This window comes from Ruegeria alba (assembly GCF_022321465.1).
Taxonomy (GTDB): domain Bacteria; phylum Pseudomonadota; class Alphaproteobacteria; order Rhodobacterales; family Rhodobacteraceae; genus Ruegeria_B; species Ruegeria_B alba.
The window spans coordinates 56,024-111,609 of the sequence record NZ_JAKOEM010000004.1 but is presented as its reverse complement, the minus strand read 5'-3'; the positions used below and the strand labels follow the sequence as shown (position 1 = coordinate 111,609).

Below are 55,586 nucleotides of genomic sequence, written 5' to 3'. Positions count from 1 at the left end.
AACTGCCGCCGAAGTGGCCAGCAAGGTCACCGTGGGCAACGCGCTGGACGAAGGCCGCCATATCGGCCCGGTGGTGAACGAGTTGCAATGGTCCAAGATCCAGGACCTGATCCAGAAGGGCATCGACGAAGGCGCCCGCCTGGTCGCGGGCGGTACCGGTCGGCCCGAGGGGCTGAACAAGGGCTATTACGTGCGCCCCACCGTGTTCGCCGATGCCAATAACCAGATGACCATCGCACGAGAGGAGATCTTTGGCCCGGTTCTGACCATGATCCCCTTCGATACCGAGGAAGAGGCGATCGAGATCGCCAATGACACGCCCTATGGGTTGACCAACTATGTCCAGACGCAGGACGCCGCCCGCGCAAACCGCATGGCGCGCGCGCTGCGTTCGGGCATGGTCGAGATGAATGGCCAATCCCGCTCTGCCGGCTCGCCCTTTGGCGGCATGAAACAATCCGGCAACGGGCGCGAGGGTGGCGTCTGGGGGTTGGAAGACTTCCTTGAGGTCAAGGCGGTCGGCGGCTGGGCCGCAGAGTAGACCGCAGCACAACATGCCTTCGCCCGCGCGGGTCTTTGCCGTGCGGGCGGGAGCCTCCGGCGGGAGTATTTGCAAACCAGAAAGAAGCAGGAGCGTTTTTGCTTCTTTCTGGTCGGAAATACTCCGGGGGTCTGGGGGCTGGCCCCCAGCTCCGCCCTATGATCCCGGCAGATGCCGGTCGACCATACGCTGAACCATCGGCGCGAAATGGTCGAAATCGGGGGTTTCCATATCGGCTCGCTTGCCGGCCTCGTCCAGATAGCGGACCTGAATGATTGCTTCGATGTTCGGGTTCCTTTCGAACTCGGCCACCTCTTCGGCAGTCATCGGCCCGCCCTGCAACTCCAGCGTATGGACCGAGGCGGGCGACAGGCGCGCGAAATACGCGGGCCTGGTGGCGCAGAGATAGCGTTTCGCGGCCACATGGTACTTCACGCAATCGGTGATCACCGGGGGGAAGAATGGTGCCAGCACCGCCTCGCCCGCATCCTCGTGATGGCGGTCCTCGGTGTCGTCGGGATGATAGGTGCCGAATTCCGATGTGAAATGCCCGATATCATGCAAGAGCGCGCCGACGATGATCTCCTCGGGCAGGCCGTTCTGTTCGGCGATGGTGGCGCCTTGCAGCATGTGCTGGGCCATGGTCACCGGCTCTCCCAGATATTCCTCGCCGCCGCGGCGGGCGAAGATATCACCAAGGAACGCGACGATGTTGTCGCGGTTGAGAGTTGTGAAATCAGGGTTCATTCCGCGGCCTCCGGCGCGGTGGCCTCCATTGCGGCGAGGGTCGAGAGGAGCCCGTCCTTGTCGGCGTAACACCCTTGCAACCAGCGCGACCCGGCGCCCGAATAGCCGGTGCGCGCATGCAGGACACGGGTGTTGTCGACGATGAAGCTCTCGCCCGGTTCCAGCTTGAATGCGACCCCCATCGCCGGGTCGTCGATGAACTCGGCCAATTGACGATAGGCGGCGTAATAGGCCTCCATCTTGTCAAAGGGGATATCCACGAAGGGGGCAGAGGAGCGGTTGTTGAACCGGATCGCCACCAGTTGACCGTCGGGGGACAGTTCGATCATCGGACGGCGCGCCCGCAGGCAGACCCCGTCCGAACCCCGGTATTCGAACCGGGCCGGATAACCTGCAAGCAGCGCGAACCCCTCGGGGTTTGCATCCCGCAACCGTTCGGCCGCGCGAAAGCCGTCAACCACGATACTGTCGCCGCCCTCGGCGCTGTTCTCCAGGCAGTAGAGGATTTGCAGCGTCGGCACCGGGTCGCGATAGGGGTTGTCGGTATGAGCCTGAAGGCCCAGCCCGGTATAGGCGAGGTTGGTGGGGTTCACCTCGGTCCGCACCTCGAAATAGCGGCCATAATTGGTCTCGCGCACATAACCGAAGAGATCGGCCACCTTGAGCAGCGCGCCGGGTTCGGCGGGGCCGCCGGTCAGCCGGGCAAAGCCGAATTCGGCCACTGCCGCCAGCCAGTCGCGCTTGGCCGCTGGATTGGTGTGCACGGCGGTCCAGTCGCCGCCGGGCGCGGCGATAGCGCTCTCCCAGGTGGTGATGCCGGGAGCGGTCCATCCGATCGGGTGGTCGTGATCCCGGTCATAGGCATGGGCGGCCAGCCAATCCGCCGGAAATGTGACGGTCTTGTTCTCGGGCAAGAAGGTGACCGACAGCGCGTCCCCAGCAAGCGCGGCCGCGCCGATACTCAGACCGGCGGGGATGTCGCCGATGGTGATCAGGCGCTGGCCATTGCCGGGCGCGCGGGTCGTTGGGTCCAGTGCGTTGTCGCGCAGCCAGACGGCGTGAAACCGTGCGGTGGCGCCATTGGCATAATCAAGGGTGACGATCCGGTCGGTATGGGTGACCTGGCGCAGCATGAGGCCTCTCCTTTGTCGCATATTTGCTGGCTTGAGAGATAGCGCGCCAAATGGCATCAAGATAGTTATCCCTTCTTTTGGCTTAGGGTTAGAAATATCTATGGGAAAAACACGCATCGGCTTGCCACCGCTCGACTGGTTGCGGGTATTCGAAGCTGCCGGCAGGCTGGGCGGGTTCTCGGCGGCGGCGCGGGAATTTGGGTTGACCCAGGCGGCGGTCAGCCAGCGGATCGGCAATCTCGAGGCCTGGCTGGGCCGGGCGCTGTTTGTGCGCGGACCGCGGGGCGTGACACTGACGGTTGAGGGCGAAAGCTATCTGCCGCTGGTACAGGAAAGCCTGTCGGCGCTGGCCCGCAGCACCGAGGACCTGTTCGGCACCGCGCCGACCGAGTTGCGGGTGGCGGGCCTTGCCTCGCATATCGAGGCGCTGGTGTTGCCGCGCGCGGCGGCATTTCTGACGGCGCATCCCGGAGTGCGGTTGATGAGTGATTCCGCCGCCCGCCGCGCCGGTCTGGACGAAGAACGGACCTGGTTGCAAATCCGGTTCGGACGTGGTGCCTGGCCCGGGCGCGAGGCGCTGCTGATCGCGCCCGAGATACTGGCGCCGATGGCGGCGCCGGGGCAGGGCTGGGATGCGGGTATCATCGACCTGCGCGGAGAGCGGCCCGGCTGGCGCGACTGGGCGCGCCTGACCGGAGCCATGCCCGAGGCACAGGCGCGGTTGAGCGTCGATTCCATGGGACATGCGCTGGCGGCCGCCGAACAGGGGATCGGGGTGGCTTTGGGCTCGCTACCTCTGGCGCGCGCGGCGCTGGGTGCAGGCCGACTATGCCTGCTGGACGCGCCTCGGCTACCGACGCGTGACGGGTATTGGCTGACCTGGCCCAGCGATCGCCTGACCGCGCGGCGTCAGCGCGCCCTGGTCGAGGGGCTTCTTGCTGTTCTGAGCGGAGAGGGCGGCTAGACACGCATGCGCCGCAACCGGTCCGATATCGCCTGCATCAAACCGCCGATCACCAAGCCCCAGACGGCGGCGTTGAGCCCTAGGATGGTGATGCCCGACGCGGTGATCAGAAAGGTGGCGGCGGCGGCCTGCCGATAATCGGGCTCTTCCAGCGCCGCCAGCGTCGAGCCGGCAAAGACACCCAGCAGCGCCACGCCCGCAACGGTTCCCAGAACCAGCGCAGGGGCCAGTGCCGCAAATCCGGCGATGACCCCGGCAAAGAGGCCCAGCACGCAATAGAACAGCCCGCCCATGACAGCCGACCAATAGCGCTCGGTCGGGTCCGGGTGGCTCTCTTCGTTGGCGCACATGGCGGCGGTGATTGCTGCCAGACAGGTGGCCGGAGACCCGAAGGGCGCCGACAGCACGCTGGCGAGACCGACCCCGGTTACCAGAGGCGCCGGGCGCGGCTGATAGCCATAGGCGCGCAGCACCGCCAGGCCGGGCACGTTCTGGGTCGCCATGGTGACGATGAAAAGCGGCAGCGCGATATTGGTCAGCGCCTCCAGCGAAAAGACCGGGGTGACCCAGACCGGCGCGGCAATCAGCGTTTCTGGCGCCGGAATGTCAAAGCCCGCGTTGACGGTGACGACCAGCGCCCCGGCGACCACAGCGGCGGGCACTGCAAAGGGGCGGCTGATCTGGCTGATGATGAACCAGGTCAGCAGGATCGGCAGGGCGAGAAAAGGTATCTCTGCCAATGCCTGAAACGGGCGCAGGCAAAGCGAGAACAGCACCCCCGCCAGCATCGCCTGGGCGATCGGACCGGGGATTGCGGCGGTCAACCGGCTGAGCGGGCGCCACCAGGCCGCGATCACGGTCAATGCGCCCGCCAATATGAACCCGGCCACAGCTCCGCCGAACCCATCCTCGGGCATCGCCGACACCGCCAGCAACGCGGCGCCCGGCGTGGACCACGCGACCGAGACGGGCGACTTGGTCCAAAGGCTCAACACTATCCCGGTGAGGCCCATCGAGAGCGCCGCGAACATCAGACCCGAGGCCGCTTGCGCAGTATCCGCGCCAACCCCTGCCAGACCCTGCAAGACGATCGGAAACGAACTGAAAAAACCGACGATAGCCACGACGAGGCCGGTCGAGACGGTTTGCATCGGAGGTCTGGAGGTCATGGAAACTCTCTGTCGCCCTTTGGGCCAATCTTGCCTTGCGTCAGAGAGTGCGGTCTGGGTCGCCGGGTTGCAACCCGGAACGCGCTGGTCAGAAGTCGATGGCGATGCCCTTCTTCTCCCAGTCGCCGTAACGGGCCGGGTCCGGTCCGTCGCGCCCTCCCAGCTCCTTGGGCAGCGGCTTGGCCTCGGCCTCGGCCTTGCGGCGGCGTTCCTCGGCCTCGGCAAGGGCGCGTTGGGCGGCGGGGGGCAGGTCTGTGCGCGGCTCGCTCATGGCTTTGCTGTTCCTTTCGGTCTGGTATCCTGATACACGCCCGCGTCCGCCCTTGGCAATGCGGGCGGATGGTCACAACCGGACGAGGCACCCCATGGCGGACAGCGCGACCCAGGCGCGACAGAGCGCGATCTATCTGCTCGACCAGATTTTGGGCGAGGGGCGGCTGTTGTCCGAATGCCTCGGCGCCGGGGCGCTGGACCGGTTGCCGCCCGAGGAACGCGCCCGCGCCCAGCGGCTGACGCTTGACACCTTGCGTGGGTTGGAACGTGCCGACCGGCTGCTGAAACCGCATCTGCAAAAGGCGCCGCCGCTGAGCGTGCGCAATGCGCTGCGATTGGGGACGGTCGAGCTGGCCCATGGCGAAGCCGCCCATGGTGTGGTGCATTCCATGGTCGAGATTGTCGGCCGCTCGCGCCGGCACGGGCGGCTCAAGGGGCTCGTCAACGCGGTACTGCGCAAGGTGGCCGCTGATGCGCCAGCTAACTGGGCGCGGCTCCGGGTGCCGCGCCTGCCGCGCTGGTTGCGCGATCCGCTGGTTCAGGCCTGGGGCGCACCTGCCGTCGCGGCGATGGAGGCGGCGCATTTCGCGGGCGCTCCACTTGACCTGACGTTGAAACCCGGAGCATCCGCGCCAGGCGGAGAGGTGCTGCCTACAGGGTCGGTCCGTTTGCATGATGCGGGGCAGGTCTCGGCCCTGCCGGGCTTTGCCGCCGGAGACTGGTGGGTGCAAGATGCCGCCGCCGCGCTGCCGGTGCGGCTGCTCGATCCGCAACCGGGCGAGACCGTGCTGGACCTGTGTGCCGCGCCGGGGGGCAAGACGATGCAACTGGCCGCCGCGGGGGGGCGGGTCACCGCTCTCGATATCTCCGAAGGGCGGATGGCCCGCGTGCGCGAAAACCTTGCCCGCACTGGCCTGAGTGCCGAAACGGTGGTGGGTGATGCGTTGGAACAGGGCGGTCAATATGATGCGGTGCTGCTAGATGCGCCCTGTTCGGCCACCGGCACCATCCGCCGTCACCCCGATCTGCCGCTGGCCAAGGACGGTTCCGAATTCGGCGCGCTGATCGAGTTGCAGGCGCAGATGATCGCCCATGCCTGGACCCTGGTCAAACCCGGCGGGCGCATGGTGTTCTGTACCTGCTCGCTGTTGCCGGACGAGGGCGAGGTGCAGGTTGAAGAGGCACTGACGCTTTATCCCGATATGACCGTTGACCGCGCCGCGCTGGACCTGCCGGGCATCGACCCCGCCTGGATCACCGAAGAGGGCGGTCTGCGCCTGCGCCCCGATTATTGGTCCGAAAGGGGCGGTATGGACGGGTTCTACATGGCGGTTCTGCGCAAGGCGGCCGACGGTCCGGAATAACCGGTGACTTGCGGCGCCGGTGCCGCTATCCTCCGCCACAAACGCCAAAGAGCGTGAGAGGCAGAGCGTATGTCCGGTTCGCATAACATGGTCAGCAGATGGGCGCGGTTCCAGAACCGTCTTTACGCGCGTCTCAGCCAGCGGCACAAATCGGTGCGCGCCTTTGTCTCGCAGCCCGAACCGCGCACCATCGGTTCATATGCGCGCGGGCGACAGCTGGTGGCGGGCAATCTGCTGTTTGCCGGCTATCTGGTCGAATCCCAAAGCAGCGGCCTGTGGGAGGTCGAGGCGCCCAATGGGGCCTTTGACGACGAACGGCAGGGCTTTGCCTGGCTCGACGATCTGGCCGCCGTGGGCGACGTGCGTGCGCGCGAAAAGGCGCAGCGCTGGCTGTGGGGCTGGATCGAGGCGCATGGGCGCGGGCGCGGTTCGGGCTGGACACCCGAGCTGACCGGGCGCCGCGTCATCCGCTGGATCAACCACGCTCCGTTCCTGCTGCGCGGCGTCGAGCCCGAGCAAAGCCATGCTTTCTTTCGCTCGCTGGGACAGCAGACCTGGTTCCTGTCGAAACGCTGGCCCGGCGCCAAGCCGGGTCTGGGCCGGTTCGAGGCGCTGACAGGGGTCATCTATGCCGGTCTGGCGCTGGAAGGGTTGGAGGAACTGGCCGACCCGGCGGTGCGGGCGCTGGCGCGCGATTGCAACAACCAGATCGACAAGGAAGGTGGGCTGCCCACCCGCAACCCCGAGGAGTTGCTGGAGGTGTTTACCCTGCTCAACTGGGCCACCGCAGCGCTGCACGAGGCGGGGCGCGGCGCGCCGCATGCGCAGACCGAGGCAATCGAGCGGATCGCACCGACCTTGCGCGCCCTGCGCCACGCGGATGGGCAACTGGGTCGTTTTCACGGCGGCGGGCGCGGGCTTGAAGGGCGGTTGGATCACGCACTGGCGGCCAGCGGCGTGAAGCCGGTCCATGCCGAGGGGCTGTCGATGGGCTATGCGCGCCTGTCGGGTGGGCGTACCAGTGTCATCGTCGATGCCAGCGTGCCGCCGCGCGGCGCCGCCTCCTATAACGCGCATGCCTCGACCCTGGCGTTCGAGCTGACCTCGGGGCGCCGCCCGCTGATCGTCAATTGCGGCTCGGGCATCAGTTTCGGGGTGGAATGGCGCCGGGCCGGACGGGCCACGCCGTCCCATTCCACCCTCTGCCTCGACGGGTTCTCGAGCGCGCGCCTGGCCGACCCCGAGCGCGGCACCGGGCTGGAGGCACTTATCGAAGGCCCGACACAAGTGCCGGTCGAGATCTCGGAGATGACGGATGGCATCCGCTTTCAGGGCGGTCACGATGGTTATGCCAAGGTGTTCGGCCTGACCCATGCCCGAACGCTGGAGTTGAGCCATGACGGGCGCGGACTGGCAGGCGAGGACATGCTGCTGGCGATGGACGATGGCGCCAAGCGCCGGTTTGACAAGGCGATGGATGCTTCGGTGCTGGCAGGGGTCGGATTCGACCTGCGCCTGCATCTGCACCCTGAGGTGGACGCGGCGGTCGATCTGGGCGGCGCGGCGGTGTCGATGGCCCTCAAAAGCGGCGAGATCTGGGTTTTCCGCCATGATGGCAAATATAAATTGTCATTGGAGCCAAGCGTTTATCTTGAAAAGACCCGCCTGAAGCCGCGCGCGACAAAACAGATCGTTCTATCCGGGCGCGCAATGGAGTATGCGACCCGCATCCGGTGGACGCTGAGCAAGGCGCAGGACACCGCGATTGCCATTCGCGACCTGAACCGGGACGAACCCGAATTCGACTGATCCGCATAAGGACCCCGAGCAAATGACCGACCTTTCCCCCGTGCGCCGCGCGCTTCTTTCCGTTTCCGACAAGACCGGACTGATCGAGCTGGGCCAGGCCCTCGCCGCGCGCGGGGTCGAGCTGTTGTCGACGGGCGGCACCGCCAAGGCGCTGCGCGATGCGGGTCTGACGGTGCGCGACGTGGCCGAGGTGACCGGTTTCCCCGAGATGATGGATGGCCGGGTCAAGACCTTGCACCCGATGGTGCATGGCGGCCTGCTGGCGCTGCGCGACAATGCCGAGCACGTAGCGGCGATGGAGCAGCACGGTATCGCGGGCATCGACCTGCTGGTCGTCAACCTCTATCCGTTCGAGGCGACCGTGGCCAAGGGTGCCGCCTATGACGACTGTATCGAGAATATCGACATTGGCGGCCCGGCGATGATCCGAGCGGCGTCCAAGAACCACGCCTTTGTCAACGTGGTGGTGGATGTCGCGGATTATGACGCATTGCTGGCCGAGATGGCGGCCAATGACGGCCAGACTTCCTATGCCTTCCGCCAGCGGTTGGCTCAAACGGCCTATGCCCGCACCGCCGCCTATGACGCCGCCGTCAGCAACTGGATGGCCGGTCAACTGGCACTGGAGGCCCCCCGCCGCCGCGCCTTTGCCGGTGAGCTGAAACAGACCCTGCGTTATGGCGAGAACAGCCACCAGCAGGCGGCGTTCTATATCGATGGTTCGAACCGTCCGGGCGTGGCCACCGCGCGGCAGTTGCAAGGTAAGGAGCTGAGCTACAACAACATCAACGATACCGATGCCGCGTTTGAGCTGGTGGCCGAATTCGCGCCCGAAAACGGCCCGGCCTGTGCGATCATCAAACACGCCAACCCCTGCGGTGTGGCGCTGGGCGCGACCCTGTCCGAGGCCTATCAGAAAGCGTTCGACTGCGACCGCACCAGCGCCTTTGGCGGGATCGTGGCGCTGAACCAGCCGCTGGATGCCGAGACCGCGGGCAAGATCGTCGAGATCTTTACCGAGGTGGTGATTGCTCCTGGTGCCAGCGAAGAGGCGATCGCGATCTTTGCCGCCAAGAAGAACCTGCGCCTGCTGCTGACCGACGGTCTGCCCGATCCGCGCCAGCCCATCGTGGCGATGAAACAGGTGGCCGGCGGCATGCTGGTGCAGGACAAGGATGTGGGCCATGTCGATCTCGCCGACCTCAAGGTGGTGACCAGGAAGGCCCCGTCTGATGCGCAGATGGCCGATCTGCTGTTTGCCTGGAAGGTCGGCAAGCATGTCAAGTCGAACGCCATCGTCTATGTCAAGGACGGCGCCACCGTGGGTGTCGGCGCGGGTCAGATGAGCCGTCTCGACAGTGCCAATGTCGCTGCCGCCAAGGCGCAGCGCATGGCGACCGAACTGGGCCTGCCCGAAAGCCCGGCCAAGGGCTGCGCCGTGGCCTCGGACGCGTTTTTCCCGTTCCCCGACGGTTTGCTTGAGGCGGCTGCGGCAGGGGGCGCTTGCGTGATCCAGCCCGGCGGCTCGATGCGCGACGACGAGGTGATCAAGGCCGCGGACGAGGCGGGTCTGGCCATGGTCTTCACCGGCATGCGCCATTTCCGGCACTGATGCGCGCCCGGCTCCTCTTCTGGTCCGCCTTCTGGGCCTTTCTGATCGACCAGATCAGCAAATACCTGGTCGTGCACGTGATGGACGTGGCCCATCGCGGCAGCATCGAGGTGCTGCCGCCGTTCCTGACATTTCGCTATGGCGAGAATCGCGGCATCAACTTTGGCCTGTTCCAGGGTGAGGGCGATGCCGCGCGCTGGATACTGATTGGCCTGTCGCTGGCGATCTGTGCGGTCGTACTGTTCTGGTTGTCGCGGGGACGCCCGTCGCGGTGGATGCTGATCGGAGGCGGGTTGCTGATCGGCGGTGCGCTCGGAAACGTGATCGACCGGCTGATCTATGGCTATGTCCTCGATTTCCTCAACATGTCCTGCTGTGGTATCGACAACCCCTATGTGTTCAACGTGGCCGATATCTTTATCTTTGCCGGTGCGGCGGCGCTGATCCTGATGGATGGCAAAAAGCCCTCGTGACGGGCGCGCGGATATGCGATAAAACCCGACGAAACAGGCAGGAGATGACCATGCGCGCGCCGCTGGCTTTGATCGTGATCGCGACCGCCCTGGCGGTATCGGGCTGCTCCAGCAAGGGGCTGCGCGATATCCGTTCGCAGGGGACCGGACCCGACGAGTTCGCCATCATGCCGGTGAAGCCCTTGACCCAGCCCAAGGATTTCAACGTGTTGCCCGCGCCGACACCGGGTGGCGCCAACCTGACCGATCCGACGCCCGCCGCCGATGCGGTGGTGGCGCTGGGCGGCAAGGAGACCGCGCTGCAACCGGGTGGCGGCATTCCTGCCTCGGATCAGGCGCTGGTCAGTGCCTCCAGCCGCTATGGCGTCCCCGCCAATACGCGCACCGCGCTGGCCACCGAAGACGCCGAATTCCGCAAGCGTCAGGGGCGCTGGACCCGTATCCGGCTGTTCCCGGTCGATCGCTATGAGCAGGCCTATCGCAAGGAAGCGATCAACCCGTTCAACCAGAACGAGCGCTTCCGTCGGGCCGGGGCCGCGACGCCCTCGGCGCCGCCGGAAAGTGAATAATCCTTAATTTTACGTCAGCGCGTCTTGAACCTTGCCGGGCCTGCCGTAGGTTGTCGGCTAGCGATACGGAGGATGCGCATGGTCCGGGCTTTTGCTCTTGTTGCCGCTCTTGTCTCGGCTGCGCCGCTCTGGGCGGCGCCCGAGGGACAAGAGGCGGTCACCACCTTTACCCTGCAAAACGGTATGGATGTCGTCGTGATCGAAGATCACCGCGCCCCCGTGGTACAGCAGATGGTCTGGTACCGGGCCGGATCGGCGGACGAGCCGGTCGGTTCCTCTGGGGTGGCACATTTCCTCGAACACCTGCTGTTCAAGGCGACCGAAACGATGGAGGCGGGTGAACTCTCGGCCACCGTGGCGGCCAATGGCGGCACCGACAACGCCTTCACCTCTTATGACTATACCGCCTATTTCCAGCGGGTGGCGTCCGATCGACTGGAACTGATGATGCGGATGGAGTCGGATCGGATGCGCAACATCCGCCTGACCGAACGCGATATCGAGACCGAGCGCGATGTGATCCTGGAGGAACGCAACCAGCGCACCGAGAACAACCCGCGCGCCTTGTTCGGCGAACAGATGGACGCGGCCCAGTTCCTCAACCACCGCTATGGTGTCCCGGTGATCGGCTGGAAACACGAGATGGAAACGTTGGACATGCAGGATGCGCTGTCCTTCTACCGCACCTATTACGCGCCCAACAACGCCATCTTGATCGTGACCGGCGATGTAGAGCCCGAGGCGGTGCGCACCCTGGCCGAGACCTACTACGGCGTGATCCCAGCTAACCCGGACCTGCCCGAGAGGTTCCGCAGCCAGGAACCGCCGCAAACCGCCGCGCGGCGCTTGACGTTCAAAGATGCGCGGGTGGCGCAACCCTATGTTCACCGGTCTTATCTCGCGCCCGAGCGTGATGCTGGCGCTCAGGAGACGGCCGCCGCACTTTATCTGTTGGCCGAACTGCTGGGCGGGGGCACCACGTCCTACATGAACGAAAAACTTCAATTCGACAGTCAGACGGCGATCTATACTGGTGCGTTCTATAATGGGTTGTCACTGGACGACACGACATTTGACATGATCGTGGTGCCGGCACAGGGCGTGTCCCTGACACAGGCCGAAGCGGCTATGGACAAGGTATTGGTGGATTTTATCTCAGAAGGGGTAGATGCCGATGACCTCGAACGGATCAAGATGCAGTTGCGCGCGGCTTTGATCTATGAGCGCGACAATGTCGACGGGATCGGAAATCGCTATGGCGCGGCGCTGGCCAGCGGCCTGACCATCGCCGATGTGCAGGCCTGGCCCGATGTTTTGCAGGCCGTGACTGGTGACGACATCATCGCCGCCGCGCGCGCGGTGCTGCGGCCCGAGGCATCGGTGACGGGTTGGTTGACCAATGTCGAGGAGGTGACCCAATGAGGGCGTTTGTTGCAGCATTGACGGTGCTGGTCTTGGCATTGCCGGCCTGGGCCGAAGTCAAGATCCAGGAGGTGACGTCACCTCAGGGTCATAACGCCTGGCTGGTCGAGGATCACTCTATCCCGTTCACCGCACTCGAGATCTGGTTTCGCGGCGGTACCTCTCTAGATGCGCCGAGCAAGCGGGGCGCGACCTATCTGATGACCGGCCTGATAGAGGAAGGGGCGGGTGATCTGGACGCGCGCGCCTATGCTCGGCGCCTAGAGGAGCTGGCGGCGTCGTTCGGCTTCGACGTCAGCGATGATACGCTCACCATTTCAACTCAGTTCCTAACAGAAAACCGAGATCAGGTAATTGACCTGCTGCGGACAACCTTGCATGCGCCCCGATTTGATCCGGACGCTATAAACCGGGTGCGCGCCCAGGTATTGTCCGGACTGCGCTCGGATCAGACCGACCCGCACCGCATCGCAGGCGCGTCGATGTCCGAAGCTGTCTATGGTGAGCATCCTTACGCAACCGAAGGCAAGGGTACGATCGATAGTGTCTCGGCGCTGACGCGGGACGATATTGTAACGGCCTTCAGAGGCGCGATTGCCCGTGATAGGGTCTATGTCGGCGCGGTCGGCGACATCTCGGCGGAGGAGCTGAGTGTGCTGCTTGACCAGTTGCTGTCCGACCTGCCGGAAAAAGGGGTTCCGATCCCGAACCGAGCGCAGGTGACTATTCCCGGACCGGTACGGGTGGTCGATTTCGATACACCGCAGTCGGTGGCACTGTTCGTCCAGCAGGGGATCGACCGTAGCGATCCCGATTTCTTTACCGCCTACATCCTGAATCATATTATTGGTGGAGGCGGTTTTGAGAGCCGACTGATGCAGGAGGTGCGCGAGAAGCGTGGTCTGACTTACGGTGTATACTCGTATCTGCTGCCCAGAGAGTTGGCTTCGGTCTATATGGGGTCTGTGGCCTCGGCCAATGACAAGATCGCCGAGGCGGTGTCCGTCATACGCGATGTCTGGCGGGATGTGGCGGTTAATGGTGTGACGGCCAAGGAACTGGAGGATGCCAAGACGTATCTGACAGGTGCTTATCCGCTGCGTTTTGACGGCAATGGACGGATCGCCAATATCCTGGCCGGGATGCAGATACAGGGTCTGCCGATTGACTATATCGCCACCCGCAACGACCAGGTGAATGCGGTGACGCTGGAAGAGATCAACGCATTTGCCGCCGGTTTCCTCGACCCAGAGGGATTGAGCTTCACCGTCGTGGGCAAGCCCGTGGGGCTGGAAGGAACCAACTGACCTCTGGCGCATCGGGCGCGGCGGGGCCGTTTTCCGGCTCGGAAAACGGGCCGGAAAACACATGTTTTCCGGCGCCTACCTTGCGGGAGACGCGCCCGCTCAACAGCGCTTTGGCATCGTGCGCAGCATCTGGCCGATCATCTGACCCGCCCGGCCCGAGCCACGCTGATAAAGTGCGCCGTCGACCGACAGCACCGTGCCGCTGATATAGGCGGCCATGTCCGAGCCTAGGAACAGGCAGGCATTTGCCACATCCTGCGGCTGCCCCCAGCGACCCAGCGGAACATCCGCCTTGAAGGTCTTCTCCGCCTCGGGGCTTGGTGCCAACCGTCTGGCGCCCTCTGTTCCCTCGATAAAGCCGGGCACGACCGAGTTCACGCGGATCCCCTCGGGCCCCCATTCCAGGCTCAGCGTGCGGGTGATCTGGTCGACGCCCGCCTTGGCGGCGCAGACATGCGCCTGCCCCTCGTAGGGCAGCCAGGATTGCGGCGCCGAGATGTTGATGATGCTGGCGCCGGGGCGTTTCAGATGCGGATAGGCGCCCTTCATCACATGCACGGTGCCCATCAGGTCGATGTCGATCACCGTCTTGAAGGCGTTGATCGACATGTCCGCCGTAAGCGCAGGAAAGTTGCCCGCCGCGCCCGAAACCAGCACATCGAATTCACCCAGTTGATCGCGGAACCCTTGCAGACCCTTGGCCACCGCCTCGGCATCGCGCACATCGAAGGATGCGCCGAGGGCCTCTTGCGCCCCTGCGGCGCGCAGCTCGGTCACGGTGTCGTCCACCTTGTCCTGACTGCGACTGGCCACGGCCAGCCGCGCGCCGGCCCGGGCAAAGGCTAGCGCTATGCCGCGGTTGATGCCGCTGGTGCCGCCGATCACCACGACGGTCTTGCCGGTGAAATCCATGTAGAGCCTCCCTTGGACAGGGATGCCCTATTCTCCGTAGGGCACCCAGATGTTCTTGATCTCGGTCGCAGCCTGAAGGAACCGCTTGCTGTGGTCCACGCCCCAGTCAAGGGACGTTGCGTTATTGACCCAGGTCCGTTTCAGGTTCCCTGCCGCCGCCTTTTCGATCTCGGCCGACAGGTCGGTCGAGGAAAAGGACCAGACCGCATCCACGTTCAGGTGCGACGCCAGCGGTTTGGCCAGCTCCGCATGGCAGCCGGTCAGGATGTTGATCACGCCTGCCGGCACGTCCGAAGTGTCGAGGATCTGGTAGAAATCGGTGGCCGCCAGCGGATAGGGCTCGCTTGCCGCCAGCACAACGCGGTTGCCCATCGCGATGGCGGGCGCCATGACCGAGACAAGGCCCAAGAGCGGCGCCTCGTCCGCGCAAAGCGCGCCGATCACGCCAACCGGTTCCTTCATCGCCAGCGCCACGCCCCGGATCGGCACTCCATGCACCTGCCCGTCATATTTGTCGGCCCAGGCGGCGGCAGTGAACAGGCGCTGGATGCTGGCCTCGACCTCTTGCGCCCCGCCGCGCTTGCCGGTCATCGCGTCGATCCGATGGGCGAATTCGGCGGCCCGAGCCGACAGGTTTTCGCCGATGTAATAGAGGATTTGCGCGCGCAGATGGCCTGTGGCCTTTGCCCACCCAGTTGCGCCTGCGGCCGCCTCGACCGCGTTGCGCACATCCTTGCGGTTGGCAAGGCCGACATGGCCCAACAGGCCGGATTTGCCCCAGACGGGTCGGGAATAGCCACCATCGGGCCGCGCCTGCCTACCCCCGACATAGAGTTTCGCCGTGCGGTCGATCGGGTCAACCGGTGTACCGTGACCGGTGGCGGGCTCGATCCGGGCCAGCGCCTTGCGCTTGCCCTTAGGCCGGGTATAGGCGGTCAGCCCCTCCCACCCGCCTTCGCGGCCAAAGCCGCTTTCGCGGACACCGCCAAAACCGGCGGCGGCGTCAAACAGGTTGGTGGCATTCACCCAGACCACGCCCGCCACCAGTTTCGGCGCGATGTCGAGCGCCAGATTCACATTCTCGGTCCAGACCGTGGCGGCCAGCCCATAGCGGGTGTTGTTGGCCAGCTCCACTGCCTCGGCGGGGGTGCGGAAGGTGGTCGAGACGAGGACGGGGCCAAAGATCTCCTCCTGCATCAGCGGGTCGCTGGTCGAAAGCCCGGTGATCAGGGTCGGTGGGTAATAGCAGCCGTTTTCGGGCAGGGTACAGGCGGCATGGTGCACCTGTCCGACCGTGTTGCTGGCGACCATCCGCTCTATGGTCTGCAACTGCACCGGATCGACCACCGCGCCGACGTCGATGCATTTGTCGAGCGGATTGCCGAGGCGCAGCCCGTCCATCCGGGCGCGCAGCTTGGTGTGGAAGCGGTCGGCGATGCCCTCTTGCACCAAGAGGCGCGACCCGGCGCAGCAGACCTGGCCCTGGTTGAACCAGATCGCATCGACCAGCCCCTCGATGGCGCTGTCAATATCGGCATCGTCAAACACGATATAGGCGGACTTGCCCCCCAGTTCGAGCGTCAGTTCCAGCCCCCGCCCGGCAGTGGCCTCGCGGATGCGGCGCCCCACGGCGGTGGAGCCGGTAAAGGCGATCTTGTCCACATCCGACGCCACGATCATCTCGCCCACGGCGCCGTCGCCGGTGACGATGTTGACGACGCCCTTGGGCAGACCCGCCTGCTGGCAGATATCGGCAAACAAGAGCGCGGTGAGCGAGGTGTACTCGGCGGGTTTCAGCACCACGGTGTTGCCCATGGCCAGCGCCGGGGCAACCTTCCACGCCAGCATCAACAGGGGGAAGTTCCACGGGATGATCTGACCGCAGACGCCCAGTGGCTCGGCTTCGGGCAGCTCACTTTCCATCAACTGCGCCATGCCCGCGTGATAGTAGAAATGCCGCTGCGCCAGGGGGATGTCGATGTCACGGCTCTCGCGAATGGGCTTGCCGTTATCCAGCGTTTCCAGCACGGCAAACAGGCGGCTGTGTTTCTGCATCAGCCGCGCAATGGCATAGAGGTACCGCGCCCGGCCCGCGCCACCGAGTGCGGCCCACTTGGGCTGCGCTTTGTGGGCGGCGGCAACGGCGGCATCGACATCGGCCTGGTTCGCCTGGGTCAGGGTGGCCAGGACCTCGCCGGTGGCGGGATTGCGGCTGTCGAACCCGTCGCCCGGCGCGGTAAAGGCGCCGTCGATGAAATGGCCGAACCGGTCGCCCTGATCGACCAGCCAGGCCAGCGCCTCGGCGGCGCTTTCGGGGGCGGGACCGTATTCCATGGTGTCGAAGAGTTCCTTTATGGTCATAGCGGTGTCCTCGGTATCCGGGGGCCGTTTTCCGTCACGGAAAACGGGCCGGAATTTTTCAAAATTCCGGCGCCTGTCGCGCCGGTCAGCCCATGGCATGGCGGTAGCCCGCCGAATAGGCGCCGGTCACGTGATGTTCCAGTTGCCGTTCGATATCGCCCAGCAGCGACGAGGCGCCAAAGCGGAACAGGTCCGGTTGCAGCCAGCGGTCGCCCAGTTCGTCCTTCATGAGCGACAGATAGACCAGCGCGTCTTTGGCCTTGGAAATCCCGCCCGCGGGTTTGTAGCCGACCCGGTATCCGGTGCGATCGTAATAGTCGCGGATGGCGCGGATCATCACCAACGAGACGGGCAGGGTGGCGTTGACGCTTTCCTTGCCGGTCGAGGTCTTGATGAAATCCGCCCCCGCCATCATGCAGACCAGCGAGGCGCGCGCCACGTTGCGCAGGCTTCCCAGCTCTCCGGTTGCCAGGATCGCCTTGACATGGGCATGCCCGCAGGCCTCGCGAAAGGCCTTCATCTCGTCATAAAGCGCCTGCCAGTCACCGGTCAGCACATGCCGGCGCGAGATCACGATGTCGATCTCTTCGGCGCCCGCCGCGACGCTTTCGCCGATCTCGGCCACCCGCAGATGAAAGGGCGACAGACCCGCCGGGAACCCGGTGCTGACGGCGGCCACCGGAATGCCGGTGCCCTTGAGCGCCTCGACCGCCGTTGCGACCATGTCGTGATAGACACAGACCGCGCCGGTGGTGATCGGCCCCATGCCCATCGCCTCCAGCAGCGCGGGCGCAACCGGTTGCCGCGCCTTGGCGCAGAGGCGCCGCACCCGGCCCGCCGTGTCGTCGCCCGACAACGTGGTCAGGTCGATCATCGTGATCGCTTTCAACAACCAAGCAGCCTGATAATCCTTTTTCACCGAGCGCCTGCCGGGCAGCGTTGCCGCCCGCCGTTCGATCGCCGAGGTATTGGCCTGCACCGCGCGAACCCAGTCGAGGTCCAACTCCATGCCGGGGTTTCGCGGCTCGGTTACTTGCGGCAGATGCGCGGTGCGCTCAAGGCTCTGCGTTTCCATCTTCACATCCTTTGGGAGGTTCCCGGCCAAGGTCGCATGACCTGCGACAGAATGGCAAGCGGAGGCAGGTGGGTCGCGGCGTCAAAATTTTACCTTTCGGACAAAACCTTCCTTTCTTGCGAGTAATTCTCAATTGCGTTGACTTAGTTGCGAATGGTTCTCATATTCATCCGTAAGAGAGTTGGATTTCGAGGTACGCGATGATTCGCCGTGGGTTCCTTGCCGCACTTGCCCTGACATGCAGCCTGCCGCTCGCGGCCTGGGCCGAGGCGCCGCTGCGTGTGGTGGCAACCACCGGCATGATCGCGGATGCCGCCCGCCAGGTTGGCGGCGATCTGGTCGAGGTCACCGGCCTGATGGGGCCGGGCATCGACCCGCATGCCTATCGCCAGACCCGCAGCGATATCGTCGCCATGACCCGCGCCGATCTGGTGTTGTGGCATGGGCTCTACCTCGAAGCGCAGATGGAAAGCTTCTTTCACGATCTGGGCCGTAAGCGTCAGGTGGTTGCGGTGGCCGAGGGGATCGAGCCGTCGCGCCTGCGCGCCCATGACGACTATGCCGACAAGTTCGACCCGCATGTGTGGATGACCCCGGAACTGTGGCGCGAGGTGGTCGCCGAGGTCGCGCGTGCCCTGACCGAGACCCGCCCCGAGGCCGCCGAGACATTTGCCGCCAATGCCGCCCGCCATATCACCGATCTGGACCGGTTGTCGGGTTATGCCGAAACGGTTCTGGCCACGGTGCCCGAGGGTAACCGGGTGCTGGTCACCGCGCATGACGCATTCGGCTATTTCGGGCAGGCCTATGGTTTCGAGGTTCTGGGCGTGCAAGGTATCTCGACCCAGTCCGAGGCGGGGCTGAACCGGATCGCGGAACTGGTCGATACGCTGGTGTCGCGCAAGATCACGGCGGTCTTTGTCGAAAGCTCGGTCTCGGACCGATCGGTCCGGGCCCTGATCGAAGGCGCCGCAGCGCAGGGGCATCAGGTAAAGGTGGGGGGCGAGCTTTTCTCTGATGCGATGGGGCCTGACGGCTCTTACGAGGGGACCTATCTGGGCATGCTTGATCACAACATCACCACGATCGCCGCCGCGCTGGGCGGACAGGTGCCGCCCCGTGGCATGGATGGCAAATTATCGGCAGGGCTCTGAGCGATGATCGAACTGGCGGCGCGTGAAGGCAGGCGACTCGAGAATGACGCCATCGGCGACAGCCCGCTGGCGGTGCGTGGGCTGACCGTGTCTTATGGGCAGAAACCGGCCGTGTTCTCGGTGGATATGACGGTGCAGCCGGGCGCGATGACGGCGATCATCGGGCCGAACGGGGCGGGTAAATCCACCCTGCTCAAGGCGGCGCTGGGCATCGTCAAGCCGCTGTCGGGGCAGGTCACCGTGTTTGGCCGCCCGCTCGAGGAACAGCGTGCCCGCATCGCCTATGTGCCGCAGCGCGCCAGTGTCGACTGGGATTTCCCGACCCGGGTGATCGATGTTGTTCTGATGGGGCTTTATCGCGAGCTTGGCTTGCTGGGCCGCCTGCGCGCCCGGCACAAGGCGCGGGCGCTCGATTGCCTTGCCCGTGTCGGCATGCGCGATTTCGCCGACCGGCAGATCGGCCAATTGTCGGGAGGCCAGCAACAGCGGGTGTTCCTGGCCCGCGCCCTGGCGCAAGAGGCCGATCTCTATCTGCTGGACGAACCTTTCGCCGGGGTCGATGCAGCGACAGAGAAGGCGATTATCGCGGTTCTCAAGGCGTTGAAACAGGCCGGCCGCACCGTGGTCGTGGTGCATCACGATCTGGCCACGGTGACCGACTATTTCGACAACGTGTTCCTGATCAACACCCGCCGCGTGGCCGAAGGGCCGGTGATCGAGACCTTTACCGCCGATAATCTGCAGGCGGCCTATGGCGGGCGACTGGCAACGGCGCAGGTCGACCAGTTGGCGCGCGTGCTGGGCTGATCCGATGCTGCGCGACGCGCTTTTGCTGCAATTGGGCTATAACGCCACGCTTGTCGCGGTTGGCGCGACGCTGTTGGGTATATCCGCCGGAGCGACCGGCACGTTCCTTTTCCTGCGCAAGCGGGCGCTGGTCAGCGACGCGATCAGCCATGCGACGTTGCCGGGCATCTGTCTGGCCTTTCTGTTGATGGTGGCGCTGGGCGGCGATGGACGCAACCTGCCCGGCCTCTTGGCCGGTTCCGCACTGTCGGCCTGGGTGGGGCTTTTGTGCCTCAACTGGCTGACCCGCAGCACAAGGCTGGCCGAGGACGCGGCGATCGGCGCGGTGCTGTCGGTGTTCTTCGGCTTCGGCATCGTCCTGCTGACCGTGATCCAGACGTTGGGGGCCGGGCGTCAGGCCGGGCTGGAGGGGTTCCTGCTGGGATCGACTGCCGGGATGCTGTGGAACGATGCGCTTGTGATCGCGCTCGGCGGGGCGGGGGCGCTGGCGCTGATCCTGCTGATCCGCCGTCCGATGACGCTGGTCGCCTTCGATCCCGAATATGCCGCCGCGCGCGGGGTGCCCGTGCATCGGATCGATCTGGCGATGATGGGGCTGGTGATGGCGGTTACCGTGGTCGGGCTGAAGATCGTTGGCCTCATCCTGATCGTGGCGCTCTTGATCATCCCGCCGGTTACCGCCCGGTTCTGGACCGAGCGGTCGGATCGCGTGGTGCTGCTGAGTGGCTTGACCGGGGGGCTCGCGGGGTATCTTGGCGCCGCGATCTCGGCCTCGGCCCCCAACCTGCCCACCGGGCCGATCATCGTGCTGGTGTCCTTTGCCTTTTTCGCCTTGTCGCTGCTGGTGGCGCCGGGGCGCGGCGTGCTGGCGGCGTTCCTGCGCCATACGCAATTCCAGCGCCGGGTGCATCTGAGGCAAGGGCTGCTGGCGCTGGCACAAGGGCAACGGATCTACGAGCCACTGACATTGCGACTTTTGCGTCAGGCAGAACTGGTGCGCGCGGACGGGGTCGCAACCGATATTGGCCGGGCACGCGCCGCCAAAGCGCTACGGGACGAGAAGCGATGGGAAATCGTGCGCGCCGATCAGACGCAAGAAGCCGCCGCCGCCCTCTATGACGGGTTGCGCGATATCGAAACCGTGCTCACCCACGACCAGATTGCCGAGATTGACCGCCGTATCGGCAGCCCCCAGGAGGTCCCGGCATGAGCGGTTCCGAATTTGTCCCCCTGTCGCTGACGCCGCTCTTGATCGGCGTCCTCTCTGCCGTGGCCTGTGCGCTGCCCGGCAACTTCCTGGTGCTGCGCCGGCAGGCGCTGATCGGCGATGCCATCAGCCATGTGGTGTTGCCGGGGATCGTGGTTGCGTTCCTCCTGACCGGCGTCATCGCCGCATGGCCGATGATGCTGGGCGCGGCCGGGGCTGCCATTGTCGCGGTGGTTCTGATCGAGGCGATCCGTCGTCTGGGCCGGATCGAACCGGGGGCGGCGATGGGTGTCGTCTTTACCACCATGTTTGCTGCCGGGGTGCTGCTCTTGGAGCAGACCGACACCTCGACCGTGCATCTGGATGTGGAACACGCGCTTTATGGCAATCTGGAAAGCCTGATCTGGCTTGATGCCACCGGCTGGGCCTCGCTGGTTGATCCGGTGGCTTTGGCCGGGTTGCCGGTGGAACTGCCGCGTATCCTGGTCACGCTGGCCGGGGTGTCCGGGTTCATCTGGCTGTTCTGGCGGCCCCTGAAGCTGTCGACCTTCGACGAGGGGTTTGCCCGCACTCTTGGTATTCGCACCGGCCATTTGGGCCTTGCACTGGTCATCGTCGCTGCGGTGGCCGCGGTTGCGGCCTTTGACGCGGTCGGCTCGATCATCGTCATCGCGATGTTCATCTGTCCGCCCGCCGCCGCACGGATGATGACCAACACGCTTGAAGGGCAGGTTGGCTGGAGCGTCGTCTTCGCCATCCTCTCGGCGGTGCTGGGTTATGTGTTGGCGGGCTATGGCCCGCTGTGGCTGGGCGCGCACGACGCGGTCAGCGCTGCGGGGATGATCGCCACGATGTCGGGCCTCATCCTGGCACTCGCCGCCCGGTTCGGTCCCTGCCGCAGTCGGACCGGATCGCCCGTTCAGTCTTGACTTGGCGGGAATTCGCCGGGGTCTGGTGCTGGTGCTGGCTTATCGGCGCCCAACTTGCGGCTCTGCGAACCTCCGTCTTGGCAGTGCGGTCTGATAGTGCTGAGGTGAAAGGGCCGGATAGAATCCGGTGCCGACCACCACTCACCCGCCGCCCGGTTTTCGCGGCAGACCAACCCGCGCCGCACATGTGTCGAGGGGAGGGAGACCGGGCGGTGAATGCGATCAAACCGGTGGCAGAATCGCCGGGCCTCATGCTAGGTCTAGGGGTATGGCATCGACAGACCCCAATATCATCCCCACGCAGCCGGAAATCCGCCAGCTGGACGAAACCGCGATCAACCGGATCGCGGCGGGCGAAGTGGTGGAGCGTCCGGCCTCGGCGGTCAAGGAACTGGTCGAAAACGCGATTGATGCCGGGGCGACGCGAGTTTCCATCGACCTGGCGGATGGCGGCAAAACGCTGATCCGGGTCACCGATGACGGTTGCGGGATGACACCCGATCAGTTGCCATTGGCATTGGCGCGTCATGCGACGTCCAAGATCGACGGGTCGGACCTGCTCAACATACACACTTTCGGGTTCCGGGGTGAGGCGCTGCCTTCGCTGGGCTCGGTCGGGCGGCTGACCATCACCAGCCGCGCCCGGGGCGCCGAGGCGGCCAGTATCCGGGTCTCAGGTGGCCGGGTCGATCCGGTGAAACCCGCCGCCCTGCGCGCGGGCACGGTGGTGGAATTGCGCGATCTCTTCTTTGCCACGCCCGCGCGGCTGAAATTCATGCGTACCGACCGGGCCGAGGCGCAGGCGGTGACCGATACGGTCAAGCGGCTTGCCATGGCCGAACCCTCGGTGGCTTTCACATTGCGCGATGTCTCCGAGGGTGGCGAGGGACGGCTGGTGTTCCGCGCCGATGCGGAAACCGGCGACCTGTTCGACGCGCTGCGCGACCGGCTGGGTCGCGTCATGGGGCGTGAGTTCACCGACAACGCCTTGCGGATCGACACCATGCGCGAGGGGCTGCGGCTCTATGGCTATGCGGCGCTGCCCACCTATTCGCGCGGTGCGGCGGTGGCGCAATACCTCTTCGTCAACGGGCGCCCGGTGCGGGACAAGATGCTGACCGGGGCGTTGCGCGCCGCCTATTTCGACTTTCTCAGCCGCGACCGGCACCCGGCGGCGGCCTTGTTCATCGACTGCGATCCGATGCTGGTCGACGTGAACGTGCATCCGGCAAAATCCGAGGTGCGGTTTCGCGATCCCGGTGTGGCGCGCGGGCTGATCGTTTCGGCCCTGCGGCACGCACTGGCCGAGGCGGGTCACCGCGCCTCGACCACCGTGGCCGGTGCGACGCTGGGGGCGATGCGGCCCGAACAGACCGGGGCGCGCATCTACCAGATGGACCGCCCCTCACCCGCCGCACGCATGGCCTCCTATCAGGCGCAGGCGCCCGGATTTGCCGAACTCTCCGGCAGCTATAGCGGCCGCATGGTCGAGCCGGAACCGGGCGAGGACGCCCGCAGGGCGGAGGAGCCAGCCGCCGAAACCCCGCCCGAAGCCCTGCCGCTGGGCGCGGCGCGCGGGCAGGTGCATGAAAACTACATCATCGCCCAGACCGCCGATGGCATGGTCATCGTCGACCAGCACGCCGCGCATGAACGGCTGGTTTATGAAAAGCTCAAGCGTCAGATGGCCGAGAACGGCGTCGCGGCGCAGGCGCTTCTGATCCCCGAGATCGTGGAACTCTCCAACGCAGATTGCGCGCGCCTGCTTGATCTCTCCGACGATCTGGCGCGTCTTGGCCTGACGATCGAGCCCTTTGGAGGCGGTGCCGTCGCGGTGCGCGAGACCCCGGCGATCCTGGGGCCGGTGGATGCGGGCGCGATGCTCCGCGATATCCTCGACGAACTGGCCGATCAGGGCGAAAGCGCCACGCTGCAGGCCCGGATCGAGGCGATCCTGAGCCGGGTCGCCTGTCACGGATCGATCCGGTCGGGCCGCCGCATGCGGGGCGAAGAGATGAACGCGCTCTTGCGCGAAATGGAGGCGACGCCCCATTCCGGCCAATGCAACCACGGGCGCCCCACCTATGTGGAACTGAAACTCAGCGATATCGAGCGGCTGTTCGGACGCAGTTGATCCGGGTGGCGATCCCGGATAGGAGTTGAAAACAAAACAAGAACAGGCAGGCGAACCATGATTCAGATCGGCGATCAGAGCTATTCCATGCAGGACCCCATCATGATGGCGGTTCTGGGCGGCGGCGCTGTATTGCTGCTGATCCTGCTGATGCTGTTTCTGTCCCTGCGTGCCGCTAACCGCTCGGCCCGGACGACCGAACCCATGGCGCAGCAACTCGCCTTTCTGGGCCAGAACGTGCAGCAGCTGAGCATGGGGCAGGAACAGTTGCGGGGCGGGCTGGCGCATGTCTCGGACGCGCAGGCCAACGCGCAGGTACAGATGATCCAGACGGTCGAGGCGCGGTTGTCCGCTGTGCAGCAGCATATGAACGACCGGCTGGCCGACAACGCCATGCGCGCGCAGCGGGCGCTGGCCGAGATGCAGGAAAAGATGAGCACCACCCTGCACGGCAGCTCGAAACAGACCGCGACCTCGCTGACGCAATTGCAGGAACGGCTGGCCGCCATCGACAAGGCACAGGACAATATCACCAAGCTGTCGGGCGATGTTCTGTCGCTTCAGGACATTCTGTCCAACAAGCAGACGCGCGGCGCGTTTGGCGAAATCCAGCTTAACGATATCGTGTCCAAGGCGCTGCCCAGTGACAGCTACTCCTTGCAACATACCCTGTCGAACGGGCGGCGGGCCGATTGCCTGATCCATCTGCCCAATCCGCCGGGGCCGATCGTGATTGACAGCAAGTTTCCGCTGGAGGCCTATGAGGCACTGCGCCGGGCCGAGACTCCGCCGCAACTGGCCGAAGCCGCGCGCCAGATGAAAACCGCCGTGCGGGCGCATATCAAGGCGATCTCGGAGCGCTACATCATCGAGGGCGAAACTGCCGATGGCGCCCTGCTGTTCCTGCCGTCCGAGGCGGTCTATGCCGAGTTGCACGCCAATTTTGCCGATATCGTGCGCGAAGGCTTTGCCGCGCGGGTCTGGATCGTGTCGCCCACCACCTGCATGGCCACGCTCAACACCATGCGCGCCATCCTCAAGGACGCGCGGATGCGCGAACAGGCCGGCGCCATCCGCAAGGAGTTGAGCCTGCTGCATAAGGATGTGGAACGGCTGGGCGACCGGGTCGAGAACCTGGACCGCCATTTCGGGCAAGCGGCTAAGGATATCTCGGAGATCAAGATCAGCGCCGACAAGGCCGGGCGGCGGGCGCAACGGCTGGACAATTTCGATTTCGAAGAACTGGCCCCCGATCCGGTGCCCAATGTGGTACCCTTGGGCAAGCAGGAGCGCTAATGTCCAGTTTCACGGATTTTTGTCCAACATAGCGAATTCCCCTATTTCGGAATCGTATCCGTTATGATAGACATTGCGCCAAATCGGAGGTCGCAATGTCCCAATCCTTTCTGTCCCATCTCACCGACACGCTTGCCCAGATCGAGGCCGAGGGGCTTTACAAGCGCGAGCGGCTGATTACCTCGCCCCAAGGGGGCGAAATCACCGTTGGTGACCGGCAGGTGATCAACCTGTGTGCCAACAACTATCTGGGTCTGGCCGATCACCCGGCGCTGATCGCCGCCGCGCGTGACGCGCTGGAGCCCAAGGGGTTCGGCATGGCCTCGGTCCGCTTCATCTGTGGCACGCAGGATATTCACCGCGAATTGGAGCAGCGGCTGGCGCGGTTCCTGAACAAGGATGACGCGATCCTGTTCGCCGCCTGTTTCGACGCCAATGGCGGGCTGTTCGAACCGCTCTTGGGGCCGGAGGACGCGATTGTTTCGGACGCGCTCAACCATGCCTCGATCATCGACGGGATCCGCCTTTGCAAGGCGAAACGCTATCGCTATGCCAACAGCGACATGGGTGATCTGGAGGCGCAGCTGAAACAGGCCCGCGCCGATGGCGCGCGGCATGTGATGATTGCCACCGACGGCGTTTTCTCGATGGATGGCTACCTGGCCAACTTGCCCGAGATCACCCGGCTGGCCCACGCGTATGACGCGGTGGTGATGGTCGATGACTGTCACGCCACCGGGTTCATGGGGCCGCACGGCGCGGGCACGCCCGACCATTTCGGGCTGGACGTGGATATCCTGACCGGCACGCTGGGTAAGGCGCTGGGCGGGGCCATCGGCGGCTATATCGCCGGCCCGCAACCGGTCATCGATCTGCTGCGTCAGCGGGCGCGGCCCTATCTGTTCTCGAACTCGCTGCCGCCCGCCATCGTGATGGCCGGGATTGAGGCGATCCGGCTGGTCGAGGAGGGCGCTGATCTGCGCGCGCGGCTGTTCGACAACGCCCGTTATTGGCGGGCCGGGTTGACCGACCTCGGCTTTGACCTCTTGCCCGGCGAGCATCCGATCATCCCGGTGATGCTGGGCGAGGCCAAGTTGGCGCAGGACATGGCGGCGCGGCTCTTTGACGAGGGCGTCTATGTCTCGGGCTTCTTCTTTCCGGTGGTGCCGCGCGGGCAGGCGCGTATCCGCACCCAGATGAATGCCGCCCTGACACGAGAGGAACTGGACCGCGCGCTGGCCGCATTTGCCACGGCAGGCAAGGCACTGGGAGTGATCTGATGCGACCCAATACAATGAAAGCACTGGAGAAATCCAAACCTGAAGAGGGGCTGTGGATGGTTCAGGCGCCGGTTCCCGAGATCGGCCCCGATGATGTGCTGATCAGGATCAACAAGACCGGTATCTGCGGCACCGATATCCATATCTGGAACTGGGACGAATGGGCCGCGCACACGGTGCCGGTGCCAATGATCACCGGTCATGAATTCGCCGGCGAGATCGTCGAACTGGGCCGCGATGTGACCGGCCTCAGTATCGGTCAGCGGGTCTCGGGCGAGGGGCACCTGATCGGCACCGATAGCCGTCAGAGCCGGGCGGGCAAGTTCCACCTGGACCCGGGCACGCGCGGGATCGGCGTCAACGTGCAGGGGGCCTTCGCGCAATACCTGCGTCTGCCGGCCTTTAACGTGGTACCGCTGCCCGACGATATCCCCGACGAGATCGGCGCCATCCTCGACCCGCTGGGCAACGCGGTGCACACGGCGCTGAGCTTCGACCTGTTGGGCGAGGATGTGCTGATCACCGGCGCGGGCCCCATTGGTATCATGGCGGCGGCGGTGGCCAAGCATGCGGGCGCTCGCCATGTGGTGATCACCGATATCAATGCGGATCGGCTGAAACTGGCGCAGCATGTGGTGCCCAAGGCGCGCACGGTGGACGTGACACGCGAAGAGCTGGCTGATGTGAAGCACGAACTGGGCCTGAAACAGGGGTTCGATGTCGGGCTGGAAATGTCGGGATCGCAAGCGGCGCTTGACCAGATGGTCGAGGCATTGGTGATGGGCGGCAAGATTGCCTTGCTTGGCATTCCGCCGGGCAAGTCGCCGGTGGACTGGTCGCGCATCGTGTTCAAGGCGATCACCATCAAGGGCGTCTATGGGCGCGAGATGTTCGAGACCTGGTACAAGATGATCGCGATGTTGCAGAACGGTCTGGACGTCAGCCGGGTGATCACCCACCGCTTTGGCGTCGATGAATTCCGCGAGGGCTTTGCGGCCATGAAGTCGGGCCTCAGCGGCAAGGTGGTGCTGGACTGGACCTGAGGGATGGGGGCGCTGCCCCCGCCGCCCTGCGGGCGACTCCCCCGAGGTATTTCGGAACAGAAGATGGTGGGGGCTCAGGCCCGAGGGGCGAGCAGCTGGCGGCCGGTTTCGGTCAGCAGCCAGCATTGGTTGTTTTCGAACACCGCGGCGGCGAGCGGACGGCCATAACCGGCGCCTGCATCCAGATTGACGCGATTGCCGTGATGCTCGGCCCGTTTGCCGGGCGTGTGGCCATGTACCACCAGCCAGGGATGCGGGCGCGGATCATCCAGGAATACTTGGCGAATCCAGATCAGATCATTTTCCACCTGACGTTCAAGCGGCAGGCCGGGACGGATACCGGCGTGCACGAAGAGCAGCGCACCCTCCTGATGGTAGTTGGGTAACCCGGCAAGAAAGTTCCGGTGTTCGGCGGGCACTGCCGCGCGCGCCTGGGCATGAACCTGATAGGTGCGAACGCCTTCGGGCACCGGGACGCCGTACGAAGCGAGGGTTTCGACGCCGCCGATGCGATCGTGCAGCCAGTGATAGCCGATCAGCAGCCGGTCATCCTGGGCGGGATGGTCGCGCAGGAACATTTCGAACATGCGGTCGTGATTGCCCTTGAGCGTGATCCAGTCGCGCCCCTGCGCCTGTCCCGCGATCAACCGGTCCAGCACCGCGCGACTGTCCGGCCCCCGGTCGGCATAATCGCCCAGAAAGACAATGCGGGCATCAGGGCCGCCATCGGCCTCGATCCGGGCCAGAGCGGTTTCCAGTTGCTCTGCCTGACCGTGTATGTCGCCGACCGCGTATATGGGGGTGCTCATGTCGCCTGCTCCGCTGTTTGCATGCCCGGTTCTGCCGCAGCCCCGCATCCGATGGAAGGGATCGTGTCGAGCTCGGCCATCAGCATGGCAATCTGGTCACGCAGCCAGCGATGGGCCGGCGCGCTGCTGGCGCGTTTGTGCCAGACGAGAATGATTTCGACCGGGCCAACCGGGATCGGCGGATGGTAGAGCGACAGGCCAAGGCGTGGCGCGACGCTTTCGGCCAGTTGATGCGGGATGAGGGCGATCAGGTCGCTTTGCGACACGGCGTTCAGCACACCGGAAAACACTGGCAACGTCATGCTGACCTGCCGCGCGCGGCCAATGCGGGCGAGGGCGGTGTCGCCGAGCCCGTGCAATTTGCCCTCGGGTGAGAACAGCGCGTGCTGGAGACCGCAGAAGAGATCGAGCGGCAGGACCTCGCCCGGGGCGTGCCCTGCCTTGGCGATCTCCGGATGGTCGGCGCGTGCGACAGTAAGGAAATGCGAGCCGTGCAAGCGCTGCTGTTCGACCCAGTCGGGCGTTCCAGTCGCGGGCACGATCGCCATGTCGACCCCGGACTCGCCAACCGACTGGACATAATTGTCCGGCACCAGATCGACGAGCTGCACGCGCATGCCCGGCGCCAGGCGGGACAGGTGGCGGGCCAGCCGGGGCATCAGCAGCTCGGCATAGAAATCGCTGCCCGACAGGGTCAGGCAGTCGGTCGAGGCTCCGGGGTCGAAATCGGGCTGCCCCGCCAGCATGGATTCTGTCTGTTCCAGCAGCGATCGCAGCGGAGCCTGCAGGCTGGTGGCGTAATCGCTGGGAACCAACTGCCGTCCCTGACGGATGAAGAGCGGATCACCCAGTGCATGCCGTAACCGCGCAAGCGCGGCCGAGACCGCCGGCTGTGACAGGGCGAGCCTCTGACCTGCCAGCGTGGTGGATCGGGTGGCAAGCAGCGCATCGAGAACACGCAAAAGGTTCAGATCGAAGGTTTTGAAATTCATCAAACTGATAGATATCATAATATCTATTGATTTCACATATTTTTATGATGTCCTCACACTTGACACAGGTGGCGATACGGCCACGAACAGGGAGAGGAAAGAAACATGAACGGTGTGGCGAGAGCGTTTTTACTGGTGGCGATTCTGGCGGGCTTGTGCGGCATGGTCTGGGGTATCCAGATGTCGGCCAGCCACGATCACACACTGTCGCCGGCGCATGGGCATTTGAACCTGCTGGGCTGGGTCAGCTGCTCGATCTTTGCATTCTACTATCATCTTGTGCCGGACGCCGCCGAGAACCCGCTGGCGCGGGTGCATTTCGGCCTTGTGGTTGCGGCGGTGATCCTGCTGGCGCCCGGCGTCGCACTGGCCATTCAGGGCAAGACCGAGCTTCTGGCCAAGCTCGGCTCGGTTATCATGCTGGTTTCCATGCTGCTGTTCGGATGGATCGTGTTGAAAGCGCCAAGGCGCGTGGCTGCAAGGGCCTGAACGCGAAAACGCCGCCTTGCGAGGCGGCGTTTTCCATTGAAAGGGGCGCTGGTCAGGCGACGTCGAACTCAAGCGGTTTGATCTGGTTGAAGAGGCCCGTTTCGGCAAGCTTCGCGCGGGCTTCGGCCGGGACCGGCTCGTCCACATAGAGCAGCGCGATTGCCTCACCCCCGGCTGCGGCGCGGCCAAGCGTGAAGTTCGCGATGTTGACGCCGTTCTCACCCATTGTCTGGCCCAGCGTACCGATGATGCCTGGCACGTCCTCGTTGGTGGTATAGAGCATATGCGCGCCGATTTCGGCATCGACATTGATGCCCTTGATCTGGATGAAACGCGGCTTGCCATCGCTGAACACGGTACCCGCGACCGAGCGTTCGCGCTTCGCCGTCACCACGGTCACCTTGATATAACCGTCAAAAGCGCCCGATTTGTCCTGATTGGTGGTCGAGATCTGGATGCCGCGCTCTTTGGCGACAACAGGGGCAGAGACCATGTTCACCTCGGGGTTCGACTTTTTCATGATACCGGCCACGGTGGCGCAATTCAGGGCCGCCAGGTTCATGGTCGAAGCGGTCCCGTCATAGAGGATGTTGATGGCCTTGATCGGCTCGTCGGTCATCTGGCCGACGAAGCTGCCCAGATGGCCGGCCAGCTTGATCCAGGGGCCCATCACCTTGGCCTCTTCGGCGGTGACCGACGGCATGTTGAGCGCATTTTCCACCGCGCCGGTAAGCAGATAGTTCGACATCTGCTCGGCCACTTGCAGGGCGACGTTTTCCTGTGCCTCGGTGGTGGCGGCGCCCAGATGCGGGGTGCAGACCACGTTGGGCAGGCCGAACAGCGGGTTTTCCTTGGCCGGTTCGACGCTGAACACGTCAAAGGCGGCGCCTGCCACATGGCCCGATTGCAGCATCTCGGCCAGCGCTTCCTCGTCCACCAGGCCGCCACGGGCGCAGTTGATGATACGGACACCCTTCTTGGTCTTGGCCAGGTTTTCGCGGCCCAGAATGTTGCGGGTCTGATCGGTCAGCGGCACATGCAGGGTGATGAAATCGGCGCGTTTCAGCAGCTCGTCCAGTTCGACCTTTTCAACGCCCATCTTGTTGGCCTTCTCCTCGCCCAGGAAGGGGTCATAGGCGATGACCTTCATCTTGAGTCCGCGCGCGCGGTCACAGACGATGCCGCCGATATTGCCGGCACCGATCACGCCCAGGGTCTTGTTCGTCAGTTCGACGCCCATGAACTTGGACTTTTCCCACTTGCCCGCATGGGTCGAGGCGCTGGCCTCGGGGATCTGGCGGGCCACGGCGAACATCATGGCAATGGCGTGTTCAGCGGTGGTGATCATGTTGCCAAAGGGCGTGTTCATGACGATCACGCCCTTTTTCGAGGCGGCGTCCTTGTCCACGTTGTCGGTGCCGATGCCGGCGCGGCCGATCACCTTGAGGTTGGTGGCGTTTTCCAGGATCTTCTCGGTCACCTTGGTGGCCGAGCGGATGGCAAGGCCGTCATACTGGCCGATGACCTCGGCCAGCTTGTCCTTGTCCTTGCCCAGGTCGGGTTGGAAATCGACCTCGATCCCGCGATCCTTGAAGATCTGGACTGCGGCGTCGGAGAGCTTGTCGGAGATGAGTACTTTGGGGGCCATGTCTGCTGGTCCTTTGCAGGGGAATACAATGCTCTGCCCACCCTTGGGGACCCTCTTGACGAGGACACCTGCAAGGGTGGGGGCGATTATGCGGCTTGCGCTTGCGCGACGATTTCGACCTTGAAGGCCCAGGCGAGCCAGGGCAACATCGCCGCCACATCCGAGGTTTCGACCGTGCCACCGCACCAGATGCGCAAGCCTGCAGGCGCGTCGCGATAGGCGCCGATATCCAGCGCCACACCTTCGGCCTCCAGCCGTTTGGCAACCGCCTTGGCAAACGCTGCGCCATCCTGAATGCGGGCATCGGTGAATTTCAGGCAGACGCTGGTATTGGATCGCGTGGCTGCATCCTCGGCCAGGTTGGCGATCCAGTCATGTGCCTCGCAGAAATCGAAGATCGCCTGCGCGTTGGCGTCGGCCCGTGCGATCAGCCCGTCAAGACCGCCGACGGAACGGGCCCAGTCGAGCGCAAAGAGATAGTCCTCGACCGCCAGCATGGAAGGCGTGTTGATCGTCTCGCCCTTGAAGATGCCTTCGATCAGCTTGCCACCCTTGGTCATGCGGAAGATCTTGGGCAGCGGCCAGGCCGGGGTGTAGCTTTCCAGCCGTTCCACCGCGCGGGGGCTCAGCACGATCATGCCATGCGCGGCCTCGCCGCCCAGCACCTTCTGCCAGGAGAAGGTGGTGACATCCAGCTTGTCCCAGGGCAGGTCCATGGCAAAGGCGGCGCTGGTGGCGTCGCAGATGGTCAGGCCCTGACGGTCGGCGGCGATCCAGTCGCCATTCGGCACGCGCACGCCCGAGGTGGTGCCGTTCCAGGTGAACACGACGTCCTTGTCGAAATCCACCGACGCCAGATCGACGATCTGGCCGTATTCGGCGGTCTTGACCTCGGCATCCAGTTTCAGCTGCTTCACCACATCGGTGACCCAGCCGGCGCCAAAGCTTTCCCAGGCCAGCATCTCGACCTTGCGGGCACCCAAGAGCGACCAGAGTGCCATCTCCACGGCGCCGGTATCCGAGGCGGGAACGATGCCGATGCGATAGTCGGCGGGGATGCCCAGAATCTCGCGCGTGCCTTCGATGGCGGCCTTCAGCTTGTCCTTGCCGATGGCGGCACGATGCGAGCGGCCCAGCGCGGCACCGGCAAGCTTGGAGACATCAAAAACGGGGGGTTTGGCACAGGGGCCAGAGGAGAACCGCGGATTGACCGGCCGCGTTGCCGGTTGGTCGATAGTCATTGGTGTTACCCTTACAGATATACGCCCCTCGTTGGGGAGGGGTGTCCCACCGCAACAGCTAGTCCGCCGCAGTGCGGCACGCAAGCGAAATAGATGTCGAAAATCGCCGCTTTGGCATTTGATTGCGACCCTTTCGACTACGATCGGAAACTTGCGTTTCGTCTTGAGGAAATCGCGGGCTAGGGTACGGCGCCTGGATGTGACATTCAGGGCGGGGTGAGATATTCAATTCTTTACAGAGGGTTAATGGGTGCGAGCGCGTCGGGTAAGGGACGGGCTGTGGCGCGGGGCGTTAGCTTGGGTGGGGCTGGCAGAGATTTCGCACCTGCGCTATGGCGGTTCCGACCCAAAGGAGATGCCCCATGTATGTCGCCACGCTGTTGACCAACCCCTCCATTGCCCGTCTCGACCCGGCGCTGGTCGATGCGCTGCGCAACGCCTGGGGCGGTGGCGATGCGGTCTGGCTGAGCCCCGATGAAGCAGCCGAATTCACGCTTTCAGCCCTTCCCGACAATCGCTGGCAGGTCTGGGGCGATCTACAGGCGTTGGGCGTAGATCTGGTGGTGCAGCCTGCCGAGGGTCGCAGAAAGCGGATGCTGCTGGCGGATATGGACAGCACCATGATTCAGCAGGAATGCATCGACGAACTGGCCGACGAGGCCGGTGTTGGCGAGCGGGTCAAGGAGATCACCGCCCGCGCGATGAACGGCGAATTGGATTTCGAGGGCGCGCTGCTCGAGCGTGTGGGCCTGTTGCGCGGGCTGGACGAGGCGGTGATCGGCCATGTGCTCGACACGCGCATCAGCCTGATGCCGGGCGGGCGGGCACTGGTGGCGACGATGCGTGCCAATGGTGGTTATGCGGCGCTGGTCTCGGGCGGGTTCACCGCCTTTACCGCGCAGGTGGCGGCGCAGCTGGGCTTTGACGAGAACCGCGCCAATACGCTGTTGGCGGCTGATGGCAAGCTGACCGGCGATGTGGGCCGTCCGATCCTGGGCCGTCAGGCCAAGGTCGACGCGCTGGAGCAGATCACGGCACGTTTGGGCCTGTCCGAACAGGATGTGATCGCGGTGGGCGACGGCGCCAATGATCTGGGCATGCTGGGCCGTGCTGGCACCGGCGTTGCCCTGCACGCCAAACCTTCGGTCGCGGCTCAATGCGAGGTACGCATCAACCACGGCGACCTGACGGCGCTGCTTTTTGTTCAGGGCTATGCGCGGGCGGATTTCGTGACGGGCTGATCTTCCGCTTGCATTATTAACCTAATAGTTAAATAATGCGACCATGACCCAGCTTCTGGCCGCCTTCTCGGCTTTGTCCGACCCGACCCGTTTCGCCATCGTCGAACAGCTGATGGCCGAGGGCGAAATGCCCGCCGGTGATCTGGTCGAGGGTAAGGGCATGTCGGGCGCTGCCATCTCGCGCCATCTGAAGTTGCTGCGCGAGGCCGGGCTGGTTCGCCAGCGTATCAATGGCACCCAGCGGCTATACTCGGTGGCGCCCGAGGGGCTGCGCGCGATTGCCGACTGGACGATCTCGAAACGCACCTTCTGGGAGGGCAGCCTGGACAGGCTGGCCGCCGCAATTGAAAGCGACAAGACATGGCCGACCTGAGACTGGAACGCGAATTCGCCGTCACGCCCGAGGCCCTGTTCGCCTGGGTCAGTGATGGCGCGAAACTGCTGCAATGGTGGGGGCCCGAGGGCCTGCATGTGCCCGCCGATCAGCATGACCTCGATTTCACCCGGCTGGGGCCGTGGTTCTCGGTCATGGTGAATGGCGCGGGCGACCGCTACAAGGTTTCGGGCCATGTTACCCATGTGAAACCGCCGCAATCCGTGGGCTTCACCTGGGGCTGGCATGACGATGACGACCGGCGCGGGACGGAAAGCCATGTGATGTTTATCGTCGAACCCTGCGCCAAGGGTGCGCGATTGATCCTGGACCACCGCGAACTGGGCGATGACGAGATGAGTCTGCGTCACGAGGCGGGCTGGACCTCGTCGTTGCGCAAGCTTGCGGCGGAACTCGCCTGATCCTGATGTTTTTCAACCAAAGGAAAGGAACGCGACATGCCTGATTTCATCTTTGCCTATCATGGCGGCAAGACGCCCGAAACGCCCGAGGAAGGCGCCGAGGTCATGGCCGCATGGCAGGCCTGGTTCGGCGCCATGGGTGATGCGGTCGTGATCCCGGGCAACCCGGTTGGCCTGTCCAAGACGGTCAGCGCCGCAGGCGTGGCCGACAATGGTGGCGCCAATCCGCTGTCGGGCTATACCGTGGTACGCGCCGCCGATATCGGCGCCGCGACCGACATGGCCAAGGGTTGCCCGATGGTGATGTCGGGCAACGGCACCGTCGAGGTGGCCGAGATCATCGAGATGTGATCGGCGTCAGAACCGCAGCTCGGCCGTTGCGCGGATGCTGCCGCAGTCGATGCCGCGCCGGTTCAGGATCGGCGCACCCAGCCGCTTGCGGGTGGCCGGGTGCGCGGGGTCCAGCACGCCGAGACCGACAAGTATGGCCGCAATCGCGCATTCGCTGGCCCTTGTGGCGCCGTCGGTGATCTTCAACGCCACGCCCAGACGCTGTTCGGGCAGGATGGCGACGAACACCGCCTCGGCCCCGGTCTTGATCGCCACGCGGCCACCCATGGCACGCATCAGCTCGGTACAGGCGCGGCCTTCGCCTGCGACCAGTTCGGGGTGTTTCATCATGGCTTCGGTCAGCTGAGCGGCCGCCTGGCTTTGCCGGTCAGAGCGGTCGCGGGCCGAGGCGAACCAAGCCATGGCGCGCGCCAGTCCCGTCAGGCTGGTGGCAAAGTTGGGGGCGGAACAGCCGTCGATCCCATAGCCCGGGCTGGCTTCGCCTGTGACCTCTTCAAAAGCGGCCAAGGCGGCCTGCTGCACCGGGTGGTCGATCTCGTGGTACTCGGGTCCGGCCTCCAGATGGCGCCCCAGCGTCAGAAAGCCCGCATGTTTGCCGGAGCAATTGTTATGCACCTGACAGGGGCTCTCATAGGCGCGGATCAGCCGCTCATGCTCGGGCCGGTCATCGGGATCCTGCGGGCCACAGCGCAGGTCGCCGTCGCCCAACCCCAGCTGTCCAAGCCAATCATTCACCCGATGGGTATGGATCGCCGCCCCGTTATGCGAGGCGCAGGCCAGCGCCATCTGCTCGGTGCCCAGCCCGTATTTGGCCGCCGCTCCCGAGGACAGCAGCGGCAGCGCCTGGATCATCTTCGAGGACGAGCGCGGATACATCACCAGACCGGGATCGCCCCAGCTGCGCACCACCTGGCCGCTGCTGTCGCAAACCACCCCATGCCCCATATGTACGCTTTCAAGCAGCGCACCGCGCCAGAGTTCGGCCATCGGTACCGGTCGCGTCATCCTGTCCCCCAATAGAAATCTGCGCGAATTCTCGCCAATCGCCCTTTCGTCCGTGGCGAAATCTGCGTTAATGTGTCTATGTCGGCAATCGACAGGATGCGCAAGCCAGACGGATCGGCAAAACTCCGCGAATGCATCCTGTGATGGAATTGAGGTAGAGGTCAGCTGGAGGGCTGAACAGATGGGATCGAAACTTGTCCGCGCGATTGCGGGCCTGTGTCTGGCCACAACGGCCGCCACCACCAGCGTATCGGCGCAGCAAAGCGAAAGCACAAACCGGGTCGCGTCCAAGACCGATTGGAGCGTCTTCGTCGAGGACAACCCGACCGAATGCTGGAGCGTTTCGGCGCCGAAGGAAACCGTGAACACCCGCGGTGGCAGCGTCGTTTCGGTGCGCCGCAGCGATATCCTGCTGATGGTGTTCTTCCGGCCCAAGGCCGGGGTCAAGGGGCAAGTCACCTTTACCGGCGGCTATCCTTTCGCGCCCGGATCGACCGTCAATCTCAACGTGGGCGGCACCGAGTTCGAGCTGATCACCGAGGGCGAATGGGCCTGGCCGGCAACCGCCGCCGACGACGCCAAGATCGTGGCGGTGTTGAAGCGCGGCACCGACGCGGTGCTGACTGCCCGTTCGGCGCGCGGCACCCAGACCAAGGATACCTTCTCGCTGCTGGGCTTTACAGCAGCTGTCGAAGATGCCGAGAAACGCTGCGGCGGGTAAGTGGCCCGCCGTCGGTTGGTGTACGAGGATGTGATATGCGACGGGTTCAATTCGCGTTTGTGCTTGCGCTGACACCGCTGGCGTCCGCCGCCGATCCTGCGCTCGAATGCAGCGATGCGGGCAGCCAGGTCGAGATCGGCGCCTGCGTTTCCGAAATGAGAGATCGTGTCGAGGGTGCGCTGGCCGTCGCGCTCGACATTGCCCGCGGTTCGGCGGGTGAACTCGACGAGGTCACAGGGCGCAAGGTGGCACTTCCCGCGCTCGACGCCGCGCAATCGGCTTGGGCCGTCTATCGTGACGCCCATTGCGATGCGGTCGGTGTCAGCTTTGGCGGCGGATCGGGTACCGGCATCGCGATCACCTCGTGTCATATCGAACTGGGCCGTGCCCGGACCCGCGACCTGATGGCGATGGCGCGGTAACTCAACTCTTCATTTCGCCAAAAATACTCCGGGGGGAGCGGCTCTGCCGCGATGGGGGCAGCGCCCCCTGCCGCACCATCCCAAACGACCGGCGGCAAAGACGGCGCGAAATCTTTTGATCTTCGCGCGCTTTCCTATATAGAGGCGCATCCATCGCCTCAGACCCCATCAGCCGCCGAGTGCACCCATGTCCGTCAAAGCACCGATCACCCAGGATGTCGTGACCATCCCCCGCAAGCTGCCCGAAGGCAGGATCAACCTGGTCGGGCTGACCCGCGACCGGATGCGCGAGGTGTTGATCGAACACGGTACGCCCGAGAAACAAGCCAAGATGCGGGTGGGCCAGATCTGGCAGTGGATCTATCAATGGGGCGTGCGCGATTTCGACGCGATGACCAACCTCGCTAAGGCCTATCGCGCGCAACTGGCCGAGCATTTCACCATCGAGATCCCCGAAGTCGTGACCCGGCAGGTGTCCGAAGACGGCACCCGCAAGTACCTGGTCCGCATTGCCGGCGGGCATGAGGTCGAGGTGGTCTATATCCCCGAAGAGGATCGTGGCACGCTTTGCATCTCGTCGCAGGTGGGTTGCACACTGACCTGCTCGTTCTGCCATACCGGCACCCAGAAACTGGTGCGCAACCTGACCGCCGCCGAGATCGTGGGCCAGGTGATGATGGCGCGCGACGACCTGGGCGAATGGCCGGTGCCGGGCGCTCCAAAGGACGAAACCCGCCTGCTCAGCAACATCGTGCTGATGGGCATGGGCGAGCCGCTCTACAATTTCGACAACGTGCGCGATGCGATGAAGATTGCGATGGACCCCGAAGGTATCCAGCTGTCGCGCCGCCGGATCACGCTGTCGACCAGCGGCGTGGTGCCCGAAATCGCGCGTACGGCCGAAGAAATCGGCTGTCTGCTGGCGATCTCGTTCCATGCCACCACCGACGAGACCCGCGATGTGCTGGTGCCGATCAACAAGCGTTGGAACATCGAGGAACTGCTCTCTGCGCTGGCCGCCTATCCCAAAGCCTCGAATTCCGAGCGGATCACGTTCGAATACGTGATGCTGGACGGCGTGAATGACAGCGACGCGGATGCCCATCGCCTGCTCGACCATATCAAGCGGCACAAGATCCCGGCCAAGATCAACCTGATCCCGTTCAACGAATGGCCTGGCGCACCCTACAAGCGGTCGTCAAACAACCGGATCCGGGCATTTGCCAACATCATCTATCAGGCGGGCTATGCCGCGCCGATCCGCAAGACGCGCGGTGACGATATCATGGCCGCCTGCGGGCAGCTCAAATCGGCCACCGAACGGGCGCGCAAGTCGAAAAAGCAGATCGAGGCCGAGACGGGGCTTTGATTCCCGTGGTGATTTCACGCGGGTGATAGGCTAGGCTCGGGTGAATAGCTTCAAGAGGTTCGCCATGTCTCGACGCCTGCTTTCGATCGCCGCGCTTCTGGCCGGCAATGCCATTGGACTGCTGCTTGCCGCGCTGCTGCTCGACGGATTCTCCATCGCGCCGCTGTCGCTGATTGTCGTGGTCATCGTCTTCAGTCTGATCCAGGCCCTGGCCGAACCGCTGATCCGCCGCCTGAGCGCGCGCAACCTGCCCGCGCTTCAGGGCGGGATCTCGCTGGTGGTCATCTTCGTCGGTCTTCTGGTCACCGAACTGGTAACCTCGGGCCTGATCGTGGGCGGGATCTCGAACCTGCTGGCCGCGACCCTGCTTGTCTGGCTCGGTGCGCTCATCGCCGGCATCCTGCTGCCGATCTATGTGTTCAAGAGCCTGCGAGAGCCGAAAGCCTGATTTCAGAGCGTATCGAGCGCATCGCGCAGGGCCTGCCATAGCTCCTCGACCGGCTCGCAGCCGACTGACAGGCGCACGAATCCCGGCGCCACCGCGTCGCCCCAGCGCGCGCGCCGCTCGGCCGAACTGTGCACGCCGCCAAACGAGGTCGCCGGACGCAAAAGCGGGCAGTCGTTGATGAAGCGTTCCGCCTTCTCCTCGCTGCCCAGATCCAGCGAGAGCAGGAAGCCGAACCGCTGCATCTGCGCCCGCGCCAGGTTATGCGCCGGATCACCCTGCAGACCGGGATAACGAAGGGCGCTCACCGCCCGATGTTCGGCCAGTCTCGGCGCCAGGGCTTCGGCGTTTCGGCACATGCGGTCGAACCTCACCTCCAGCGTCTCCAGCCCGCGATGCAGCAGCCAGGCCTCGTGCGGGCCCGGAATCGCGCCAGAGATGCGGCGCCAATCCTCCACTGCCTGAACCAGCCCGGCATCGCGGCTGGCCACATGCCCCAGCAGCAGGTCGGAATGGCCGCCCATCGCCTTGGTGTCCGAGGCGACCACGATGTCGATGCCCAGATCCAGCGGCCGCTGTCCCAGCGGTGTCATCGTGGTATTGTCACAGATGGTGATGCCACCGGCTGCCCGCACCGCGCCCGCGACGGCGGCAAGGTCGATCAGGTCCAGCCCCGGATTGGACGGCGTCTCCAGAAACACCACGTCAATGCCGCTAAACCCGCCCTCGGCAAAGCCGGTGGTGGGCCGCTCCTCGACAATCACCCCCAAAGGCCGCAGGTAACGGTCGGCCAGCAGCCGGGTGACATAATAGCCATCCGCGGGGATCAAAAGGCGCTGTCCGGCCTTGAGCGTGGCAAACAGCGCGGCCGAAATCGCGCCCATGCCCGAGGGAAACACCCGGCAGGGCGCCCCCTCAAGATGCTCGAGCGCATGTTCAAGCGCCACCCAGGTAGGATTGTCCGCCCGGCCATAGCTGTTGCTGCCATCGGGCGCGCCCGGCAGGTGATACATCGAGCTTTGCACCAGCGGCAGCGCCACCGGATCGCCCTTGTCGATCCCGTTGCCGCGCAGATGCAGAAAGGCACCCATCCGAGGTGTCCCGTGATCGCCATGTTCCATTGTCGCCCTCCCGCGTGCCTGTCAATCCGCGATCTAGCACCCGGTTGCGCGACGGCAAAGCAAAGAGATGGCCACACCTTCATTTCGCCGGAAATACTCCGGGGGAGTCACCGCAGGTGACGGGGGCAGCGCCCCCTTTTCCGTATCCACAAAAGGCCTGCGCCCTGAATTTTCCTTATTCGCGATGAATTTCCGCCCCGATCAACAGTCAGTTTCGAAATCAGCAACAAAGCCATGGAGGACAGGAAATGGCACAGGCAGATATCGGTGGCGCAATAATCGAGGCGGGGGTTCTGGACCTGCTGTACCGCGAACGCGCCAAGGCGCTCAGCGCGCGGGAATGGAAGTTCCGGCTGATGGGTTATGGCTATGCCATCAAGGACGTGCAGGGTGCCCAAGTGGTAACCCGGTTGCCGCAGGGCGTCGAACTGGGCGTGTTGCCTGCTGAATTCGCCTGAACCGACCCGACCGCCTCAGCGCCCCGGGATCGCATCGCGGGGTGGCGCGGGCTCCCAGTTGTCGATAATTTCGACCGCCTCCTGAGCGGTGTCGACAAAGCGGAACAGGTCCAGATCCTCGGCCGAGATGGTGCCGGCATCCGCCAGCGCCCGCCAGTTGATCACCCGTTCCCAGAAATCGCGCCCGAACAGCAGGAACGGCACCCGCTCCATGCGCCCGGTCTGGATCAGGGTCAGCGATTCAAACAGTTCGTCCAGCGTGCCGAAGCCGCCTGGGAAGATGGTGATCGCCCGTGCGCGCATCAGGAAATGCATCTTGCGGACTGCAAAATAGTGAAAGTTGAAGCTGAGCTCGGGCGTCACGAACAGGTTTGGCGCCTGTTCATGCGGCAACACGATATTCAGCCCGATCGAGCAGCCGCCCGCGTCCTTGGCGCCGCGATTGCCGGCCTCCATCACGCCGGGGCCGCCGCCGGTGACGATCACCAGCTCCTTGCAGCCTGACTCCTTCGACTTCTCGGTGATCAGCCGGGCAAACTCGCGCGCCTCGTCGTAATACTCCGACAGCTCCGCCAGGGTCTGGGTGCGCGCGGTGTGCTTTTTCGCCGGTTCCGGGATCCGTGCCCCGCCGAACATCACCACGGTCGAGGTGATGCCGCGCTCGGCCATCATCATCTCGGGCTTGAGCAATTCCAGTTGCAACCGCACCGGGCGCAGCTCGTCCCGGCAAAGGAAATCCTCGTCGGCAAAGGCCAGTTTATAGGCGGGCGAGCGCGTCTGCGGCGTATCGGGCACATGGCTGGCCGTCGAGCGGTCGGTATGGGCGTCACGAAACGGGCTTTGACGATCGTCTCTCATCTGCGGGCTTCCCTGCTTGCGTCTTTGCCCCACAGCTATAGGGTTCGCGGGGCAAGCGCCAGAGGCGGGTGGTGAAGAGGGTATGAGAATGGATTGGAAAGCAGAGATCACAGCGGCGGCGGCACGAATTGACGGGCATGTGCAAGTGACCCCGGTGATGCAGACGCGCGGATTTGGCTTGTCATATCCGCTCAGCCTGAAGCTGGAACAGATGCAGCATACCGGCAGTTTCAAGGCGCGCGGGGCCTTCAATACCCTGCTGTCCAGTGATGTGCCCGCTGCCGGAGTGGTGGCCGCCTCGGGTGGCAATCATGGTGCTGCGGTGGCCTATGCCGCCCGCGCGCTGGGCCATCAGGCCAAGATTTTCGTGCCGGAAATGGCAGGCCCGGCCAAGATCGCGCTGATCCGGGATACCGGCGCCGATCTTGAGGTCGTGCCGGGCGAGTATGCAAATGCGCTAGCCCTTGCGCAGGCGCATGAGGCCGCGACCGGCGCGATGCAGATCCATGCCTATGACGCGCCCGCGACCGTGGCGGGGCAGGGCACCTGTTTCGCCGAATGGGACGCGCAGGCGCTAGAGGCCGATACGGTGGTGATCGCGGTCGGCGGTGGTGGGCTGGTGGCTGGTGCACTGGCCTGGTGGCAGGGCGCACGCAAGGTGGTTGCGGTCGAGCCGGAAACCTCCTGCGCACTGAATGCGGCGCTCGCTGCCGGCGGGCCGGTCGATGTCGAGGTCTCGGGCATCGCCGCCAATGCGCTGGGGGCGCGGCGGATCGGCGAAATCTGTTTCGGTCTGGCGCAACGCGGGGCACAGTCGGTTCTGGTTCCGGACGCGGCGATTGCAGCGGCCCAGCGCGCGCTCTGGGCCGAGCGGCGGGTTCTGGTCGAGCCGGCGGGCGCAACCGCGCTGGCGGCGCTGATGTGTGGCGCCTATCGGCCCGAACCAGACGAGCGGGTGGCGGTGCTGGTCTGCGGCGGCAATATCGCCCCGGATCCCTTTGCCGGGTGACGATTGCAGCTTGGGCTGGTTGACCCGGGATCTTTATTAAAATTCCTGACAGCAACCATCGCCGACACGTTCTAAGCGCGGCTCAGCCAGCGGACGATAAGCTGCGTCAGGACCATATCTTGCGTGCCTTTGATACCAGCCACCTGCCGGCGCGCGAGGGGCTGCTGATGTTCGAGGCGCCGCCGAGCAAGCGCTGTGCTTTCTGGCCGGGGCAAATTCGGTGTTCTATGGCGACGTGCTGCTGCCCGCGCCCAATGCCGGAACCGACGCCGATACCGAGATGTTCGCCGCGCTGGGGGCGCTGGAAGACGCATAAGGCCGCAATCGGGTCGGGGCGCGTCGCATTGCGCCTTGGTCCGCGCTTGCGTATAGGCGAAACCAACGTGACGCATTCATCAGGGAGCAAGACCTCATGTCCAACCGAGAGCTGGAAGTCGCCATCGAGGCCGCGTGGGACGCGCGCGACAGCATCACACCCGCCACCACAGGCGCCACCCGCGAGGCGATCGAGGACACGCTGGCCGCGCTGGACAGCGGCGCGCTGCGGGTGGCCGAGAAACAGGCCGATGGCAGCTGGCACGTGAACCAATGGGCCAAGAAGGCGGTGCTGCTGGGCTTCCGCATCAAGGATATGGAAATCCAGTCGGGCGGCCCGCAGGGCGGCGGCTGGTGGGACAAGGTCGACAGCAAGTTTGCAGGCTGGGGCGAGAACCAGTGGAAGGCCGCCGGGTTCCGTGCCGTGCCCAACTGCGTGGTGCGCAAGTCGGCCTATATCGCACCGGGCGTGGTGCTGATGCCGTCCTTCGTCAACCTAGGGGCCTATGTGGACAGCGGCACCATGGTCGATACCTGGGCCACCGTGGGCAGCTGTGCCCAGATCGGAAAGAACGTGCACCTGTCGGGCGGCGTCGGCATTGGCGGCGTGCTGGAGCCGATGCAGGCCGGTCCCACCATCATCGAGGACAATTGCTTCATCGGCGCCCGCTCCGAGGTGGTCGAGGGCGTGATCGTGCGCGAAGGCTCTGTGCTGGGCATGGGCGTCTATATCGGCCAGTCCACCAAGATCGTCGACCGCGAGACTGGCGAGGTCATGTATGGCGAGGTGCCGCCATATTCGGTGGTGGTCTCGGGTTCGATGCCGTCGACCGGCGGTGTCAGCCTCTATTGCGCGGTGATCGTCAAGCGGGTGGATGAACGGACCCGGTCGAAAACCGGCATCAACGAGTTGCTGCGGGATTGACCTGCCGGCAAGTCGCATCAGGTTGGGCCGTGGCGCAAAGGTGCCGCGGCCTTTTTGTTTCCCTTCAGGCCCGCATCAGCGCGCGCACTTCATAGCTGCGCAAGGCCGGGCGCACGGCGGGCCCGTAGCCGTAATCTGGCGCGGACAAATCGGGCATCAATCGCAGGATTTCGCTGCGTGTGGCGGTATCGAAGGCCCCGATGGACATGTCGCCGGGATGATAGCTTTCGCTTTCCAGCCCGTTGGCCCAGATCACTTCATGCCGGTCGAACAGGAGATGCACATAGGTCACCGGCAACCCGTCCGTGCACCGTTTGATATCTCGTCCGTTCACCAGGTCCTTGGCCTTGACCAGAACCTCGCGAGACCCGAACAGCAGCTCGGAGCGCGACATTTCCAGCATCACGCGGTGGTTGGGTGAGACGGCGACCGGGCCATGCCGCCCCAACGCATTGCGCTGGATCAGAACCGGTGCGTCGATCCCCTTGGACAGGCGGGTCGTGCGACCGATCCAGCGCAATGGCTGGGGACCGTTGTCGCGGGTCATCACAAGATCGCCGATCTCAAGCGTCTCGACCGGAACACGGCCATTCGGCACCCGGATCGGGGTGCCCGCGACGAAACAGGGTGTGGTCTTGACCGTGACGAAACCGGTATCTGTGTTCCCGGCTGAATCGGTCACCTCGTAGGAAAAGGAATTGCTGCTTTCCTCGGACCCATCGGAATCGATGGTGAATGTCCCGTCGGGGTTCAGCAGGACCGTCTCTCCCGTCGGCAGGGTCACGGTATCCCCCGCCGATACCGGCTGCCCGTTGATCTTGGTAATGGTCAGCGTGCCGCCCGCGGAAGAGCTGTCGTTGGCCAGAACGTCCACGGTTTCCGCATTGCCACCGGTGATTTCGACACTGTCATCCTCGGCGATCAGGGCAGTCTGGATCGAGTCGCCGGCAATGAGCAGGTTCGAATCATAGGCGCCGTCGCCGCTGTCCGCGATGGCGATCTTGATCGTGTTGACCTCGCCGGGATTGACCGGCGCCTTGAGCGTCAGGGTCACGGTGAACCCGTCCATCTCGGTATTGGCGATCTCGCCCGAAGCCGGATTGTCGACATAGAGATTCGAGTTCGACTGATCGTTGATACTGTCGATCGTGATGTCACCGTCACCGACCGTCAGTTCGGCCTTCACGCCGTTCACCCAGATGCCGACCGCATCGTTGAAACCGGACCCTACGTATTCGAGATACTCTTCGGACGAGAACACCACCTGCATGGTCAGGGTCGATCCCTCGGGGATGAAGCTGGCCTCGAACACGGACGCGTCATAGGTCTGCGCGCCCGCCATCTCGGACAATTGCGCGTCACCTGCAAGGCCGTGATTGGTACTGGTGCCCGCCGACACATTCGCGTCGCCCGAACTGTTGGTGATCGAGGTCGCGTTGCCGGTGGACAGGATAACCCCGCTGTCTGACGGTGTGATGTCGGGGGCGACGGTATCTCCGTTCGAATAAATACCTGAAGCCGACGTGGCGCCCGAATAGCTGGCTGTTACCACCTCTATCCCCGAGCCGAACATGGCATCCGCCATGTCCAGGGCAGATGCCGAAGTATCGATGGGAAGTTCACTGGCTGTGGGCATGTCGGGCGGGCCTTGCTGATTGTCGTATCCCCGGCCTATCCCGTTGACCCTTTCCGTGTTCTTACCAACCGCTGGCGCGATGTCTGGTATTCTTGGCAAAATGTCCGCATCTGTCGGGCGTTGACCTGTCGATTGGCGCAGGCTAAGGCGGCAGCATGGAAAAGCCCGCCAAACAGTCCCGCCAGCAAGTCTATACCCTTGTCGTCCAGATCGGGCGCAAGTCCGGTGACGGCCTGCCCGACGGGGCAACCGGCGCGGCGTTGATGTGTTATGCCAGCGGCGTCGACGAGGCCGAGGCGGTACGCGAAACGGTGGCGATTCTGAAACAGGCTGACACCGCGCCGCTGGATGTCACCGGATACGGCACGCTCGAAGAGCGCGAGGCGCAGGGTCACGAGATCGATACGGAAGAGCGCGCGCTGATGCAGCGGGCGCTGGACGAAAACGCCGTCATCGTGGCCCAGATGACACCGTTTTTCGACGACGACGAGGCGGCGGGCTGAGGCGGATCAGTTCCGGCGACCGAACCACTTGCGGTAAAGTTGGTCATACGTGCCGTCCTCGCGCAGGGCGAGCAGCGCCTGGTTGACGTCTTCAACCCGGCTTGATCCGGTTGGAAATGCGATCCCGTAGTTCTCGCGCAGAAACACCGAACCGGTGGTGACAGCCTTTCCCTTGCCCTGATGCGAAGCGTAATAGGACAGGATCGGCGCGTCGAACACCACCGCGTCGAGTGCGCCTTGTTCAAAGGCAGTCAGCATCTCGTCAAGGTTCGAGAAAGCGGCAAATCCTATGTCACGACGATTGAGGAAGCCGGCGGCGGTGGAGCCTTCGATGGTTCCGACCTCTTGCCCGTAGAGATCGTTGACCGAATTTACCGAGCCGCTGATCGCCTCGACCGTCATGACCGAGGTGATGCGCGCGGTGAAGACCGAAACCACGAAAAGCGAGGAGATCACCAGCACAACGCCGAACAGCCGGCCAAAGGCGGTGCGCGGCACCCGTTCCTCGAACCCGCCATTGACGACGAGGTTCAGTGCCCACCAGAAAGAGGGAAACCAGGCTTCGTGCAGTTTGCGATCGAAATAGGGCTGCGCGCGCCGCTCGAAATACCACATCAACATGCCGCCGGTCAGCAGGATGAAGAAGGCGGCGCCGATGGCCATGAACAGGTCTCGGGACAGCAGCGCCCTCAGAAGCGATGAACCGGCATTGCTCTCGGACGGCACCAGAATCTGGAGCCCGGATTCAAAGATCGGCTGGCTGAAATCCATCTCGGTCTCGCGCGCGGCGGTGATCGAGATATTGGCGATTGCCATATCCGCCTCTCCGTCGATAACGGCGGTCAGCATGTCCGAGAACCTGTCCTTGCGGTCCAGCGAGTAGGTCCAGCCAAGCTTGTCGGCCAACGCCGAGAGCAGATCGATCGAAAAACCGGTCTCTGTCCCATCCTCGACAAAAGAGAAGGGAGGACGCGTGACCGTGGCGACGTTCAGCGACTGCGCCAACAGCACTTGCGGCCACAATCCCAGGGCCAGGCAGACAGAGATGAGGAGCTTGTGCATCGGCAAAGTGTTTTCCGGTTTTTTGCCCCATACCCCAGCCGGGGCGTTCAAACAAGGCGACCCCAGGGTCAGCTTTGCTCATGGCAAGGGGAAAAGCCGGGCTTGCTTCCCGTCGGGCGTTCTAACTGTCGAGACCACCCGCGCCCGTCATGCGCACGGGCCGGACCCTGAGCACCATCCGGTTCGGATCAGGCGACGCGTGCCTCAGCCAGGATACGAGCGTCGAACGCGCGCAGAACATGATGGCTCGGGCGGCCATGATCGGGCAGGCGGCTGCGCTCGATCCCGGCGAGCACGCTGGCGGCCAGATGAACAGGCTTGCGGTGCAGACGGCCGATGAACAGGCTTTCGGCCAGCGCCCCGGCGGTGACCATTGCCTCGTTGGTGGGCAGCAGCAGTTGCGCATAGGTCGCCGTCAGCCCGGCGCGCGCGGGCAGGACCGAGTGCCCGCCGGTCAGATGGCGGGCGGGGACCAACACCGATTCTCGGCCAAACAGGTATTCCACCTCGGTTCCCGAGAGCAAAAGGCGCTGCGCGGGCGCGGCCTGGATGTCCTGTCTCAGACCGAAATAGGGCCGGCGGATCGTCAGGGGCCGGGTGCTGCCGAAGGCTGGCATCGTGCGGCTGACCCGATGCAGGACCGGAACCGCCTCGCCGCTGGCGACGACCACCGTGTCGCCGCGCCGGATCTGCGACAGGGGCCGGTAGCCTTCTGGTGTGGCGATCGGCGTTTCCGGGTGCAGCGAGGGCATCGGGCCCACGGGTTCTATTTCGCTCGACAGCGCGAAATAGACCAGTTCGGGGGCGGTGAAACGGTGCGGGCCGTCCCGAAACAGCATCCGCAGATCACCGATGCGCAGCGGGCTGGGGGCCTCGACCTCGATCAGATGCGCATATTCGCGTTCGTCATGTTCCAGGGCCAGCCAGCCGGCACGGGCCGGCGCATCCCAGGCATAGCTGAGCCGCAAGGTGTCGATGCGCCCGGTATCGGCCACGTTCAGAACCTGATGCAGGACCGAGCCGCCCTGATTGACGATCAGTATCAGCCCGCCGCCCGGAATCGCCTGCAACGACAGGTGGAAGGGCCAGGCGCCGCCGCGGTCGAACTGCAACAGGATGCGCGGACGCTGGGCGTTGGGAAGTCGGGTTTCAAACACAAGGGTACCGCGAACCATGAGGTCGTCTTCATGGGTGCCGACCAGGCAAGGCGCATTTGTCGAGGCGCCAAGCCCCTCAGGGCGGAAATGCTCGTTCTCGGGGGCGGAAACGGCGATCCATCCCATGTCAGGCCACCTTTGCCGATGTGAGCAGCAGCTCGGTTTCGTATTTGCGCAGGATCCGACGGGCGGCAGGGCCATAGCCTTTGCCGGTGTCGGTGTCGAGTTCGGGGAAAACCGCCCGGATCTCGTTCAAGGTCTCGGGCTCGAACAGATGCGTGGTTTGCGGGCCGGGCAGGAAGCTTTCGCTCGCCAGTCCCTCGGAGTAAATCACCTCGTGATTGTCGAACATCACGTGGACATAGGTGACGCGCCCGCCGGGCATGAAACGGATCCTGCGCCCATCTACCAGATCCTTGGCGGCGACCAGAACCTCGCGTTCGCCGAACAGCAGCTCGCTCAGGCTGTCGTGGATGAGGATGCGGTGCTGTGGCGAGACCAGAAGGTCGCGTTGGGCGCCATAGGTTCCGGCGCGGATCAGGACGGGGGCGAAATCGCCCTCGGCGTCAACTGTGCGCTCGCCCACCCAGCGCACCTCTTGCGAACCGTTGTCGCGGGTGATCACCAGGTCGCCCGGCGTCAGCCGCTCGACCTGGCGTTCGCCATAGGGCGTGTCGATCAGGGTGCCCGCCACGAAACAGGGGATCGCATTGACGTTGACGATGCCGGTATCGGTCTGTGCGCCGTTGGTCACCGTGTAGGTGAAATTGAAATGCTCGACATCGCCATCGCCCGTCACGGTGATGGTGCCATCGGCGTTGAGCATTACGGTCTGCCCGGTGGCCAGCGTGATCGTGCTGCCCGCGGTGACGGGAATGCCGTTCAGGTGGGTGATGGTCAGGGTGGCGCCCGAGTGGTTGATATCGTTGTCCAGGATATCCATCGTGACGCTGCCGTCGGGATAGATCGTGCTGTGATCGGCGACCGCGACCAGCCGGGTTTGCACGCTGTTGGCGGCAATCAGCAGGTTCGAGTCGTAATTGCTGTCGGACACGTCGGCGACCCCGATACGGATCGTGTTCACCTGTCCGGGGATTACGTTCATCGTCAGGGTCATGGTGACGGTCAGACCGTCCATCTCGGTATTGAACGCGTCGCCCGTGTTGTCCAGGAACAGGTTCTGGTTGTTGACCGAGTTGATGTTGCCGGGATCGGAATCGCCGTTGCCGACCGCTAATTGGGCCTGTTGCCCGTTGACCCAGACGCCGACGAAATCCTGATAGACCGAGTTCTGGAACTCGGGATACTCCTCGGACGAGAACACGAATTGCATCGTCATGACGCCGTGTTCCGGGATGAAGCTGACATCCAGATACGAGGCGTCATAGGTATTTGTGCCGGCTGCGGCGTTGAAATCGGGGTTGTTGTTTTCGCCCGATGTGTTGGTCGACGTATTGGTGGACCGGTTCGGGTCGCCGCCGCTGCGGGTAAAATGGCTGGCCCGCCCGGTGGACAGGATCACACCGGTATCGCCCGGGGTGGCCCCCGGCGCCAGCGCGTCACCGTTGGAATAGATTGCCGAAGACTGGCTCCAGCCGGAATAGGAAGCACCGACAACGGTGACCCCATCGCCAAAGATCGTCTGCGCCATCTGCATTGCAGAGGCACCCTGATTATAGTTCAGCTCGGCGCCTGTTGCCATCTCCTGCCCCACGGTCTCACGATCCTGGGCAGGGAGGACGGAGCGGGCATTCGCCACGCACCACGTAAAACCGATCGCATCTGTCGTGCGGTTGCCGGTTTGGTTCAGCCGTCTTTGCGATTGTTACTGCTCGCTTCGCGGCCTTGCTGCTCGTAACCCTGCCTCGGGTCTTTTGTTTTCTACCTATAGGCTAGCATGGGAGTTCTGTCGCTGTTAAGTGAAAACGGGCAATTCAGAGGTGGCAACGCGACGTTTTCGTCACATTTCCCGTTCCGGACGATGCCCAAACCGCAAAGGAGGCCTGAATGACACTCGACGCCGCCCGCCTGACCGCCGACCTGATCCGCTGCGCCTCGGTCACGCCCGCCGATGACGGCGCGCTTGACGTGCTCGAGCGGGTGCTGTCGCAGGCGGGCTTTACGTGTTCCCGGGTTGACCGGGGCGGTATCTGCAACCTGTTTGCGCGCTGGGGTGACAAGGGACACGCACGCAGCTTTGGGTTCAACGGCCATACGGATGTGGTGCCGGTGGGCGACACAGCGGCCTGGACCGTGGCGCCATTCGGGGCCGAGGAAAGGGATGGTTTTCTTTACGGACGCGGTGCCACAGACATGAAATCGGGCGTTGCGGCCTTTGTCGCGGCAGCGGTGGACCTGGTCACCAGCACCCCGCCCGAGGGCGCGGTGATCATCACCATCACGGGGGATGAGGAGGGCGAAGCGCTGGACGGTACCACCGCGCTCCTCGACTACATGGCTGCTTCGGGCGAGCGGATGTCGGTCTGCCTCGTGGGAGAGCCGACCTGCCCCGACCGCATGGGCGAGATGATGAAGATCGGGCGGCGCGGGTCGATGACCGCGTGGTTCACGGTGACGGGCGTGCAGGGGCATTCGGCCTATCCGCACCGGGCAAAGAACCCGTTGCCTGCGATGGCACGGCTGATGGACCGGTTGGCCAGTCACGAGCTGGATCAGGGCACCGACCATTTTGACGCGTCTACGCTTGCGGTGGTCACCATCGACACCGGCAATACCGCGACCAATGTGATCCCGGCGCAATGCCGCGCGGCGGTCAACACCCGGTTCAACGACCTGCATTCGGGTGCCAGCCTGACCAAATGGATGCAGCGCGAGGCCGACCGGGTGGCCGAGGAATTCGGTGTCGCGGTCGAGATGAAGGTGAAGATTTCCGGCGAAAGCTTTCTCACCCCGCCCGGTGCGCTGTCCGATCTGGTGGCGGCCGCGGTCGAGGCGGAAACCGGGGTGGTGCCGGTGCTGTCCACCTCGGGCGGGACCTCGGATGCGCGGTTCGTCAAGGATCATTGCCCGGTGGTGGAGTTCGGGCTGGTGGGCCGCACCATGCATCAGGTGGACGAGCGGGTGGAAATCGCCCAGATCCATCAGCTCAAGGCGATCTATGGCCGGATTCTGCGGGACTATTTCTCCTGAGCCAGAGCAATGCGGCGTACGCTGGTCATCATGGTCAAGGAACCGCATCCGGGCCGGGTGAAAACCCGGCTGGGGCGCGATATCGGCATGGTGGGCGCGGCCTGGTGGTTTCGCCATCAGACGCGGGCGCTGATCCGGCGGTTGCGCGATCCGCGCTGGCGCATCGTGCTGGCGGTGTCGCCGGATGCCGAGGGGATGGCCAGCCGGGTCTGGCCCGCCGATCTGGCGCGCCGCCCGCAGGGGCGCGGCGATCTGGGCCAGCGCATGGCGCGGCAGTTGCGGGCCGCGTCAAAGGGGCCGGTCTGCCTGATCGGTGCCGATATTCCCGGCGTCACCCGCGCCCATATCGCCCGCGCCTTTGCGGCGCTTGGGGGCGCTGAGTTCGTGTTCGGACCGGCACCCGATGGGGGCTATTGGTTGGTGGGCGCGGCGCGGCGTTATGCCTTGCCGCCGGGCCTGTTCGGAGATGTGCGCTGGTCCAGCGAACACGCGCTGGGCGACACGCTGGCCGGGGTGCGCGGGCATCGGGTTGCCCTGGTCGACATGCTGAAAGATGTCGATACCGCCGCCGACCTGCGCGATGCCCGCCTGCCGTCGCTTTTGCGGTGACGCGAACCGCGCCGCGTGCTACGGCGGAGATATGACTCGCATCCCTACCAAGCAGGAAATCCTCGACTGGATTTCCGCGCATCCCACACTCACCTCGAAACGCGATATCGCCAAGGCCTTTGGCATCAAGGGCTCGGACCGGATCGACCTGAAACGGGTCCTCAAGGAGCTCGAGGCCGAGGGCCATCTGGAGAAGCGCAAGCGCAGCTATGCCGACCCGGACCGGCTGCCGCCGGTCAGCGTGTTGCAGGTCAAGGAACCCGACGAGAACGGTGATCTCTTCGCGCGCCCGCTGGAATGGCATGGCGAGGGGGTGGAACCCATCGTGCTGGTCCTGCCGCGCGCCAGCGATCCGGCGTTGGGGGCGGGGGATCGCATCCTTGCGCGCCTGACCGTGGTGCATGAAGAGGATCACAATTACGAGGCGCGGCTGATCCGTCGGATCGGCACCAACCCGCACAAGATCCTGGGCATCTTTCGCAAGGGGGCCGAGGGCGGGCGCATCGTGCCCATCGACAAGGCGGGCCAGAACGAATGGCTGGTGGCCGAGGGCGCGGTGCATGGCGCCAAGGACGGCGAACTGGTCGAGGCCGAACAGGCCGGGCCCAAGGGCCGCATGGGCCTGCCGCGCGCCCGCATCATCGAGCGGCTGGGCGACCCAAGCGCACCAAAGGCGGTGTCGCTTATCGCCATTCACCAGCACGGCATCCCCGACGATTTTCCCGACAAGGTGATCGAGGAGGCGGACCGGACAAAACCTTTGGGCCTGTCGGGGCGGACGGATCTGCGTGACATGCCGCTGATCACCATCGACCCCTCGGATGCGCGCGACCATGACGACGCCTGTTATGCTCATGCCGATGACGACCCCAAGAACCCCGGCGGCCATGTGGTCTGGGTCGCAATTGCCGATGTGGCGGCCTATGTCCGCGCGGGCAGCGCACTGGACCGCGAGGCGCGCAAGCGCGGCAACTCGACCTATTTCCCCGACCGGGTGGTGCCGATGCTGCCCGACCGGTTGTCGGGCGATCTGTGCTCGCTTCACGAAGGCGTGCCGCGTGCCTGTATCGCGGTGCGGATGCAGATCGACGCGCAGGGCAACAAGATCGGGCACCGGTTCGTGCGGGGGTTGATGCGTTCGGTCGCCTCGCTGAACTATCAGGAGGTGCAGGACGCCATCGACGGCAGCCCCAACGACAAGACCGGGCCGCTTCTGGATGAGGTGCTGAAGCCGCTTTACGCTGCCTACAAGGCGCTGGATGCGGAACGCAACCGGCGCCAGCCGCTCGACCTTGATCTGCCGGAACGCAAGATCGTGCTGAACGACAAGGGCCATGTGGAAAGCGTCGCCTTCCGCGACCGGCTGGACGCGCACAAGCTGATCGAGGAGTTCATGATCCTCGCCAATGTGGCCGCCGCCGAGACGCTGATCGCCAAACGCGTGCCGCTGTTGTTCCGGGTGCACGAGGAACCCGCCCCCGAAAAGCTGGAGGCGCTGCGCGAAACGGCGCAGGCCTCCGGGCTGACGCTGGCCAAGGGGCAGGTGCTGCAAACCCGCCACCTGAACGCGCTCTTGCATCAGGCGGCGGGCACCGACGAGGCTGAGCTGATCAACATGTCGACCCTGCGGTCGATGGCGCAGGCCTATTACAACCCCGAGAATTTCGGGCATTTCGGTCTGGCGCTCAGGAAATACGCGCATTTCACTTCGCCGATCCGGCGCTATTCCGACCTGATCGTGCATCGCGGCCTGATCAAGGCGCATGGCTGGGGCGATGACGGGCTGACGGCGGACGAGATCGAGCAGCTGGACCGCATCGCCACCCATATCTCGGACACCGAGCGCCGCTCGATGATGGCCGAGCGCGACACCACCGACCGCTATCTGGCGGCCTATCTGTCGGAACGGGTGGGCAATGAATTCACCGGCCGGATCAGCGGCATCGCGCGGTTCGGCGCCTTTGTGAAACTGGACGAGACCGGGGCCGACGGGCTGGTCCCGGTGCGTTCGCTGGGGCGTGAATTCTTTCATTTCGACCGCGAGGCAGGCACGCTGATGGGGTCGGAAACCGGGCTCCTCATCTCGATCGGGCAGCGGGTGACGGTGCGGCTGGCACAGGCCTCGCCAGTAACCGGCGGGCTCGAATTCGAGATGTTGAGCCTTGAGGATAACGCGATGCCGCGCGGCGGCACCCCGTCCAAAGGCAAACGCGTGGTGCGCCGCAAGGCTGCCAAGGCCAAGCATAAGACCGACAAGATCAAGCGCAAGCTGGACCGCAAGCGCCGCTGACGCCGGACAAGCCCGAGCTCCATTTTGCCGAAACGGAAACCCGTCGTTAACCGGCGGTCTCCATACTCGCCGATGACGGGCGGTAAAGCATGGTGAGGTGGCATGACAGACGATCAGATCCGGCTGGTACATTCCAGTTTTGCCCGGGTATTCGCGCGCAAAGCGGAACTGACCGAACGGTTCTATCACCATCTTTTCCGGGAACTGCCCGACTCCCGGAGGCTGTTCAAAGGCGATTTTCCGGCGCAAAAGGAAATGTTCGCCTCGATGCTGGCCGCCACAGTTCGCGGCATGAGCGACGCGAAGAGTTTCCAGCTTCTGGGGCGCGGTCTGGCCCGGTCGCATGCGCGGTTCAATCTGAACCATGCCGACCTGAAAAAGGCGGCCCGCGCTTTGCAGACCGCCTTGTCCGATGTGATGGGGGACGCGTTGTCGCCCGAGGAAACAGCCGCCTGGAACGAGGCGGTGGCGCAGCTGATGGAGATGCTGGCCGCGCCCGCCTGACCCCGGTCAGACCGACATGCAGATGTATTTCATCTCCAGATAGTCCTCGATCCCGTGATGGCTGCCTTCGCGGCCCAGGCCCGATTGCTTGATGCCGCCAAAGGGCGCGACCTCGGTCGAGATGATGCCGGTATTGACGCCGACGATGCCATATTCCAGCGCCTCGGCCACCTTGTAGACCCGGCTCAGATCCTTGGCATAGAAATAGGCGGCAAGGCCAAAGATGGTGTCATTCGCCATATGGATCACCTCGTCCACCGTGTCGAATTTGAAGAGCGGCGCCAAGGGGCCAAAGGTCTCTTCCTTGGCGACCTTCATCTCTTGCGTGACGCCCGTTACCACGGTCGGTTCAAAGAAGGTGCCGCCCAACGCGTGCGGTTTGCCGCCGGTCAGGACCGCGCCGCCCTTGGCGGTGACATCTCCCAGATGTTCCAGCACCTTTTCAACCGCCTCGGCATTGATCAGCGGGCCGGTGGTCACCCCGTCATTCAGCCCGTCGCCGACATTCAGCTTGGCCACGGCGGCGGCGAGTTTCTCGGCAAAGGCGTCATAGACGCCCGCCTGCACATAGATCCGGTTGGCACAGACGCAGGTCTGGCCGTTGTTGCGGAACTTGCACAGCATCGCCCCTTCGACGGCAGCATCCAGATCGGCATCGTCGAACACGATGAAGGGCGCGTTGCCACCCAGTTCCATCGAGCATTTCATCACCTGGTCAGCGGCCTGTTTCAGCAGGATGCGACCCACCTCGGTCGAGCCGGTAAAGGTTAGCTTGCGCACGCCGGGGTTCTCGCAGAACTCCTTGCCGATCTCGCTGGCGCGCGACGAGGGCACCACGTTGAACACGCCCGCCGGGACGCCTGCCTGTTCGGCCAGCACC

At 64.4% G+C, this 55,586-nt stretch carries 54 protein-coding genes (2 of these 54 running past the window's edge); 35 read left to right on the top strand and 19 right to left on the bottom strand.

The genetic code is table 11. The features are described 5' to 3' along the window. Positions 1-541, top strand: the 3' end of a protein-coding gene (locus tag MB818_RS07315) for an aldehyde dehydrogenase family protein (RefSeq protein WP_234176792.1). The gene continues 899 nt to the left of window position 1, outside the view; only the last 541 of its 1,440 coding nucleotides appear in the window; its start codon lies beyond the left edge, outside the window; it ends in the stop codon at positions 539-541. Between the two features lie 156 nt (positions 542-697). On the opposite strand, the gene tmpB is transcribed toward MB818_RS07315, so the two are convergent. Together tmpB and tmpA are read right to left on the bottom strand one after the other, a co-directional pair. Further along, positions 698-1,288, bottom strand: a complete 591-nt coding sequence (gene tmpB, locus MB818_RS07310) for a (R)-1-hydroxy-2-trimethylaminoethylphosphonate oxygenase (RefSeq protein WP_234163151.1) — start codon at positions 1,286-1,288, stop codon at positions 698-700. Beyond that, positions 1,285-2,421, bottom strand: coding sequence for a 2-trimethylaminoethylphosphonate dioxygenase (tmpA, locus tag MB818_RS07305; protein WP_234138505.1), 1,137 nt, complete (start codon positions 2,419-2,421; stop codon positions 1,285-1,287). The genes tmpB and tmpA overlap by 4 nt, the downstream gene beginning before the upstream one ends. Positions 2,422-2,521: 100 nt before the next feature. Here tmpA and MB818_RS07300 point away from each other — a divergent pair, with 100 nt between their 5' ends. Beyond that, complete coding sequence (locus MB818_RS07300; protein ID WP_234163150.1) at positions 2,522-3,385, top strand: LysR family transcriptional regulator; 864 nt, start codon at positions 2,522-2,524, stop codon at positions 3,383-3,385. On the opposite strand, the gene MB818_RS07295 is transcribed toward MB818_RS07300, so the two are convergent. Both MB818_RS07295 and MB818_RS07290 read right to left on the bottom strand, forming a co-directional pair. Beyond that, positions 3,382-4,554, bottom strand: coding sequence for a benzoate/H(+) symporter BenE family transporter (locus MB818_RS07295; protein WP_238904613.1), 1,173 nt, complete (start codon positions 4,552-4,554; stop codon positions 3,382-3,384). The genes MB818_RS07300 and MB818_RS07295 overlap by 4 nt on opposite strands. 88 nt (positions 4,555-4,642) lie before the next feature. Beyond that, on the bottom strand, positions 4,643-4,825 hold the full coding sequence (locus tag MB818_RS07290) for a DUF1674 domain-containing protein (RefSeq protein ID WP_234144378.1): 183 nt from the start codon (positions 4,823-4,825) through the stop codon (positions 4,643-4,645). Positions 4,826-4,919: 94 nt separating this feature from the next. Here MB818_RS07290 and MB818_RS07285 point away from each other — a divergent pair, with 94 nt between their 5' ends. The 7 genes from MB818_RS07285 to MB818_RS07255 all read left to right on the top strand — a co-directional run bounded on the left by MB818_RS07285 (position 4,920) and on the right by MB818_RS07255 (position 13,383). Next, positions 4,920-6,191 (top strand): RsmB/NOP family class I SAM-dependent RNA methyltransferase, encoded by a 1,272-nt coding sequence (locus MB818_RS07285; RefSeq protein WP_238904610.1) that lies wholly within the window; start codon positions 4,920-4,922, stop codon positions 6,189-6,191. A 69-nt stretch (positions 6,192-6,260) separates the two neighbouring features. Continuing rightward, a complete protein-coding gene (locus tag MB818_RS07280) occupies positions 6,261-8,000 on the top strand; it encodes a heparinase II/III family protein (protein WP_234138521.1) in 1,740 nt (579 codons plus the stop codon). Positions 8,001-8,022: 22 nt separating this feature from the next. Then, positions 8,023-9,612 (top strand): bifunctional phosphoribosylaminoimidazolecarboxamide formyltransferase/IMP cyclohydrolase, encoded by a 1,590-nt coding sequence (gene purH / locus MB818_RS07275; RefSeq protein ID WP_234144375.1) that lies wholly within the window; start codon positions 8,023-8,025, stop codon positions 9,610-9,612. Beyond that, entirely contained in the window at positions 9,612-10,085 is a 474-nt protein-coding gene (gene lspA, locus MB818_RS07270) for a signal peptidase II (RefSeq protein ID WP_234182662.1), read from the top strand. Before purH ends, lspA begins: the two co-directional genes overlap by 1 nt. A gap of 50 nt (positions 10,086-10,135) precedes the next feature. After that, positions 10,136-10,654: a DUF3035 domain-containing protein gene (locus MB818_RS07265; protein WP_234144373.1), complete on the top strand. Its 519-nt coding sequence runs from the start codon at positions 10,136-10,138 to the stop codon at positions 10,652-10,654. Positions 10,655-10,732: 78 nt separating this feature from the next. Further along, positions 10,733-12,076 carry a M16 family metallopeptidase gene (locus MB818_RS07260; protein WP_238904608.1) on the top strand — a complete coding sequence of 448 codons (1,344 nt, stop codon included), beginning with the start codon at positions 10,733-10,735 and terminating at the stop codon, positions 12,074-12,076. Beyond that, complete coding sequence (locus MB818_RS07255) at positions 12,073-13,383, top strand: M16 family metallopeptidase (RefSeq protein WP_234167518.1); 1,311 nt, start codon at positions 12,073-12,075, stop codon at positions 13,381-13,383. The genes MB818_RS07260 and MB818_RS07255 overlap by 4 nt, the downstream gene beginning before the upstream one ends. Positions 13,384-13,482: 99 nt before the next feature. Here the strand turns inward: MB818_RS07255 and MB818_RS07250 are convergent, their stop codons facing one another. The 3 genes from MB818_RS07250 to deoC all read right to left on the bottom strand — a co-directional run bounded on the left by MB818_RS07250 (position 13,483) and on the right by deoC (position 17,731). Further along, positions 13,483-14,295 (bottom strand): SDR family oxidoreductase, encoded by an 813-nt coding sequence (locus tag MB818_RS07250; protein WP_234138539.1) that lies wholly within the window; start codon positions 14,293-14,295, stop codon positions 13,483-13,485. 27 nt (positions 14,296-14,322) lie between these two features. Beyond that, positions 14,323-16,656, bottom strand: coding sequence for an aldehyde dehydrogenase family protein (locus MB818_RS07245; RefSeq protein WP_238904605.1), 2,334 nt, complete (start codon positions 16,654-16,656; stop codon positions 14,323-14,325). A gap of 85 nt (positions 16,657-16,741) precedes the next feature. After that, complete coding sequence (gene deoC / locus MB818_RS07240; protein WP_238904602.1) at positions 16,742-17,731, bottom strand: deoxyribose-phosphate aldolase; 990 nt, start codon at positions 17,729-17,731, stop codon at positions 16,742-16,744. A 200-nt stretch (positions 17,732-17,931) separates the two neighbouring features. Here deoC and MB818_RS07235 point away from each other — a divergent pair, with 200 nt between their 5' ends. The 8 genes from MB818_RS07235 (at position 17,932) to tdh (ending at position 27,581) form a co-directional block, all read left to right on the top strand. After that, a complete protein-coding gene (locus tag MB818_RS07235; protein WP_234167515.1) occupies positions 17,932-18,885 on the top strand; it encodes a metal ABC transporter solute-binding protein, Zn/Mn family in 954 nt (317 codons plus the stop codon). A 3-nt stretch (positions 18,886-18,888) separates the two neighbouring features. Beyond that, a complete protein-coding gene (locus MB818_RS07230; protein ID WP_234138546.1) occupies positions 18,889-19,692 on the top strand; it encodes a metal ABC transporter ATP-binding protein in 804 nt (267 codons plus the stop codon). A gap of 4 nt (positions 19,693-19,696) precedes the next feature. Further along, complete coding sequence (locus MB818_RS07225; RefSeq protein WP_234138548.1) at positions 19,697-20,902, top strand: metal ABC transporter permease; 1,206 nt, start codon at positions 19,697-19,699, stop codon at positions 20,900-20,902. Then, complete coding sequence (locus MB818_RS07220) at positions 20,899-21,828, top strand: metal ABC transporter permease (RefSeq protein WP_238904600.1); 930 nt, start codon at positions 20,899-20,901, stop codon at positions 21,826-21,828. The genes MB818_RS07225 and MB818_RS07220 overlap by 4 nt, the downstream gene beginning before the upstream one ends. Positions 21,829-22,096: 268 nt before the next feature. Further along, the gene (gene mutL, locus MB818_RS07215) at positions 22,097-23,962 is read left to right on the top strand and encodes a DNA mismatch repair endonuclease MutL (protein ID WP_238904598.1); all 1,866 of its coding nucleotides are present in this window, start codon (positions 22,097-22,099) and stop codon (positions 23,960-23,962) included. Between the two features lie 57 nt (positions 23,963-24,019). Beyond that, complete coding sequence (locus MB818_RS07210; RefSeq protein WP_234144362.1) at positions 24,020-25,258, top strand: DNA recombination protein RmuC; 1,239 nt, start codon at positions 24,020-24,022, stop codon at positions 25,256-25,258. Between the two features lie 95 nt (positions 25,259-25,353). Next, positions 25,354-26,538, top strand: a complete 1,185-nt coding sequence (locus MB818_RS07205; protein ID WP_238904597.1) for a glycine C-acetyltransferase — start codon at positions 25,354-25,356, stop codon at positions 26,536-26,538. A 14-nt stretch (positions 26,539-26,552) separates the two neighbouring features. Continuing rightward, positions 26,553-27,581: an L-threonine 3-dehydrogenase gene (gene tdh / locus MB818_RS07200; RefSeq protein ID WP_234138809.1), complete on the top strand. Its 1,029-nt coding sequence runs from the start codon at positions 26,553-26,555 to the stop codon at positions 27,579-27,581. A 74-nt stretch (positions 27,582-27,655) separates the two neighbouring features. Here the strand turns inward: tdh and MB818_RS07195 are convergent, their stop codons facing one another. Both MB818_RS07195 and MB818_RS07190 read right to left on the bottom strand, forming a co-directional pair. Beyond that, the gene (locus MB818_RS07195) at positions 27,656-28,390 is read right to left on the bottom strand and encodes a metallophosphoesterase family protein (protein WP_238904594.1); all 735 of its coding nucleotides are present in this window, start codon (positions 28,388-28,390) and stop codon (positions 27,656-27,658) included. Continuing rightward, positions 28,387-29,382 (bottom strand): LysR family transcriptional regulator, encoded by a 996-nt coding sequence (locus MB818_RS07190; protein ID WP_238904591.1) that lies wholly within the window; start codon positions 29,380-29,382, stop codon positions 28,387-28,389. Before MB818_RS07190 ends, MB818_RS07195 begins: the two co-directional genes overlap by 4 nt. 105 nt (positions 29,383-29,487) lie before the next feature. On the opposite strand from MB818_RS07190, the gene MB818_RS07185 reads away from it, so the two are divergent. Continuing rightward, positions 29,488-29,871: a heme-copper oxidase family protein gene (locus MB818_RS07185; RefSeq protein ID WP_234138574.1), complete on the top strand. Its 384-nt coding sequence runs from the start codon at positions 29,488-29,490 to the stop codon at positions 29,869-29,871. A 52-nt stretch (positions 29,872-29,923) separates the two neighbouring features. Here MB818_RS07185 and serA read toward each other — a convergent pair whose 3' ends face one another. Together serA and MB818_RS07175 are read right to left on the bottom strand one after the other, a co-directional pair. After that, complete coding sequence (gene serA, locus MB818_RS07180) at positions 29,924-31,519, bottom strand: phosphoglycerate dehydrogenase (RefSeq protein ID WP_234182695.1); 1,596 nt, start codon at positions 31,517-31,519, stop codon at positions 29,924-29,926. Between the two features lie 86 nt (positions 31,520-31,605). Further along, positions 31,606-32,760 (bottom strand): phosphoserine transaminase, encoded by a 1,155-nt coding sequence (locus MB818_RS07175; RefSeq protein ID WP_238904589.1) that lies wholly within the window; start codon positions 32,758-32,760, stop codon positions 31,606-31,608. A 362-nt stretch (positions 32,761-33,122) separates the two neighbouring features. Here MB818_RS07175 and serB point away from each other — a divergent pair, with 362 nt between their 5' ends. From serB to MB818_RS07155, 4 genes are read left to right on the top strand one after another with little or no spacing between them, the layout of a single operon-like run. Then, entirely contained in the window at positions 33,123-34,001 is an 879-nt protein-coding gene (gene serB / locus MB818_RS07170; RefSeq protein ID WP_234138579.1) for a phosphoserine phosphatase SerB, read from the top strand. 43 nt (positions 34,002-34,044) lie between these two features. Next, positions 34,045-34,374, top strand: coding sequence for an ArsR/SmtB family transcription factor (locus tag MB818_RS07165; protein WP_234138585.1), 330 nt, complete (start codon positions 34,045-34,047; stop codon positions 34,372-34,374). Beyond that, a complete protein-coding gene (locus MB818_RS07160) occupies positions 34,362-34,796 on the top strand; it encodes an SRPBCC family protein (protein ID WP_234138587.1) in 435 nt (144 codons plus the stop codon). The genes MB818_RS07165 and MB818_RS07160 overlap by 13 nt, the downstream gene beginning before the upstream one ends. Before the next feature lie 36 nt (positions 34,797-34,832). Further along, positions 34,833-35,147, top strand: a complete 315-nt coding sequence (locus MB818_RS07155) for a YciI family protein (protein WP_234144354.1) — start codon at positions 34,833-34,835, stop codon at positions 35,145-35,147. Between the two features lie 6 nt (positions 35,148-35,153). On the opposite strand, the gene MB818_RS07150 is transcribed toward MB818_RS07155, so the two are convergent. Beyond that, positions 35,154-36,152: an asparaginase gene (locus MB818_RS07150; protein WP_238904586.1), complete on the bottom strand. Its 999-nt coding sequence runs from the start codon at positions 36,150-36,152 to the stop codon at positions 35,154-35,156. Between the two features lie 181 nt (positions 36,153-36,333). On the opposite strand from MB818_RS07150, the gene MB818_RS07145 reads away from it, so the two are divergent. The 4 genes from MB818_RS07145 to MB818_RS07130 all read left to right on the top strand — a co-directional run bounded on the left by MB818_RS07145 (position 36,334) and on the right by MB818_RS07130 (position 39,112). Continuing rightward, positions 36,334-36,873, top strand: coding sequence for an invasion associated locus B family protein (locus tag MB818_RS07145; RefSeq protein WP_234138593.1), 540 nt, complete (start codon positions 36,334-36,336; stop codon positions 36,871-36,873). Between the two features lie 35 nt (positions 36,874-36,908). Further along, positions 36,909-37,295 carry a lysozyme inhibitor LprI family protein gene (locus MB818_RS07140; RefSeq protein ID WP_238904583.1) on the top strand — a complete coding sequence of 129 codons (387 nt, stop codon included), beginning with the start codon at positions 36,909-36,911 and terminating at the stop codon, positions 37,293-37,295. Positions 37,296-37,482: 187 nt separating this feature from the next. Continuing rightward, positions 37,483-38,664, top strand: a complete 1,182-nt coding sequence (rlmN, locus tag MB818_RS07135; protein ID WP_234138597.1) for a dual-specificity RNA methyltransferase RlmN — start codon at positions 37,483-37,485, stop codon at positions 38,662-38,664. A 64-nt stretch (positions 38,665-38,728) separates the two neighbouring features. Next, positions 38,729-39,112 (top strand): phage holin family protein, encoded by a 384-nt coding sequence (locus MB818_RS07130; protein WP_234138599.1) that lies wholly within the window; start codon positions 38,729-38,731, stop codon positions 39,110-39,112. A gap of 2 nt (positions 39,113-39,114) precedes the next feature. On the opposite strand, the gene MB818_RS07125 is transcribed toward MB818_RS07130, so the two are convergent. After that, positions 39,115-40,230 (bottom strand): cystathionine gamma-lyase, encoded by a 1,116-nt coding sequence (locus MB818_RS07125; protein WP_234138602.1) that lies wholly within the window; start codon positions 40,228-40,230, stop codon positions 39,115-39,117. Between the two features lie 248 nt (positions 40,231-40,478). Between MB818_RS07125 and MB818_RS07120 the strand changes: the two genes are divergently transcribed. Continuing rightward, positions 40,479-40,688: a hypothetical protein gene (locus MB818_RS07120; RefSeq protein WP_234163134.1), complete on the top strand. Its 210-nt coding sequence runs from the start codon at positions 40,479-40,481 to the stop codon at positions 40,686-40,688. A gap of 15 nt (positions 40,689-40,703) precedes the next feature. Here MB818_RS07120 and MB818_RS07115 read toward each other — a convergent pair whose 3' ends face one another. Next, entirely contained in the window at positions 40,704-41,546 is an 843-nt protein-coding gene (locus MB818_RS07115; protein ID WP_234138607.1) for an LOG family protein, read from the bottom strand. 88 nt (positions 41,547-41,634) lie between these two features. Between MB818_RS07115 and MB818_RS07110 the strand changes: the two genes are divergently transcribed. The 3 genes from MB818_RS07110 (at position 41,635) to dapD (ending at position 43,795) form a co-directional block, all read left to right on the top strand. After that, positions 41,635-42,555 (top strand): threonine/serine dehydratase, encoded by a 921-nt coding sequence (locus MB818_RS07110; protein WP_238904581.1) that lies wholly within the window; start codon positions 41,635-41,637, stop codon positions 42,553-42,555. A gap of 193 nt (positions 42,556-42,748) precedes the next feature. Continuing rightward, entirely contained in the window at positions 42,749-42,871 is a 123-nt protein-coding gene (locus MB818_RS22055; protein WP_369426326.1) for a hypothetical protein, read from the top strand. Between the two features lie 96 nt (positions 42,872-42,967). Continuing rightward, entirely contained in the window at positions 42,968-43,795 is an 828-nt protein-coding gene (dapD, locus tag MB818_RS07105) for a 2,3,4,5-tetrahydropyridine-2,6-dicarboxylate N-succinyltransferase (RefSeq protein WP_234138617.1), read from the top strand. A 64-nt stretch (positions 43,796-43,859) separates the two neighbouring features. On the opposite strand, the gene MB818_RS07100 is transcribed toward dapD, so the two are convergent. Continuing rightward, a complete protein-coding gene (locus MB818_RS07100; protein WP_234163132.1) occupies positions 43,860-45,431 on the bottom strand; it encodes a choice-of-anchor L domain-containing protein in 1,572 nt (523 codons plus the stop codon). A gap of 155 nt (positions 45,432-45,586) precedes the next feature. Here MB818_RS07100 and MB818_RS07095 point away from each other — a divergent pair, with 155 nt between their 5' ends. Then, positions 45,587-45,934, top strand: a complete 348-nt coding sequence (locus MB818_RS07095; RefSeq protein ID WP_234138622.1) for a DUF8846 family protein — start codon at positions 45,587-45,589, stop codon at positions 45,932-45,934. A gap of 6 nt (positions 45,935-45,940) precedes the next feature. On the opposite strand, the gene MB818_RS07090 is transcribed toward MB818_RS07095, so the two are convergent. From MB818_RS07090 to MB818_RS07080, 3 genes are all read right to left on the bottom strand, one after another. Continuing rightward, a complete protein-coding gene (locus MB818_RS07090; protein WP_234182712.1) occupies positions 45,941-46,996 on the bottom strand; it encodes a transporter substrate-binding domain-containing protein in 1,056 nt (351 codons plus the stop codon). Positions 46,997-47,184: 188 nt separating this feature from the next. Further along, positions 47,185-48,279 carry a Hint domain-containing protein gene (locus MB818_RS07085; RefSeq protein ID WP_234167491.1) on the bottom strand — a complete coding sequence of 365 codons (1,095 nt, stop codon included), beginning with the start codon at positions 48,277-48,279 and terminating at the stop codon, positions 47,185-47,187. 1 nt (position 48,280) lies between these two features. Next, a complete protein-coding gene (locus MB818_RS07080; RefSeq protein WP_238904579.1) occupies positions 48,281-49,855 on the bottom strand; it encodes a Hint domain-containing protein in 1,575 nt (524 codons plus the stop codon). Between the two features lie 305 nt (positions 49,856-50,160). Here MB818_RS07080 and dapE point away from each other — a divergent pair, with 305 nt between their 5' ends. From dapE to MB818_RS07060, 4 genes are all read left to right on the top strand, one after another. Continuing rightward, positions 50,161-51,303: a succinyl-diaminopimelate desuccinylase gene (gene dapE / locus MB818_RS07075; protein WP_238904577.1), complete on the top strand. Its 1,143-nt coding sequence runs from the start codon at positions 50,161-50,163 to the stop codon at positions 51,301-51,303. A 9-nt stretch (positions 51,304-51,312) separates the two neighbouring features. After that, the gene (locus MB818_RS07070) at positions 51,313-51,912 is read left to right on the top strand and encodes a TIGR04282 family arsenosugar biosynthesis glycosyltransferase (protein ID WP_238904574.1); all 600 of its coding nucleotides are present in this window, start codon (positions 51,313-51,315) and stop codon (positions 51,910-51,912) included. Between the two features lie 31 nt (positions 51,913-51,943). Beyond that, entirely contained in the window at positions 51,944-54,202 is a 2,259-nt protein-coding gene (rnr, locus tag MB818_RS07065; RefSeq protein ID WP_234237417.1) for a ribonuclease R, read from the top strand. A gap of 102 nt (positions 54,203-54,304) precedes the next feature. Further along, positions 54,305-54,706, top strand: coding sequence for a globin domain-containing protein (locus MB818_RS07060; RefSeq protein WP_234163129.1), 402 nt, complete (start codon positions 54,305-54,307; stop codon positions 54,704-54,706). A gap of 6 nt (positions 54,707-54,712) precedes the next feature. On the opposite strand, the gene MB818_RS07055 is transcribed toward MB818_RS07060, so the two are convergent. Further along, a protein-coding gene (locus tag MB818_RS07055) for an NAD-dependent succinate-semialdehyde dehydrogenase (RefSeq protein WP_238904571.1) crosses the window boundary here: on the bottom strand, positions 54,713-55,586 show its 3' portion. The gene runs 602 nt beyond the window's last position; 874 of the gene's 1,476 nt are visible here — the last part of the coding sequence; its start codon lies beyond the right edge, outside the window; its stop codon occupies positions 54,713-54,715.

Bases quoted from the DNA above. Each gene is read 5' to 3' on its own strand.
- MB818_RS07130 (WP_234138599.1), top strand. From the start codon at position 38,729: ATGTCTCGACGCCTGCTTTCGATCGCCGCGCTTCTGGCCGGCAATGCC.
- deoC (WP_238904602.1), bottom strand. From the start codon at position 17,731: ATGGAAACGCAGAGCCTTGAGCGCACCGCGCATCTGCCGCAAGTAACC.
- MB818_RS07110 (WP_238904581.1), top strand. From the start codon at position 41,635: ATGGATTGGAAAGCAGAGATCACAGCGGCGGCGGCACGAATTGACGGG.
- MB818_RS07220 (WP_238904600.1), top strand. From the start codon at position 20,899: ATGAGCGGTTCCGAATTTGTCCCCCTGTCGCTGACGCCGCTCTTGATC.
- lspA (WP_234182662.1), top strand. From the start codon at position 9,612: ATGCGCGCCCGGCTCCTCTTCTGGTCCGCCTTCTGGGCCTTTCTGATC.
- mutL (WP_238904598.1), top strand. From the start codon at position 22,097: ATGGCATCGACAGACCCCAATATCATCCCCACGCAGCCGGAAATCCGC.
- MB818_RS07165 (WP_234138585.1), top strand. From the start codon at position 34,045: ATGACCCAGCTTCTGGCCGCCTTCTCGGCTTTGTCCGACCCGACCCGT.
- MB818_RS07205 (WP_238904597.1), top strand. From the start codon at position 25,354: ATGTCCCAATCCTTTCTGTCCCATCTCACCGACACGCTTGCCCAGATC.
- MB818_RS07125 (WP_234138602.1), bottom strand. From the start codon at position 40,230: ATGGAACATGGCGATCACGGGACACCTCGGATGGGTGCCTTTCTGCAT.
- MB818_RS07190 (WP_238904591.1), bottom strand. From the start codon at position 29,382: ATGAATTTCAAAACCTTCGATCTGAACCTTTTGCGTGTTCTCGATGCG.
- MB818_RS07290 (WP_234144378.1), bottom strand. From the start codon at position 4,825: ATGAGCGAGCCGCGCACAGACCTGCCCCCCGCCGCCCAACGCGCCCTT.
- tmpA (WP_234138505.1), bottom strand. From the start codon at position 2,421: ATGCTGCGCCAGGTCACCCATACCGACCGGATCGTCACCCTTGATTAT.
- tmpB (WP_234163151.1), bottom strand. From the start codon at position 1,288: ATGAACCCTGATTTCACAACTCTCAACCGCGACAACATCGTCGCGTTC.
- rlmN (WP_234138597.1), top strand. From the start codon at position 37,483: ATGTCCGTCAAAGCACCGATCACCCAGGATGTCGTGACCATCCCCCGC.
- dapD (WP_234138617.1), top strand. From the start codon at position 42,968: ATGTCCAACCGAGAGCTGGAAGTCGCCATCGAGGCCGCGTGGGACGCG.
- tdh (WP_234138809.1), top strand. From the start codon at position 26,553: ATGAAAGCACTGGAGAAATCCAAACCTGAAGAGGGGCTGTGGATGGTT.
- MB818_RS07145 (WP_234138593.1), top strand. From the start codon at position 36,334: ATGGGATCGAAACTTGTCCGCGCGATTGCGGGCCTGTGTCTGGCCACA.
- MB818_RS07120 (WP_234163134.1), top strand. From the start codon at position 40,479: ATGGCACAGGCAGATATCGGTGGCGCAATAATCGAGGCGGGGGTTCTG.
- MB818_RS07115 (WP_234138607.1), bottom strand. From the start codon at position 41,546: ATGAGAGACGATCGTCAAAGCCCGTTTCGTGACGCCCATACCGACCGC.
- MB818_RS07195 (WP_238904594.1), bottom strand. From the start codon at position 28,390: ATGAGCACCCCCATATACGCGGTCGGCGACATACACGGTCAGGCAGAG.
- MB818_RS07255 (WP_234167518.1), top strand. From the start codon at position 12,073: ATGAGGGCGTTTGTTGCAGCATTGACGGTGCTGGTCTTGGCATTGCCG.
- serA (WP_234182695.1), bottom strand. From the start codon at position 31,519: ATGGCCCCCAAAGTACTCATCTCCGACAAGCTCTCCGACGCCGCAGTC.
- MB818_RS07260 (WP_238904608.1), top strand. From the start codon at position 10,733: ATGGTCCGGGCTTTTGCTCTTGTTGCCGCTCTTGTCTCGGCTGCGCCG.
- MB818_RS07150 (WP_238904586.1), bottom strand. From the start codon at position 36,152: ATGACGCGACCGGTACCGATGGCCGAACTCTGGCGCGGTGCGCTGCTT.
- MB818_RS07095 (WP_234138622.1), top strand. From the start codon at position 45,587: ATGGAAAAGCCCGCCAAACAGTCCCGCCAGCAAGTCTATACCCTTGTC.
- MB818_RS07155 (WP_234144354.1), top strand. From the start codon at position 34,833: ATGCCTGATTTCATCTTTGCCTATCATGGCGGCAAGACGCCCGAAACG.
- MB818_RS07140 (WP_238904583.1), top strand. From the start codon at position 36,909: ATGCGACGGGTTCAATTCGCGTTTGTGCTTGCGCTGACACCGCTGGCG.
- MB818_RS07285 (WP_238904610.1), top strand. From the start codon at position 4,920: ATGGCGGACAGCGCGACCCAGGCGCGACAGAGCGCGATCTATCTGCTC.
- MB818_RS07160 (WP_234138587.1), top strand. From the start codon at position 34,362: ATGGCCGACCTGAGACTGGAACGCGAATTCGCCGTCACGCCCGAGGCC.
- MB818_RS07245 (WP_238904605.1), bottom strand. From the start codon at position 16,656: ATGACCATAAAGGAACTCTTCGACACCATGGAATACGGTCCCGCCCCC.
- dapE (WP_238904577.1), top strand. From the start codon at position 50,161: ATGACACTCGACGCCGCCCGCCTGACCGCCGACCTGATCCGCTGCGCC.
- MB818_RS07085 (WP_234167491.1), bottom strand. From the start codon at position 48,279: ATGGGATGGATCGCCGTTTCCGCCCCCGAGAACGAGCATTTCCGCCCT.
- MB818_RS07300 (WP_234163150.1), top strand. From the start codon at position 2,522: ATGGGAAAAACACGCATCGGCTTGCCACCGCTCGACTGGTTGCGGGTA.
- MB818_RS07280 (WP_234138521.1), top strand. From the start codon at position 6,261: ATGTCCGGTTCGCATAACATGGTCAGCAGATGGGCGCGGTTCCAGAAC.
- rnr (WP_234237417.1), top strand. From the start codon at position 51,944: ATGACTCGCATCCCTACCAAGCAGGAAATCCTCGACTGGATTTCCGCG.
- MB818_RS07175 (WP_238904589.1), bottom strand. From the start codon at position 32,760: ATGACTATCGACCAACCGGCAACGCGGCCGGTCAATCCGCGGTTCTCC.
- MB818_RS07090 (WP_234182712.1), bottom strand. From the start codon at position 46,996: ATGCACAAGCTCCTCATCTCTGTCTGCCTGGCCCTGGGATTGTGGCCG.
- MB818_RS07100 (WP_234163132.1), bottom strand. From the start codon at position 45,431: ATGCCCACAGCCAGTGAACTTCCCATCGATACTTCGGCATCTGCCCTG.
- MB818_RS07185 (WP_234138574.1), top strand. From the start codon at position 29,488: ATGAACGGTGTGGCGAGAGCGTTTTTACTGGTGGCGATTCTGGCGGGC.
- MB818_RS07080 (WP_238904579.1), bottom strand. From the start codon at position 49,855: ATGGCAACAGGCGCCGAGCTGAACTATAATCAGGGTGCCTCTGCAATG.
- MB818_RS07230 (WP_234138546.1), top strand. From the start codon at position 18,889: ATGATCGAACTGGCGGCGCGTGAAGGCAGGCGACTCGAGAATGACGCC.
- MB818_RS07235 (WP_234167515.1), top strand. From the start codon at position 17,932: ATGATTCGCCGTGGGTTCCTTGCCGCACTTGCCCTGACATGCAGCCTG.
- serB (WP_234138579.1), top strand. From the start codon at position 33,123: ATGTATGTCGCCACGCTGTTGACCAACCCCTCCATTGCCCGTCTCGAC.
- MB818_RS07225 (WP_234138548.1), top strand. From the start codon at position 19,697: ATGCTGCGCGACGCGCTTTTGCTGCAATTGGGCTATAACGCCACGCTT.
- MB818_RS07295 (WP_238904613.1), bottom strand. From the start codon at position 4,554: ATGACCTCCAGACCTCCGATGCAAACCGTCTCGACCGGCCTCGTCGTG.
- MB818_RS07210 (WP_234144362.1), top strand. From the start codon at position 24,020: ATGATTCAGATCGGCGATCAGAGCTATTCCATGCAGGACCCCATCATG.
- MB818_RS07060 (WP_234163129.1), top strand. From the start codon at position 54,305: ATGACAGACGATCAGATCCGGCTGGTACATTCCAGTTTTGCCCGGGTA.
- MB818_RS07070 (WP_238904574.1), top strand. From the start codon at position 51,313: ATGCGGCGTACGCTGGTCATCATGGTCAAGGAACCGCATCCGGGCCGG.
- MB818_RS07250 (WP_234138539.1), bottom strand. From the start codon at position 14,295: ATGGATTTCACCGGCAAGACCGTCGTGGTGATCGGCGGCACCAGCGGC.
- purH (WP_234144375.1), top strand. From the start codon at position 8,023: ATGACCGACCTTTCCCCCGTGCGCCGCGCGCTTCTTTCCGTTTCCGAC.
- MB818_RS07265 (WP_234144373.1), top strand. From the start codon at position 10,136: ATGCGCGCGCCGCTGGCTTTGATCGTGATCGCGACCGCCCTGGCGGTA.